This window comes from Mesorhizobium sp. M6A.T.Ce.TU.016.01.1.1 (genome assembly GCF_003997065.1).
GTDB lineage: Bacteria > Pseudomonadota > Alphaproteobacteria > Rhizobiales > Rhizobiaceae > Mesorhizobium > Mesorhizobium mediterraneum.
In genome coordinates this window covers 615,445-665,452 of the sequence record NZ_RZTJ01000001.1, presented here as the reverse complement: position 1 = coordinate 665,452, position 50,008 = coordinate 615,445, and the positions used below count along the sequence as shown (strand labels likewise).

General features: G+C 62.5%; 50 protein-coding genes and 1 tRNA gene. 33 read left to right on the top strand and 18 right to left on the bottom strand.

Annotated features, from left to right (window positions below; all coding sequences use genetic code 11):
- The first annotated feature begins 321 nt into the window (after nt 1–321).
- From secA to EOC94_RS03380, 3 genes are all read left to right on the top strand, one after another.
- Nucleotides 322–3,054, top strand: coding sequence for a preprotein translocase subunit SecA (secA, locus tag EOC94_RS03390; RefSeq protein WP_127288575.1), 2,733 nt, complete (start codon nt 322–324; stop codon nt 3,052–3,054).
- A gap of 353 nt (nt 3,055–3,407) precedes the next feature.
- Nucleotides 3,408–4,808, top strand: coding sequence for a lipopolysaccharide biosynthesis protein (locus tag EOC94_RS03385; RefSeq protein WP_127288574.1), 1,401 nt, complete (start codon nt 3,408–3,410; stop codon nt 4,806–4,808).
- Complete coding sequence (locus EOC94_RS03380; RefSeq protein WP_127288573.1) at nt 4,808–6,088, top strand: GNAT family N-acetyltransferase; 1,281 nt, start codon at nt 4,808–4,810, stop codon at nt 6,086–6,088. The genes EOC94_RS03385 and EOC94_RS03380 overlap by 1 nt, the downstream gene beginning before the upstream one ends.
- A gap of 39 nt (nt 6,089–6,127) precedes the next feature.
- On the opposite strand, the gene EOC94_RS03375 is transcribed toward EOC94_RS03380, so the two are convergent.
- Entirely contained in the window at nt 6,128–6,496 is a 369-nt protein-coding gene (locus tag EOC94_RS03375; protein ID WP_245465476.1) for a hypothetical protein, read from the bottom strand.
- Nucleotides 6,497–6,838: 342 nt separating this feature from the next.
- Between EOC94_RS03375 and EOC94_RS03370 the strand changes: the two genes are divergently transcribed.
- From EOC94_RS03370 to EOC94_RS03360, 3 genes are all read left to right on the top strand, one after another.
- A complete protein-coding gene (locus EOC94_RS03370) occupies nt 6,839–7,447 on the top strand; it encodes a hypothetical protein (protein WP_127288572.1) in 609 nt (202 codons plus the stop codon).
- A gap of 833 nt (nt 7,448–8,280) precedes the next feature.
- On the top strand, nt 8,281–9,057 hold the full coding sequence (locus EOC94_RS03365) for a hypothetical protein (RefSeq protein ID WP_127288571.1): 777 nt from the start codon (nt 8,281–8,283) through the stop codon (nt 9,055–9,057).
- Between the two features lie 64 nt (nt 9,058–9,121).
- Complete coding sequence (locus EOC94_RS03360) at nt 9,122–9,493, top strand: lipoprotein (protein ID WP_127288570.1); 372 nt, start codon at nt 9,122–9,124, stop codon at nt 9,491–9,493.
- A 390-nt stretch (nt 9,494–9,883) separates the two neighbouring features.
- On the opposite strand, the gene EOC94_RS03355 is transcribed toward EOC94_RS03360, so the two are convergent.
- Nucleotides 9,884–10,453 carry a hypothetical protein gene (locus tag EOC94_RS03355; protein WP_127288569.1) on the bottom strand — a complete coding sequence of 190 codons (570 nt, stop codon included), beginning with the start codon at nt 10,451–10,453 and terminating at the stop codon, nt 9,884–9,886.
- Between the two features lie 84 nt (nt 10,454–10,537).
- Here EOC94_RS03355 and EOC94_RS03350 point away from each other — a divergent pair, with 84 nt between their 5' ends.
- Nucleotides 10,538–11,200 (top strand): hypothetical protein, encoded by a 663-nt coding sequence (locus EOC94_RS03350; protein WP_127288568.1) that lies wholly within the window; start codon nt 10,538–10,540, stop codon nt 11,198–11,200.
- A 401-nt stretch (nt 11,201–11,601) separates the two neighbouring features.
- On the opposite strand, the gene EOC94_RS03345 is transcribed toward EOC94_RS03350, so the two are convergent.
- Nucleotides 11,602–11,686 (bottom strand) — tRNA-Leu (locus tag EOC94_RS03345).
- A 273-nt stretch (nt 11,687–11,959) separates the two neighbouring features.
- On the opposite strand from EOC94_RS03345, the gene EOC94_RS03340 reads away from it, so the two are divergent.
- Nucleotides 11,960–12,547 carry a YqaA family protein gene (locus EOC94_RS03340; protein WP_095485998.1) on the top strand — a complete coding sequence of 196 codons (588 nt, stop codon included), beginning with the start codon at nt 11,960–11,962 and terminating at the stop codon, nt 12,545–12,547.
- A gap of 50 nt (nt 12,548–12,597) precedes the next feature.
- Nucleotides 12,598–13,116, top strand: coding sequence for a disulfide bond formation protein B (locus tag EOC94_RS03335; protein WP_127288567.1), 519 nt, complete (start codon nt 12,598–12,600; stop codon nt 13,114–13,116).
- A 152-nt stretch (nt 13,117–13,268) separates the two neighbouring features.
- On the opposite strand, the gene EOC94_RS03330 is transcribed toward EOC94_RS03335, so the two are convergent.
- The gene (locus EOC94_RS03330) at nt 13,269–13,826 is read right to left on the bottom strand and encodes an HNH endonuclease (protein WP_095485996.1); all 558 of its coding nucleotides are present in this window, start codon (nt 13,824–13,826) and stop codon (nt 13,269–13,271) included.
- A 129-nt stretch (nt 13,827–13,955) separates the two neighbouring features.
- Nucleotides 13,956–14,597, bottom strand: coding sequence for a DNA-3-methyladenine glycosylase (locus EOC94_RS03325; RefSeq protein ID WP_127288566.1), 642 nt, complete (start codon nt 14,595–14,597; stop codon nt 13,956–13,958).
- Nucleotides 14,598–14,689: 92 nt separating this feature from the next.
- Here EOC94_RS03325 and gluQRS point away from each other — a divergent pair, with 92 nt between their 5' ends.
- Together gluQRS and EOC94_RS03315 are read left to right on the top strand one after the other, a co-directional pair.
- The gene (gluQRS, locus tag EOC94_RS03320) at nt 14,690–15,565 is read left to right on the top strand and encodes a tRNA glutamyl-Q(34) synthetase GluQRS (RefSeq protein WP_127288565.1); all 876 of its coding nucleotides are present in this window, start codon (nt 14,690–14,692) and stop codon (nt 15,563–15,565) included.
- A 145-nt stretch (nt 15,566–15,710) separates the two neighbouring features.
- On the top strand, nt 15,711–16,613 hold the full coding sequence (locus EOC94_RS03315; protein ID WP_127288564.1) for an EamA family transporter: 903 nt from the start codon (nt 15,711–15,713) through the stop codon (nt 16,611–16,613).
- On the opposite strand, the gene EOC94_RS03310 is transcribed toward EOC94_RS03315, so the two are convergent.
- Nucleotides 16,583–17,434, bottom strand: a complete 852-nt coding sequence (locus EOC94_RS03310) for a YihY/virulence factor BrkB family protein (RefSeq protein ID WP_127288563.1) — start codon at nt 17,432–17,434, stop codon at nt 16,583–16,585. The genes EOC94_RS03315 and EOC94_RS03310 overlap by 31 nt on opposite strands.
- 57 nt (nt 17,435–17,491) lie before the next feature.
- Between EOC94_RS03310 and EOC94_RS03305 the strand changes: the two genes are divergently transcribed.
- From EOC94_RS03305 to EOC94_RS03275, 7 genes are all read left to right on the top strand, one after another.
- Nucleotides 17,492–18,358, top strand: coding sequence for an SDR family oxidoreductase (locus tag EOC94_RS03305; RefSeq protein WP_127288562.1), 867 nt, complete (start codon nt 17,492–17,494; stop codon nt 18,356–18,358).
- Between the two features lie 23 nt (nt 18,359–18,381).
- Nucleotides 18,382–18,573 carry a twin transmembrane helix small protein gene (locus EOC94_RS03300; protein ID WP_126104766.1) on the top strand — a complete coding sequence of 64 codons (192 nt, stop codon included), beginning with the start codon at nt 18,382–18,384 and terminating at the stop codon, nt 18,571–18,573.
- Between the two features lie 28 nt (nt 18,574–18,601).
- Nucleotides 18,602–19,183, top strand: a complete 582-nt coding sequence (locus EOC94_RS03295) for a cob(I)yrinic acid a,c-diamide adenosyltransferase (protein ID WP_127288561.1) — start codon at nt 18,602–18,604, stop codon at nt 19,181–19,183.
- Between the two features lie 25 nt (nt 19,184–19,208).
- On the top strand, nt 19,209–20,012 hold the full coding sequence (locus EOC94_RS03290) for a rhomboid family intramembrane serine protease (RefSeq protein ID WP_127288560.1): 804 nt from the start codon (nt 19,209–19,211) through the stop codon (nt 20,010–20,012).
- Between the two features lie 213 nt (nt 20,013–20,225).
- Nucleotides 20,226–20,975, top strand: a complete 750-nt coding sequence (locus EOC94_RS03285) for an electron transfer flavoprotein subunit beta/FixA family protein (RefSeq protein WP_127288559.1) — start codon at nt 20,226–20,228, stop codon at nt 20,973–20,975.
- Between the two features lie 158 nt (nt 20,976–21,133).
- Nucleotides 21,134–22,063, top strand: a complete 930-nt coding sequence (locus EOC94_RS03280; RefSeq protein WP_029350807.1) for an electron transfer flavoprotein subunit alpha/FixB family protein — start codon at nt 21,134–21,136, stop codon at nt 22,061–22,063.
- A gap of 117 nt (nt 22,064–22,180) precedes the next feature.
- A complete protein-coding gene (locus EOC94_RS03275) occupies nt 22,181–23,059 on the top strand; it encodes a 3-hydroxybutyryl-CoA dehydrogenase (protein WP_095485986.1) in 879 nt (292 codons plus the stop codon).
- Nucleotides 23,060–23,565: 506 nt separating this feature from the next.
- Here the strand turns inward: EOC94_RS03275 and EOC94_RS03270 are convergent.
- The 4 genes from EOC94_RS03270 to EOC94_RS03255 form a co-directional block, all read right to left on the bottom strand.
- Nucleotides 23,566–25,290, bottom strand: a complete 1,725-nt coding sequence (locus EOC94_RS03270; RefSeq protein ID WP_095485985.1) for an adenylate/guanylate cyclase domain-containing protein — start codon at nt 25,288–25,290, stop codon at nt 23,566–23,568.
- Nucleotides 25,291–25,560: 270 nt separating this feature from the next.
- Complete coding sequence (locus EOC94_RS03265) at nt 25,561–26,199, bottom strand: NrsF family protein (RefSeq protein WP_127288558.1); 639 nt, start codon at nt 26,197–26,199, stop codon at nt 25,561–25,563.
- A gap of 1 nt (nt 26,200) precedes the next feature.
- Complete coding sequence (locus EOC94_RS03260; protein ID WP_095485983.1) at nt 26,201–26,770, bottom strand: sigma-70 family RNA polymerase sigma factor; 570 nt, start codon at nt 26,768–26,770, stop codon at nt 26,201–26,203.
- A 105-nt stretch (nt 26,771–26,875) separates the two neighbouring features.
- Nucleotides 26,876–27,895, bottom strand: a complete 1,020-nt coding sequence (locus EOC94_RS03255; protein WP_127288557.1) for a hypothetical protein — start codon at nt 27,893–27,895, stop codon at nt 26,876–26,878.
- Nucleotides 27,896–27,981: 86 nt separating this feature from the next.
- Between EOC94_RS03255 and EOC94_RS03250 the strand changes: the two genes are divergently transcribed.
- The 5 genes from EOC94_RS03250 to EOC94_RS03230 all read left to right on the top strand — a co-directional run bounded on the left by EOC94_RS03250 (nt 27,982) and on the right by EOC94_RS03230 (nt 33,901).
- Nucleotides 27,982–28,641, top strand: coding sequence for a GNAT family N-acetyltransferase (locus tag EOC94_RS03250; protein WP_127288556.1), 660 nt, complete (start codon nt 27,982–27,984; stop codon nt 28,639–28,641).
- On the top strand, nt 28,638–29,843 hold the full coding sequence (locus tag EOC94_RS03245) for a cytochrome P450 (protein ID WP_127288555.1): 1,206 nt from the start codon (nt 28,638–28,640) through the stop codon (nt 29,841–29,843). Before EOC94_RS03250 ends, EOC94_RS03245 begins: the two co-directional genes overlap by 4 nt.
- Nucleotides 29,844–30,051: 208 nt before the next feature.
- Nucleotides 30,052–31,059: an iron ABC transporter substrate-binding protein gene (locus tag EOC94_RS03240; RefSeq protein ID WP_127204699.1), complete on the top strand. Its 1,008-nt coding sequence runs from the start codon at nt 30,052–30,054 to the stop codon at nt 31,057–31,059.
- 176 nt (nt 31,060–31,235) lie between these two features.
- Nucleotides 31,236–32,822 carry an iron ABC transporter permease gene (locus tag EOC94_RS03235; RefSeq protein ID WP_185928138.1) on the top strand — a complete coding sequence of 529 codons (1,587 nt, stop codon included), beginning with the start codon at nt 31,236–31,238 and terminating at the stop codon, nt 32,820–32,822.
- Entirely contained in the window at nt 32,819–33,901 is a 1,083-nt protein-coding gene (locus EOC94_RS03230; RefSeq protein ID WP_127288553.1) for an ABC transporter ATP-binding protein, read from the top strand. Before EOC94_RS03235 ends, EOC94_RS03230 begins: the two co-directional genes overlap by 4 nt.
- Nucleotides 33,902–34,209: 308 nt before the next feature.
- Here the strand turns inward: EOC94_RS03230 and EOC94_RS03220 are convergent, their stop codons facing one another.
- Nucleotides 34,210–34,896 carry a TlpA disulfide reductase family protein gene (locus tag EOC94_RS03220; RefSeq protein ID WP_127288552.1) on the bottom strand — a complete coding sequence of 229 codons (687 nt, stop codon included), beginning with the start codon at nt 34,894–34,896 and terminating at the stop codon, nt 34,210–34,212.
- A 35-nt stretch (nt 34,897–34,931) separates the two neighbouring features.
- Here EOC94_RS03220 and argH point away from each other — a divergent pair, with 35 nt between their 5' ends.
- The 3 genes from argH to lysA all read left to right on the top strand — a co-directional run bounded on the left by argH (nt 34,932) and on the right by lysA (nt 37,928).
- On the top strand, nt 34,932–36,332 hold the full coding sequence (gene argH, locus EOC94_RS03215) for an argininosuccinate lyase (protein ID WP_127288551.1): 1,401 nt from the start codon (nt 34,932–34,934) through the stop codon (nt 36,330–36,332).
- A 68-nt stretch (nt 36,333–36,400) separates the two neighbouring features.
- Entirely contained in the window at nt 36,401–36,607 is a 207-nt protein-coding gene (locus EOC94_RS03210) for a lipoprotein (RefSeq protein WP_095485974.1), read from the top strand.
- Between the two features lie 52 nt (nt 36,608–36,659).
- Nucleotides 36,660–37,928: a diaminopimelate decarboxylase gene (gene lysA / locus EOC94_RS03205; RefSeq protein WP_127288550.1), complete on the top strand. Its 1,269-nt coding sequence runs from the start codon at nt 36,660–36,662 to the stop codon at nt 37,926–37,928.
- Between the two features lie 94 nt (nt 37,929–38,022).
- Here lysA and EOC94_RS03200 read toward each other — a convergent pair whose 3' ends face one another.
- Nucleotides 38,023–38,325 (bottom strand): metalloregulator ArsR/SmtB family transcription factor, encoded by a 303-nt coding sequence (locus EOC94_RS03200; RefSeq protein WP_127288549.1) that lies wholly within the window; start codon nt 38,323–38,325, stop codon nt 38,023–38,025.
- A gap of 50 nt (nt 38,326–38,375) precedes the next feature.
- On the opposite strand from EOC94_RS03200, the gene EOC94_RS03195 reads away from it, so the two are divergent.
- The 3 genes from EOC94_RS03195 to EOC94_RS03185 all read left to right on the top strand — a co-directional run bounded on the left by EOC94_RS03195 (nt 38,376) and on the right by EOC94_RS03185 (nt 42,532).
- Entirely contained in the window at nt 38,376–39,317 is a 942-nt protein-coding gene (locus EOC94_RS03195; RefSeq protein WP_127288548.1) for a threonine/serine dehydratase, read from the top strand.
- A 174-nt stretch (nt 39,318–39,491) separates the two neighbouring features.
- Nucleotides 39,492–42,122 carry a TIGR02302 family protein gene (locus EOC94_RS03190; protein WP_095485970.1) on the top strand — a complete coding sequence of 877 codons (2,631 nt, stop codon included), beginning with the start codon at nt 39,492–39,494 and terminating at the stop codon, nt 42,120–42,122.
- Nucleotides 42,123–42,163: 41 nt separating this feature from the next.
- Nucleotides 42,164–42,532, top strand: coding sequence for a glyoxalase superfamily protein (locus tag EOC94_RS03185; RefSeq protein WP_127288547.1), 369 nt, complete (start codon nt 42,164–42,166; stop codon nt 42,530–42,532).
- 13 nt (nt 42,533–42,545) lie between these two features.
- Here EOC94_RS03185 and EOC94_RS03180 read toward each other — a convergent pair whose 3' ends face one another.
- Entirely contained in the window at nt 42,546–43,403 is an 858-nt protein-coding gene (locus EOC94_RS03180) for a LysR substrate-binding domain-containing protein (RefSeq protein WP_095485968.1), read from the bottom strand.
- 228 nt (nt 43,404–43,631) lie between these two features.
- Between EOC94_RS03180 and EOC94_RS03175 the strand changes: the two genes are divergently transcribed.
- Nucleotides 43,632–44,582 carry a DMT family transporter gene (locus EOC94_RS03175; protein ID WP_127288546.1) on the top strand — a complete coding sequence of 317 codons (951 nt, stop codon included), beginning with the start codon at nt 43,632–43,634 and terminating at the stop codon, nt 44,580–44,582.
- Nucleotides 44,583–44,602: 20 nt separating this feature from the next.
- Here the strand turns inward: EOC94_RS03175 and EOC94_RS03170 are convergent, their stop codons facing one another.
- From EOC94_RS03170 to EOC94_RS03160, 3 genes are all read right to left on the bottom strand, one after another.
- On the bottom strand, nt 44,603–44,974 hold the full coding sequence (locus tag EOC94_RS03170) for a response regulator (RefSeq protein ID WP_126104742.1): 372 nt from the start codon (nt 44,972–44,974) through the stop codon (nt 44,603–44,605).
- Between the two features lie 63 nt (nt 44,975–45,037).
- Nucleotides 45,038–45,580: a hypoxanthine phosphoribosyltransferase gene (gene hpt, locus EOC94_RS03165; RefSeq protein WP_126104741.1), complete on the bottom strand. Its 543-nt coding sequence runs from the start codon at nt 45,578–45,580 to the stop codon at nt 45,038–45,040.
- A gap of 26 nt (nt 45,581–45,606) precedes the next feature.
- Nucleotides 45,607–46,251: a hypothetical protein gene (locus EOC94_RS03160; RefSeq protein WP_127288545.1), complete on the bottom strand. Its 645-nt coding sequence runs from the start codon at nt 46,249–46,251 to the stop codon at nt 45,607–45,609.
- Nucleotides 46,252–46,443: 192 nt separating this feature from the next.
- Between EOC94_RS03160 and ftsE the strand changes: the two genes are divergently transcribed.
- The 3 genes from ftsE to EOC94_RS03145 all read left to right on the top strand — a co-directional run bounded on the left by ftsE (nt 46,444) and on the right by EOC94_RS03145 (nt 48,885).
- Nucleotides 46,444–47,103: a cell division ATP-binding protein FtsE gene (ftsE, locus tag EOC94_RS03155; protein ID WP_010911739.1), complete on the top strand. Its 660-nt coding sequence runs from the start codon at nt 46,444–46,446 to the stop codon at nt 47,101–47,103.
- Nucleotides 47,096–48,085, top strand: coding sequence for an ABC transporter permease (locus EOC94_RS03150; RefSeq protein WP_127288544.1), 990 nt, complete (start codon nt 47,096–47,098; stop codon nt 48,083–48,085). Before ftsE ends, EOC94_RS03150 begins: the two co-directional genes overlap by 8 nt.
- A 77-nt stretch (nt 48,086–48,162) precedes the next feature.
- Entirely contained in the window at nt 48,163–48,885 is a 723-nt protein-coding gene (locus EOC94_RS03145) for a YdcF family protein (RefSeq protein ID WP_127288543.1), read from the top strand.
- Nucleotides 48,886–48,899: 14 nt separating this feature from the next.
- Here the strand turns inward: EOC94_RS03145 and EOC94_RS03140 are convergent, their stop codons facing one another.
- Entirely contained in the window at nt 48,900–49,526 is a 627-nt protein-coding gene (locus tag EOC94_RS03140) for a pyridoxamine 5'-phosphate oxidase family protein (RefSeq protein ID WP_127288542.1), read from the bottom strand.
- 13 nt (nt 49,527–49,539) lie between these two features.
- A partial coding sequence (locus tag EOC94_RS03135; protein WP_245465475.1) for a nuclear transport factor 2 family protein occupies nt 49,540–50,008 on the bottom strand: 469 nt, incomplete at its 5' end.

The following is a 50,008-nucleotide window of genomic DNA, read 5'->3' as shown; positions in this document are numbered from 1 at the left end:
CGACAGAGCCGACAACCCGAATGCCAGGCCGAGGCTGGCGAGCGACGCGCGGCGGAACAATAAGGACATACGATTAACTCCAATGGGGGATAGCTAGAGCGGGATGGCTTCAAGACCAGCCAGATTGTGGCGGAATTTGGCGCGGTCGACAGGGCGAGCGCGGCGTTGACATCGATTGAGCCCCCTCTTATCTGTCCAACGACTTTGCGTCCAGAACCGTTTTCCGGGCGCTACTTGCGTGTGTCCGCGTTTCACGTGGATTTGATGGGGCCGGCCGGCACCCGTCGCAACGACTTGGAATGCTATCGAAAGGGCCATTGAATGGTCAGTTTTGGCGGTCTCGCCCGTAAGGTTTTCGGCTCCTCCAACGATCGTCGGGTCAAATCGACCCGGCCGCGCGTTGAAGCGATAAACGCCATGGAAAACGAGATGCGGGCGCTCTCCGACGCCGAGCTGACGGCCCGCACGGAAAAATTCCGCCAGGACGTCGCCAACGGCGCCTCCCTCGATGATCTGCTGGTGCCGGCCTTCGCCACCGTGCGCGAGGCGGCGCGTCGCGTGCTCGGGATGCGCCCGTTCGACGTGCAGCTGATCGGCGGCATGGTGCTGCACAATGGCGGCATCGCCGAGATGCGCACCGGCGAGGGCAAGACGCTCGTCGCCACACTGCCCGTCTATCTCAACGCGCTCGCCGGCAAAGGCGTCCATGTCGTCACCGTCAACGACTATCTTGCCACGCGCGACTCCGAATGGATGGGCCGTGTCTACAAATTCCTCGGCCTTACCGTCGGCGTCATCGTCCATGGCTTGTCCGACGAGGAACGCAGCGCCGCCTACGCCGCCGACGTCACCTACGCCACCAACAACGAGCTCGGCTTCGACTATCTGCGCGACAACATGAAATTCGAGCGCGCCCAGATGGTGCAGCGCGGCCATAGCTACGCGATCGTCGACGAGGTCGATTCCATCCTGGTCGACGAGGCGCGCACGCCGCTGATCATTTCCGGTCCGCTCGAGGACCGTTCGGAGATGTACAACACCATCGATGCCTTCATGCTGAAGCTCGAGCCGGCCGACTACGAGATCGATGAGAAGCAGAAGACCTCGATCTTCACCGAGGAAGGCACCGAGAAGCTCGAAAACCTGCTGCGCGACGCCGACCTGCTCAAGGGCGAGTCGCTCTACGACGTCGAGAACGTCGCCATCGTCCACCACGTCAACAATGCGCTGAAGGCGCACCAGCTGTTCCAGAAGGACAAGGACTATATCGTGCGCAACGGCGAGATCGTCATCATCGACGAATTCACCGGCCGCATGATGCCCGGCCGCCGCTATTCGGAAGGCCTGCACCAGGCGCTCGAGGCCAAGGAGCACGTGGCGATCCAGCCCGAGAACCAGACGCTCGCCTCCGTCACCTTCCAGAACTATTTCCGCCTCTACAAGAAGCTCGCCGGCATGACCGGCACGGCGCTGACCGAGGCCGAGGAATTCGGCAACATCTATGGCCTCGAAGTCACCGAGATCCCGACCAACCTGCCGGTCGTCCGCATTGACGAGGACGACGAGGTCTACCGGACGGTCGAGGAGAAGTACAAGGCGATCGTCAAGGAGATCAGGGAGGCGAGCGCCAAGGGCCAGCCGACACTGGTCGGCACGACCTCCATCGAAAAATCCGAGCAACTGGCCGAGCGCCTGCGCAAGGAAGGCTTCAAAGATTTCGAGGTGCTGAACGCCCGCCATCACGAGCGCGAAGCCGCGATCGTCGCCCAGGCCGGCAAACCCGGCGTCATCACCATTGCCACCAACATGGCCGGCCGCGGCACCGACATCCAGCTCGGCGGCAATGCTGACATGCGCATCGCCGAGGAGCTTGGCGACATGCCTGAAGGTCCCGAGCGCGAAGCCAAGGAAAAGGAAATCCGCGAGGACGTGCAGCGGCTGAAGGAAAAGGCGCTGGCCGCCGGCGGCCTCTACGTGCTCGCCACCGAACGCCATGAATCGCGCCGCATCGACAACCAGTTGCGCGGCCGCTCAGGCCGCCAGGGCGATCCCGGCCGGTCGAAGTTCTTCCTGTCGCTGCAGGACGATCTGATGCGCATCTTCGGCTCCGAGCGCATGGACGGCATGCTGCAGAAGCTCGGCCTCAAGGAAGACGAGGCGATCATCCACCCCTGGATCAACAAGGCGCTGGAAAAGGCGCAGAAGAAGGTCGAGGCGCGCAACTTCGACATCCGCAAGAACCTGCTGAAGTATGATGACGTCTCCAACGACCAGCGCAAGGTGGTGTTCGAGCAGCGCCTCGAGCTGATGGACGGTGAAGGCCTGTCCGAGACCATCGCCGAGATGCGCGAGGGCGTCATCGACGAGATCGTCGCCAAGGCTATTCCCGAAAACGCCTATGCCGAGCAGTGGAACGTCGCCGGCCTCAAGGCTGAGGTCGCCGAATTCCTCAATCTCGACCTGCCGATCGAGGACTGGGTCAAGGAAGAGGGCATTGCCGAAGACGACATCCGCGAACGCATCGCCCAGGCCGCCGAGACTGCCGCGAAAGAGCGCGCCGAGCGTTTCGGCCCCGACGTGATGACCTATGTCGAGCGCTCCGTGGTGCTGCAGACGCTCGATCATCTGTGGCGCGAGCACATCGTCAACCTCGATCATCTGCGCTCGGTCGTCGGCTTCCGCGGCTATGCCCAGCGCGACCCGCTGCAGGAATACAAGGGCGAGGCGTTCGAGCTGTTCCAGGCAATGCTGGGCAATCTGCGCCAGGCCGTGACCGCACAGCTGATGCGCGTCGAGCTGGTCCGCCAGGCGGCCGAAGCGCCACCGCCCGAGGCGCCCGACATGTTCGGCAGCCATATCGACGGCACCACCGGCGAGGACGATTTTAACGGCGGCGAGACCGGGCTTCTGGTTCGCCAGGAGACCCACGCCATCGTCGCCCCCGAAAACCGCGACCCGAACAACCCCGCCACCTGGGGCAAGGTCGGCCGCAACGAGGCCTGCCCGTGTGGGTCGGGGAAGAAGTACAAGCATTGCCACGGGGCGTTTGCGTAAGCCGCAGCTTTCCTTCTTCCCGTTCACGGGGAGAAGGTGCCCGAAGGGCGGATGAGGGGCGGCGCGGACGCCCGCGCTTAGCCAATCTCCCCAGCTGAGGGGGCGCTGTCCCGCCGGCACCGGAAGTACCTATTACGAATTTGTTGTATCTCGACCGTCAGATTCCATCAGCTGGCCTGTCGTTTCGTCGCGCTCTGCCGCGAACGGCGAATATGAAGCAGCGCTCTGGCGCCGCCCCTCATCCGCCCCCGTGAACGGGGAGAAGGAGCGCCCCGCCTCCTCACCCAACCGTTTCTTAATGTGTTTTCGCTAGACGCATACGCTGAAAAGAGGCGGAAAACGGAGAGTAGTGGGTGCGCTTTTCCGCGGCGACGACAGCCGGGCGGTTCCTGCCGCAGCGCCTTGCGCTGCGCGTAAAGCCGCTGCTTGGCCGCGTCGATGCCGTGCTGTTCACCGCCGACGAGCGCGGCGAGGCCGGCCGCATGTCGCTCATCGCCTTTTCCATCCGCATCGTCAGCGCCGTCATCGCCTTCGTCAGCCAGGTGCTGATGGCGCGCTGGATGGGCTCGTTCGAATACGGCATTTTCGTCCTCGTCTGGGTGACGATGGTCATCCTCGGCAACCTCGCCTGCCTCGGCTTCCACACCTCGGTCATCCGCTTCATTCCCGAATATCGCGAGCGCAACATGCTGGCCGAATTGCGCGGCATCGTGCTGACCAGCCGCCTGTTCGTGCTGGTTGCCTCGACCGCGATCGCCGGCCTCGGCGCGCTCGGCGTCTGGCTGCTCTCGCCCTTTATCGAGAACTACTATGTCGTGCCGTTCATTCTCGGCCTCATCTGCATGCCGATGATCGCGATGTCCGATCTGCTGCAGGGACTGGCGCGGGCCAACTCATGGGCGCTTTTTGCGCTGGCGCCGACCTATCTAGTGCGGCCGGTGCTGATCCTGGCGCTCATGGCGCTGATGCTTCTGGCGGGCTTTGCGCCTGACGCCAGGACCGCGATCTTCGCCTCGATTGCCGCCGCCTACGCCACCACGCTCGGTCAACTCATCGGCGTCACGGCGCGGATGGACAGGAATATCCCGGCCGGGCCGAGGAAGGTGCATTTCGCGCAGTGGTTCCTCGTGTCGCTGCCGATCTTCCTGGTCGAAGGCTTCTTCTTCCTGCTCACCAATGCCGACGTGCTGATGGTCGGCGCCTATATGAGCCCCAACGACGTCGCCGTCTATTTCGCCACGGTCAAAACGCTGGCGCTGGTGCATTTCGTCTACTTCGCGGTCAAGGCTGGCGTCGCCCAGCGCTATGCGCAATTCACCCATGGCGAGCCGGAAAAGCTCGCCGCCTTCGCCCGCGAAACGGTGTCTTGGACCTTCTGGCCGTCGCTGTTGATGGCGCTGATGGTGCTGGTGCTTGGTGAGCCGATGCTGAGCTTGTTCGGGCCTGAATTCAGCGCCGGCTATCCGCTGCTGTTCCTGCTGGTCTTCGGCGTCGTCGCCCGCGCCGCCGTCGGCCCCTGCGAAAGCCTGCTCACCATGAGCGGCAACCAGAACATCTGCGCCGCCGTCTACGCCATGACGCTGGCCTTCAACATCGGCCTCAATTTGGTGCTGATCCCGCTTTTCGGCCTGTGGGGCGCGGCAATGGCCACCGCCTTCGCGATGATCTTCGAGGCCGGCGCGCTGTCCTTCACGGTCTGGCGCAAGCTCGGCATCGTCATGGCCATTTTCGTAGCCGCCGAAGGAGCCGCGTGATGGCCGCTGTCCCGTTGCTCGAGGAAACCAGCGGCGGCCCGGCTGGCGCCATGGTGATCGGCCTCGCAGGGCTCGCCCGCGAAGCCGATCCCGCCCATATCGAACTCTTGGCCAACGATCGGCCCGAGCGCAAACTGGCCATTTACCCGGCCTCCGCCGGCTTCGATCTGGTCGAGGAGCTCGACTATCTCTGCACCCGCACGATCGAGCCCAACGTCTTCTTCAACCCGCGCTTCCTGGCGCCCGCCATGCCGAGGCTGGAAGACCGCGAGGTGCGGCTGGCGGTCATCCGCGACGGCGACGAATACCGCAACCGGCTGCGCTTGCTGGTGCCGTTCTCGGTGGAGCGGCCGGCGGTGCCGCTCGGCGTGCGGGTCATGCGCACATGGTCGAGCCCGTTCGGCCCGATCGGCACGCCGCTGGTCGACCGTGACGATCCCGTCGGCGTCGTCGAGGATTTCTTCTCGATGCTGTCGCGGCCGCATCTCAAGCTGCCGAAAGTCTTTGTCCTGCCCGACATCCGGCTCGACGGCCCGGTGGCCAGCAGGCTGGCCACAGTCGCCGAGACGCGTGGCCTGACGCTGGTCACCACCGGCAAGGCCGAACGCCCGATGCTCGAAAGCGAGATCGACGGCGATGAGTATCTGAAGGCCTCGCTGCGCGCCCATCATTATCGCGAGTTCCGCCGCCTGAAGCGCCGCCTCGCCGATCTGGGCCAGCTGGAGCATCTCGTGGCGCGCGGACCCGACGAGATCCGCCATGCCATCGAACGTTTCCTGACGCTCGAGGCTGCCGGCTGGAAGGGCCGCGAGCGCACCGCCATGGCCATCGACCGCTACCGTGCCGCCTTTGCCCGCGAAGCCGTGCACCGGCTGGCCGAACAGGATCTGTGCCGCATCCATTCGCTGACCCTCGACGGCCGCACCATCGCTTGCCTGGTCGTCTTCGTCGAGGCCGGCGTCGCCTACACCTGGAAGACGGCGTATGACGAGACGCTCGCCGCCTATTCGCCGGGCACGCTCCTGATGATCGAGGTGACCAGGCAGCATCTCGACGATCCCAACATCATGATGACCGATTCCTGCGCCGTGCCCGACCATCCTGTCATGAGCCGGCTATGGATGGAGCGCCGGCCGATCGGCACTCTGGTCATCGGCCTGACGCCGGACGCCGACCGCCTCACCCGCCAGGCGGCGTCGCAGCTTCACCTCTACCGCGAAACCCGCAACATGGCGCGCATCCTGCGCAACCGGATGAAGAGCTTGCTGGGGCGGCGGTAGGACCAATCGATATTCATCGACGGAGCGTGGTTCGCCCGCCTACATCGCGTCTGCCGGCGCAAAGAAGCAGTTTTCGTGTTCCTCGGTTGGATGCAGGCAGATGTGAAAGTTGTCGTCGCCAGACGGAATTACACTGTTATAGGGAACAAAATATCGATTTGGATGAGTGATCATCCGATGGTCGCCTGGCCGCAAAATGATCACGTAGCCATCGGGCTGCGGTGTAACAGCTAAACTGGGAATCTTGCCGCACTCTCCTGTCACCGGATTGCCATGACAGCAGGCCGGTGGATAGGTCCAGCCTCTATCGGTACTGTGCGCAAACGCAGAAACATTCCCAAGTGCCGCAGCCGTGGAGATCACGCCTGCCCAGCCCACCTTGAAACGTCGTTTTCCGACCGCGTGCACCGAACGGCTCCAAACACCAACGGTATAATTGCAGCAACCATACAACATTCGTGATTGCTAATATATCGAAGCGACCGCTTTCCGATGCCCTTCTTCGAGAGGCATGGCCAATGCTGCTTTCCGCTGCGGCCAACGGAGGCCAGCGAAATAACGCTGAATACGAAGCTGGTCCGGTTTTCTGGTCGTTTGGTCTCTCCCGACCAGGAGCCTGCCGAGGGCCTAGCTCATGAGGGTTAATTCTCCCAACCAGCGGAAAGGATTAGCATCGGCGATAATCTGGGCCGCGCAACCAGCATCATTGCCGCCTCGGTCTGCCGGCCAACAAAAAACTGGGAGGAATGCATGACGAAAACAACTCACTTCAGGCGTCGCAGTGTTCTCGCTTTGATCGGCCTTGTTGGCGGCTGTCTGACCGCGGCCGCAGCTCAGGCCGCCGAGCCTGACAAGGCCGAGATCGATGCCCTGAAAGAATCGCTAACCAAGTACGAAGACTACAAGGCCGCCATCCGCGACCTCTATCTGTCGACGGTCGGATGCGTTTATTACAGCGGCGAAAAAGTGGCTGGGGCTATGGATTACCCTAAGGGCGCGATGGGCATTCATTTCGTCAACGTCGGGAGCGTCAGTCCGACACCAGATCCGACGCGCCCCAATGTCCTTATCTATGAGCCGGTCGACGGCGGCTTGCGCCTGGTGGCCGTGGAATGGCTTGTACCGTTGACGCCTGACACCAAGGAGCCGCCGAAACTCTTTGGACAGACGTTCCAGGGGCCGATGGAAGGGCACTATCCGCTCATTCCGGCGGAGTTCCATCATTACGATCTTCACGCCTGGCTGTTCAAGGACAACCCGCTCGGAATGTTCAGTCCGACGAATCCCGACGTGAAATGCGAAAATTACGCGTTTCCGATGCCGGAGCAGCCGACCAAGATGGTGCCGGGGCCGATGTAAAAGCGACCTGAGCTACGGGGGTCCGACGGTGTCGGGAAAGGCCTGGGTCGGTCCGGACCAGGCGGCATCCACTCAACGGTCTAGACCATGCATCACAGGTACTTTCTCAAGGGAAAACCCGTACACTCATGCGACAGAGCAAGTGACCGGCTACGGCGAGCCAGCTTAGTGACCCGAGAAAAGGCCGCACAGTGGCTTGCGGCATTTGGCCAGTGTGGAAGCCGGCAGATACCGTTGCGCTTGGTGGTGGCTGTTTCTGAGGCTAGGAGGGGGCGGTCCCGATTTGCGGCATGGGAGGGCCACCCCTTCAGAGTTCCCTAGCCGATAAAGCGCAGCAGAGTTTTCTCCTTTCCTGCATGGACAGCAAATGGCGCTATCAGCCAGGACCTTATTGGCGGCGCCGCGTTTGGCGGTCCGTGCAGGCCGACAGGTCTAGAGCCTTCCAGGTTGAAAGCCGGAATGAGGGACTTTACATCGGCCACATCTTAGAGGATGCTGAAATACGCCATTAGCATCTGTGGGACCCTTCGACTTCTGCGCATCGTAGATCGCCTGAAAGCAACTTGTTTTCACGCGAAAGGGATAATTATGGGCGCCACTCTACTTTTGAGCGTCTGAACAAGCCGGTAACCGGACACCGCCGGCAGCTTGGCCACAACTATCGCCGTGAGGCATGGCACGCCGTCCGCCATATCCGTCGTCATCGCCGCGCTGGTCGCAGTCGCCGTGAGCACGCTCACCCAGAAGAGAACGGGAAACTCAGGACTAAACCAGGAGAGGAAAATGGGACGCACCGCAACAGAGACGTGGACACTATAAGGGAGGGAAAGGCCATGAAACGTGCAACAGGGCTAGTCGTCGCCCTAACAATGTCGACGATTCATCACTCCTACGCCCAAGACGCCTTCAACGACGGTCGGTACTGCCAACAGAACCCGGGGGCATGTCGCGCTCCTCCCCCATCATCAGGCGGCGCCAATGTTTATATCCCCTCCGTACCGAGCGGCGGGGGGGGTGGCGGCGGGCTGGACGCCGGTGAGGCAGCCCTCATCGGTGTAGGAATTGGCCTATTGGGTCAAGTAATCCAACAGGCAACTAAGAACCCACAACCGCGCCAGCCATCGCAGTCCACGCAGGGCAAATGGCGCCCGACCATGCCTCACACGCGGCCGACGACTTACGCGCCAATCCAGCCGTCAGCCGAGGAACTCAGACTCCGGCAGCTCGACGCTTTCCGCCGACAACAAGTCAAACAACAGATTGAAACCGAGAACGCCGCGAAGCTGGCGGCCGACAGCACGACATGGGGTAAGTTCAAGCAGAACGTCGGTTGGACGGATGATGACACGCGGGAAGTGCAGAAGGGCGTCGCCAAAGGGATGGCCAACAACGCCGCCAAGCGCACTTTAGGTGCTTGGATCAACGACACGTTCGGAAGCGGCACCGCCGAGACGCAGGAATTATCAGATAAGGCGGCCGACGTCATGCTGAACCTCAAGCAAGGTATCTGGGGCGCCCGTGAGCGTGTGGGCAACGTGGGAGACGCTGTCAAGAAAGATTTCCAGAAGTGGCTGGACGACGGGGTCATCAACCCGATGAAGGACATCTAGGTGAAGTAAAGTAACCCAGAAGAGGGGCGCGTTGTCACACGCGACCATAGAAGGGAGTGCATAAATGAAAAAGACTCTTTCTGCACTTGTAGGACTGGTTGCGCTTGCTGGTTGTTCAACTACCAGCGGCGGCACGGACGCCGCCTCCATCACCAGCACAATCAAGGGCTACCGCAGTTGTACCGTGAAGACCATGGCGCAGAACCTAAGCAGCCCCGAACGCGTTGACGTCGGGGCAACCGTTGACGACGCTTGCGGCGATTACATGGACAAGTTCGGCGCGGAACTCAAGAAGGCCGGCGTCAAGCCCGCACAGGTGACTTTGTACCAAGGCCAGCTACGTACAACGATCATGAAATACTCGACCGCCGCTATCACGGCAATCATGTACGAAGAATATCAGAAACAACAGAACGCAAACAAGAAACCGTCATAGGAGAGGCGACGCTACCACGCGCCGAAGCCAGCTGATGGCGTTGTCGTGACCGACAAATGACCGGACAGTGCCCCTTCACGCCTGACGGGTGCGCCTATACCGGCGACGCGTGCCAACTATGCGACAGCCTTGTGTCCATGTGCATCAGACTAACGGGCCAGGTGCGGTGGGTCGTTGGTAGCTGGGCGGAGCACCTTCATGTGTACGGTCTCAACGCCCGGCGGCGCCGGCTCACATAGAGTCTAGACCGTATATCTCAGGAAGCATCGCAAGGGTTCCTTGATTTTCCTGAGCGAAACGCGTTGGGAGGGGCCAGTCCGAATTTGCAGCAAGATCCGTCTACCAATCTTATCGCGATCATAGGGCAGCAATTCTCACCGCTACCCCTCCTCATCTTGAGCCCGTGTCCTCCTGACTGGGAAGGGAACTATGTTGCTTTCTGCCAAAATCCAGAGCGGCAACGATTGCCCGCCGCACATCTTCATGACCGTCAAATTGTTGAGGGGTGCACTCCTTGACAGCCTCCTCCAGCCGCAACGTCAGACGGGATGCTTCTTCGTGCAATGCATCCAGAGTGACGTATTGGAGAAGAGTGTCACCATCATTTCCATGTAGCGATTTCAACTTCCCTGTCCCTGCTTCATAGTGAAGGAAATCGATACCGCCGGCCAACTTCTCACCGTTGAAGTAGCAATGTGCAATTACGTTGCGTAGCTGCTGATGACGCCGCACCCGGTTAAAGATGTCATTGTAGTCTAGTCCCTGGTACCCTACGCCAGTTTCAGTGAGATTGATCTTCTGACCAATGTGTAGGGCTTTCTGAAACAGCAAGGCACCCCAATCATTGAGGCCAAAGACAGCTCTAAAGAGTTCGTCGATTTGAACTTCAAGTCTGGCGAAGTCCTGGAGAAATCTCCCCACATATCTCCAAGCCTTTTCCTCATCATCATCGTTGACCATCGCACACCCCTGCTGCAGCCGGAAATGAGCTTATCGCCCCAAAACGGGGTAGAGTCTATTTAGCTGTCAAACTGGAGAAGCACATTGTACGGCCTTCCAATTAGCGCACATACCTGGTCGCGGCTCACCGAATGCAACGAAAAGCTCGCAAATGCGGGATTATCGCCACGTGGCGTTTTCGCGCCTGCTAGTGGCCCCGGTTATGAGCGCGGCGGAAGACGAGCGCTACTTTATGTCGGCAAGAGTGCCGGTCCACTTGGCACGAAGGTCGGTTCAGGCTCGGATCAAACATCCAATATCGCAGCTTCAACGAGGTGGATGATTGAGCGCCATAACAAGTCTGCCTTTTGGCAGTTTGCTGAGCTGTTCGATCGCTCACGTCATTCTCTTGCATGGACAAACGTTTGCAAAATGGACCAGGGCGATGGCTCCCGCCCCCCTTCACTCACATTTTGGGGCACGGTGGCCGCCGCGCACGTTCAGGCGCTCAAGGAAGAAATCATTGTCTTCAAGCCACGCGTAACTCTCTTTGTCACGTCTGAGTTCGCCAGGGGCTCCATCCAGGCGCTGCTCGAGGGACTTGGTTATCGTTTGCTACCGAGCGGTGCCGGCGGCGAATGGACCAAACTTTGGAGTGACGGCGGGCATGGCTATGCAGTGGTCACCCGCCATCCCCAAGGTTGGTCGACGGCTGATCGCGCTGGCACGGTGAAGCTCGTAAAGGAACTTCTCGGCGGCGAATTTTAAGGCAGCACCGACCGTTTCATGATTTGCCACAGCAAACGGACAGGGAGGGGCCGGTCCCCATTTGCGGCACGGGAGGGGTATTCGTCGTCCGTCCAACGCATTGGCATGGCCACCCCCTTCCCTGTGACTGATGCGCTCCCCAATCCTATTCCGCGATTTTACCGAAGGCGAATCTATCCAGGGCGATCGCGCTTGAGACTAAGCGCGACCAATCGGACAATTTTGATGCCGCCTGCAAGTCTGAGGGCTGATCATGCCTTCGCCCAGGCGGGCGATGGCACAGGCTGGGACGCGGCCCCCGCAGGGGCGGCAACGAAGCATTCTAAGGTGGATTTTCGGGTGGATGGACATCCATAAAGTTCTTGTATCATACTGGAATTAAACCGTTTTCAGCATGAAATTGGTGCCCCTAGCCGGGATCGAACCAGCACTCCTTGCGGAACTCGATTTTGAGTCGAGCGCGTCTACCAATTCCGCCATAGGGGCTCAGGCCGGGCGGCCTGGATGGGCGCGGACTATACGGTCGGAGGCCTGTTCGTCAACTGGCCAATTCCCGGCATGCGGCCTTCGCTCGACCACAGCCTTTCGATTTCGTGAAGCTGCGGCCATTGTGCGGCGCGAAAAATCTTTCTAGACAGGCGGCGCATTAAAGCGCGTCGCGTCTGGAGAGATTCATGTGGCGCGCTTTTGGTCTTTGTTTTTATGCATTGTTACCCCAAAACCGCTGAGCATTTTGGGCGACGTGCATTAGGAGTGCCAATGCTTCGCGGACTTTACGACTGGACCTTGTCGCTGGCGGCAAAGAAATCCGCCGAATGGTGGCTGGCCTTCATTGCTTTCGTCGAAAGCTCGGTGTTCCTGGTGCCGGCCGACGTGCTGTACCTGCCAATGGCGCTGTCGCGGCCCGATCGCGCCTATCGCTACGCGCTGATCGCCACCCTGGCATCCGTTCTGGGCGGCATCGCCGGCTGGTACATCGGCCACTATGCCTACGACACGGTGGCGCGGCCGATCCTCGAATTCTACGGCAAGTATGACGACTTCGAGGCGCTGCGCGTCTCGTCGGGCATCGGCTTCATCATCCTGATGCTGATCACCTCCGGCCTCGCCCATCTGCCGCCGATCAAGGTGGTGACGATCCTGTCCGGCGTGATCGGCGTCAATCTCCTGCTGTTCATCGTGCTGGCGATCGTGGCGCGCGGCGCCCGCTTCCTTTTTCTCGCCTGGCTGCTGCGCCGCTATGGCGAACCGATCCGCGAATTCATCGAAAAGCGCCTTGGCCTGATCGCGGGCGCTGCCGCCGCTGCCCTGATTTCGCTCTATATCGTCGTCAAATACGCTTTCTAGAGCAGGGATGTTCAAATCCTTTGCTCTGAGCGAGAACGGACGATAGATCGATGACAGCGACCGTGAATGCCGACATTGGACGCCAGCGCATGCGGACGGCGTTGTTCCTCGCCGTCGCCATGGCCGCCACCGTCGGCTCGGCGCTGGCCTTCCAGTATCTGGGTGGCTACATCCCGTGCAAGCTCTGCCTGGAGCAACGCACCCCCTACTACATCGGCGTGCCGCTGATGCTGCTTGCGGCGCTAGCGTCGACACTCCGCGCCCCGGCATGGGTTACCCGTAGCCTGCTGGCCGTCGGCGGCCTGCTGATGGTCTACGGCGTCTATCTCGGCGTCTATCACTCCGGCGTCGAATGGGCGTGGTGGCCGGGACCGACCGATTGTGCGGCGGCTGCCGGACCGGTGGACACCGGCGGCAAGGGCGTGCTCGACGCGCTCGACAAATTCGTGCCGCCCTCCTGCGACAAGGCGGCACTGCGCATTCTCGGCCTGTCGCTGGCCGGCTGGAACGCCATCGCCAGCCTTGTCCTGGCGGTCATAGCGTTCCGCGGCGCCTTTGCCCGCGACTGAGCTGCCGCAACACAGAGTTCGCGCAAAAATTCGTCAGGCCGGAACGCATGAGGTGGATTTCGAGAACCGGAGCGGAGCGTACTTAAGTACGTGAGCACCGGAAGCGCAGAAAGCCGCGTCAGGCGGCCGGCATGGCGGATTTGTGCCGAAGTCTATGGTTCCAGTTCGACATCCCAGTACAGATAATCCATCCAGCTTTCATGCAGATGGTTGGGCGGGAACAGGCGGCCATTGTTGTGCAGATCATGCACCGTCGGCTGAAACGGCTTCTGCAGCGGCCACATCTTGGCATGCGCCGGCATCATGCCGCCCTTCCTCAGATTGCAGGGTGAGCAGGCGGCGACGACGTTCTCCCACGTCGTCGCGCCGCCGCGATGGCGGGGAATGACGTGGTCGAAGGTCAGATCCTCCGGCGTGCCGCAATACTGGCACTGGAAACGGTCGCGCAGGAACACGTTGAAGCGGGTGAAGGCCGGATGCCGCGATGGCTTCACATAGGCCTTCAGGCTGACGACGCTCGGCAGCTTCATCGAGAAGGTCGGCGACGACACGGCGTGCTCGTATTCGGCGACGATATTCACCCGCTCGAGGAACACCGCCTTGATGGCATCCTGCCACGACCAGAGCGACAGGGGGTAATAGCTGAGCGGACGGTAATCCGCGTTCAGCACCAGCGCTGGAAGCCCATCCGGAGACACGGCAACCGTCACGTCATTGACCTCCTTGGCTCTACAACCGGTCGGCGCGGATACTGTAAGCCCGACATGACAGGGATGTGAAGCGGCTTGTCGATCAAACGAAGTGCCAAAACTGGATGATTTTCATGCTTTTTTGCGGATTTAGGCAGGGGGTGCAGCGTCCCTGCCCTTCAATTCGCGATAATAGGCCCAAAAAAGCCGCGATGCGACACCTCGCCACGGGCTCCATGATTCGGCGAGCTGGATCAGTCTTTTCTCGGGCGGACGCGGCTCGATGCCGAGCGCGTGACCGACCGCGCTCTGCAAGGCAACGTCGCGTGCCGGGAAGACATCGGGGTGGCCGGCGGCAAACAAAAGATAGACCTCCGCCGTCCACGGGCCGATGCCCGACACTTTGGTCATGGCTGTGATCGCCTCCGCGGCATCGAGCAAGCAGAGATGATCGAGGTCGAGGCCATCGACCACCGCCTGGGCCACGGCGATCAGGCCGCGCTGCTTTGGCCGCGACAGTCCGGCCTCGCGAAAAATGGCTTCGTCCGCGGCAAGGATCGCTTGTGGCGTCAGCGGATCGACGAGTTTTGTCAGCCGCCCGAAGATAGCGTCGGCGCTGGCACGGGAAACCTGCTGCGAGACGATGATCGAGGCAAGGCTTCTGAACCCCGGCTCGGAGAGCCGAAGCGGCACCTCGCCGGCCATGCCGCGCACCCTTTCGAGGCGCGGGTCGAGCAGACAAAGCGCGTCGAGCCCTTGTGAGATGTCGTCGAGCGTAGCGATGCGTTGCATGCTTGCTTGTTCCCAGCGCAAAATGGCAATTCGTAATCAGGCTCAAAGTAGCAACTGGCGAAAGCGCCGCACAACCCGATTGCCGCCCAAGGATGACACTCCTGACCTTCCGCTTCGCGCCGAGCCCGAATGGCGAACTGCATCTCGGCCATGCCTATTCGGCGCTGCTCAATCAGAAATTGGCGAGGCCAACGGGCGGACGCCTGTTGCTGCGCATCGAGGATATCGACACGACGCGCTGCACGCCGGAATTCGAGGCTGGCATTTTTCGCGATCTCAAATGGCTCGGGCTTGGCTGGGAAGAACCGGTGCGCCGTCAGTCCGAGCATTTCGCGGACTATCAGGCGGTGCTCGATCGGCTGATTCGCGAAGAGCTCGTCTACCCCGCCTTCATGAGCCGTGGTGATATCAGAGCCTTCATTGCCGATAGCGAAAAGCGTGGTCGCGATTGGCCGCGGGACCCGGACGGCGTGCCGCTCTATCCCGCCATCGACAAGGCATTGCCGACCAGGGAACGCAAGCGACGGATCGCCGAGAATGCGCCTTTCGCCTGGCGGCTGGACGTTGGCGCTGCGATGGCGCGCGTCGGCACGGATCTGTCATGGCTGGAATTTTCGGATGAGAGGCTTTCCGCAACACGCGCGGTAGACGCCCGGCCGCAGGACTGGGGCGACGTGATCGTGGCGCGCCGTGAAATCCCGACAAGCTATCATCTCGCCGTCGTCGTCGACGACGCGCTGCAAGGCATCAGCCATGTGGTGCGCGGGCAAGACCTCTATTTCGCCACCGGCGTGCAGCGCCTGCTCCAGGAGGTTCTCGGCCTGCCGCAACCAAGCTACTTCCACCATCGCCTCGTCCTCGGCCCGGACGGACGAAAGCTGTCGAAGAGTTTTGCGGATACCGGCCTTGCCGCCTTGCGCGAGGCCGGCACATCTCCGGCCGATGTCAGGCGGCTGATTGGGATGTAGATCAGCGCACACGCTCACAAATACGAGCGCCTCTTCAATTCGAATGAGCCTATGGATCAACCGTTTGGTTTTGCTTGCCAGGTTGAACCACTTTACAGCAATCGCACACTCAACCCCTCACCGACCACACGGCAGCCTTCCGAAAATGCACAGCATCAAGCGGTTCATCCCCGCCTCTTTCGTCGTCCTGTGGGCGACCGGCTTCATTGGCGCGCGTTACGCCATGCCATGGGCGGAGCCCTTCACCTTCCTCGCCGCGCGCTTCGTGCTGGCGGCGATCCTGCTGGCCGTTCTGATGATCGTGCTCGGCTCGAAGAGAGCGACCCGCGCCGAGGCGCTGCACGCCACGGGCGCGGGCATCCTGATGCATGGCGTCTATCTCGGCGGCGTCTTCTGGGCGATCCACAGGGGCATGCCGGCCGGGCTTTCGGCCCTGATCGTCGGGCTGCAGCCGCTGATCACGGCGGTACTCGCCGGCAGATTCCTCGGCGAAGCCATCCTGCCGCGCCATTGGGCCGGTCTCGGCATCGGCCTGGTCGGCGTGGTCATCGTGCTCTGGCCGAAGCTCGGCGCGTTCGGCGGCGGCGTGACGGCCGAGACGCTTGCCGCCTCGCTTGTCTCGGTGCTTGGCATGAGCGCCGGCACGATCTGGCAGAAGCGCTTCGCCTCCGGCGGCGATCTCGTGGCGGCCACCAAATGGCAATATGTCGGCGGTGCATCGGTCATGATCTTGGCTTCGCTTGCCTTCGAGACCCGCACCGTCGTCGTCAATGGCGAGCTGATCTTCGCCATGGCATGGTTGGTGCTGGTGCTGTCGATCGGTGCCATCTTCCTCTTGATGGTGATGATCCGCGACGGCGAGATGTCGAAAGTCGCTTCGCTGTTCTATCTGGTCCCGGCCGTCACCGCGGTCATCGCCTGGATATTGTTCGACGAGCAGTTGAGCCTGGTTCAGATCGTCGGCATGGCGATCGCGACGCTCGGCGTCGGGCTGGCAACCGCTCAGCCGACCAAGAATCAGCCAACTCGGGCGCGTGCCTCCAGATAGCGGCTGATCGCGGCGTTGAGCTCACCGCCGAGGATGAAGATCGCCGAGACGATGTAGAGGAAGACGACCGCGATCATGATCGAGGCAAGGCCGGCATAGGTCGTCACATAGGACGAGAAACGGTCGAGATAGGCGGCGAAGATGGTCGACCCGATGAGCCAGGCAATCAGCGTGAAGATGATGCCCGGTATGATCGAGACGAAGCGGCGCTTGCCCGCAGGCAGCCAGTAATGCACCGCGAACAGGCCACCGACGATGACGATGGAGGCGATGATGTAACGCCACAGCGTGATCGTGCCCATATAGGGTTTTATCCATTCGAAATTGGTCTCGGCCAGCCGCGCCAGTAAGGGCGCGAAGACCACGAGCACGCTGATCACCAGAAAACCCGCCGTGGCGATCAGCACGAAGACGATGCTCTGCACCCGGCGATAGATGATGCCGCGCGTTTCGGAGACGCGGTAGGCGCGGTTGAGCGAGGTGCGCAGCGCCTCGATGCCGTTCGAGGCGAAGAAGGCGGCGAGCAGCACGCCATAGGTCAACAGGTCGGTGCGCCGCACGGTAAGCACATTGAGCACTTCGCGCGCGATCGGCTTGGCGATCTGCTCGGGCCAGGTATCGAAGACGAGATGCACGGCCGTGTCGGCAAAAGCCTGTGCGCCGAAAAAGCTGGCCAGTGTCGTGGCGAAAATCAGAAAAGGGAAAAGCGCCATCAGCGCCGTGATCGCCAGATGACTGGCCATCGCCCAGCCATCGTCTGCGTTGAAATGGCCGAGCGCGTCATAGAGCACGCGTTTGAGGGCTACGATCTTCCGCAACAAGAACCGCGTTCCCTTCGATTGTCTCGACGCCGCGAATATGGGAAGGGATTGCGGCAAATGGCAAGCCTAGGTCAAACCACGCTTCCTCCTGGAGAAGCGTCGCGCACCATCATCGTCACCGGTGCTTCTTCCGGGATAGGCGCCTATTGCGCCCGGGCGCTGAAGGCGGAAGGCTGGCGGGTCTTCGCGACGGCGCGTCAGCCAGAGGATATCGCTGCCCTCGAAGCCGATGGCATCGAGGCCTCCTATCTGGACTACCGCGAACCCGTATCGATCGAGACGCTGGTGGCGTCGGTGCTGGAGCGGACGGACGGACGGCTCGATGCCCTGTTCAACAACGGCGCCTACGCACAGCCCGGCGCCGTCGAGGACTTGCCGGTCGCAGCACTCAGGGAGCAATTCGAGGCGAATGTCTTCGGCTGGCATGACCTCACCCGTCGTGTCGTGCCGGTGATGCGCCGCCAGGGACATGGCCGTCTCGTCCATTGCTCCTCGATCCTCGGCTTGGCGCCGCTGCGCTTTCGCGGCGCCTATTCGGCATCCAAGCACGCGATCGAAGGGCTGATGCTGTGCATGCGTCAGGAACTCCAGGGCAGCGGCATCCATGTCTCGCTGATCGAGCCGGGGCCGGTGACATCGAAGATCGCCAGCAACGGCCTTGTGTGGTTTCTCAGGAATATCGACCATGAGAATTCCGTGCACCGCCTCGCCTACGAGGCGCAGTTGCAGCGCCTGCGGGCCGGCGGCAGCACATCACGGCTGAAGCCCGGGCCGGAGGTGGTTCATGTGGCCTTGCGCCATGCGCTTCTGTCGCGGCGCCCGCGACCGCATTATGTGGTAACGGTGCCCGCCAGGATCGGCGTGATCCTCAAACGCATTCTGCCGGCAGCGATGCTCTACCGCCTGCTTGCCAAACGCGCCTGAACGCAATCGACTGGAAACACACTATGGCAACCGTCTTCAACATCCTCGCTGTCCTCGTCATGGTCGCCGTGGTGATCGTGCTGATCCGCGGCCTCATCAACATGATGCGCGGCGGCTCCAGCATGACCTCCAACAAGCTGATGCAGACGCGCGTGCTGCTGCAGTTCGTGGCATTGGTGCTGATCATGCTGGCCGTCTGGTTCACCCGCAAATAAGGCGACCCGCAATTTCAGGAGGCTGAGCGTGGTCAAGCTCAACAAGATCTACACCCGCACCGGCGACGACGGCACCACCGGCCTTGGCACCGGCGAACGGCGGCTGAAATCCGATCTGCGCATCGACGCCTATGGCACGATCGACGAAGCCAATGCCTGCATCGGCATGGCCCGCATCCACACCGCGGCATCATATCCGGCGATCGACGCGATGCTCGGCCGCATCCAGAACGACCTTTTCGACCTCGGCGCCGATCTGGCCGTGCCGGACGACGGCAAGCCGCTCGGCTATGAGCCGCTGCGCATCACCGCAGTGCAGACCGACCGTGTCGAAAAGGACATCGACTTGCTCAACAAGGATCTGCAGCCGCTCAAATCCTTCGTGCTCAACGGCGGCACGCCGGCGGCGGCTGCCCTTCACCTCGCCCGCACGGTGGCCCGGCGGGCCGAGCGCATCATGGTGGCGTTGACGCAGGGCCCAGGCGAGCATGTCAACCGCGAGGCGATAAGATACATCAACCGCGTGTCGGACTTTCTGTTCGTCGCCGCGCGCGCGGTCAATGACAATGGAAACGCCGACGTGCTATGGGTTCCCGGCAAGAACCGCTGAATCTGCCGAGGCGGGAGGGGGTCCGATGTTCATCCCGCTTTACGACACCAACAGGCTGCGCCACATCAAGCTGCAATATGTGACGATCAGCCTGATCGCGCTCAACACGCTCATCTACTTCGCCACCGCGCTTGGCGGCGAGCAGTTTTCCAACGCTGCTGTGCTGGGCCTCGGCTTCATCCCGTCGGTCGTCCACGACAGCCTCGAACTCGCCCCACAGTTTGTCGTCATCCCCGAGAGCCTGAGCTACGTCACCTATTCCTTCCTGCATGCCGATATTTTCCACCTTGGCGGCAACATGCTGTTCCTCTGGGTATTCGGCGACAATGTCGAGGACGCGCTCGGCCATGTCCGCTTTCTCGCCTTTTACCTGCTTTGCGCCATCGCCGGTGCCTTCTTCCAGGGCCTGATCGCGTGGGATTCGCAGGTTCCGCTGATCGGCGCCTCGGGCGCCATTGCCGGTGTGGTTGCCGCCTATCTGATCCTATATCCCCGCGTGAAAATATGGGTGCTGGCCTTCGCCCGGATCCCGCTGCGCATCCCGGCCTTCATACCGCTTATCCTGTGGATCTTGTTCCAGATCGTGATGTTCGCCGCCGGCGGCGAGGATCAGGTTTCCTGGGCATGCCATGTCGGCGGCATCATCGCCGGGGCCGTGCTGGTGCTCATCTTGCGCAACCGCGCCGTGCCACTGCTTGCCGGCGCGGACGAAGAGGCCGTGGTGGTCGCCGGCCAGGTGCCTGTCGCCGCAGAGCCGGCGCCAGGCGACCCGCTGCCGGCGGAGCCAGCGCCGCGCTGGGGACGGGGAAGCGCCTCCAATCCGGACTGAACCGATTTGAGTGCGTCGCGGGTGATTTGGGCGCGCCCCAGATATTGACGTGCGGGGTCGCCGCAACTACGGAAGCTTTCCCGCACTAGGCGGTCGGAGACTAGAATTCCGCCCGGAATGTCGGCTTTCGACAACTCTGAAGGGGCGCACGCTGCTATAGCGCGCTCAATTTATCTTGGAAGAGGTTGCTATCGTGAAAGAGGTGACAGGCAAATGAAGATCCTTGTGCCCGTGAAGCGGGTTGTGGATGCGAATGTGAAGGTTCGTGTGAAAGCTGACGGTTCGGCGGTGGAACTCGCCAACGTCAAGATGGCGATGAACCCGTTCGACGAGATCGCGGTCGAAGAGGCGATCCGGCTGAAGGAGGCCGGCAAGGCGGAAGAGATCATCGTTGTCTCGATCGGGCCGCAGCAGGCGCAGGAGACCTTGCGCACCGCGCTCGCCATGGGCGCCGACCGTGCCATTCTGGTCAAGACCGACGAGCAGACCGAGCCGCTGGGTGTCGCCAAGGTGCTGAAGGGCGTGGTCGAGGCGGAACAGCCCGGCCTCGTCATTCTCGGCAAGCAGGCGATCGACGACGATTCGAACCAGACCGGCCAGATGCTGGCAGCACTTCTGGGCTGGGCGCAAGGCACTTTTGCTTCCAAGGTCGTTATCGACGGCGACACGGCCAAGGTGACGCGGGAGGTCGATGGCGGCCTGCAGACGGTGGAGCTGAAGATGCCGGCGATTGTCACCGCGGATCTTCGCCTCAACCAGCCGCGCTATGCCTCGCTGCCCAACATCATGAAGGCCAAGAAGAAGCCGCTCGACGAGAAGAGCCCGGCCGACTACGGCGCCGACGTCAAGCCGCGGCTGAAGGTGATTAAGACCGAGGAGCCGGGCGGCCGCAAGGCAGGCGTCAAGGTCAAGAGCGTCGCCGAACTGGTCGACAAGCTTAAGAACGAAGCCGGCGTGCTGTAGGAATTCATGTGATGCCGGCCTGCAAACGGCAGGGTTCTCCGCTTCCGGTGCTCACGTACTGAAGTACGCTCCGCTCCGGTTCTCGAACCCAACCGTTTTCGACTCGGCCTGACATGAATTCGAGACGTTCCCACTGAAGTGGATCAAGGAATAGAGAGATGACAATTCTTCTGATTGCCGAACACGACAACGCAACGCTTTCCGACCAGACCGCCAAGGCGCTTTCGGCGGCACTGCAGATCGGCTCGGACGTGCATGTGCTGGTCGCCGGCAAGGGCGCCAAGCCGGCTGCCGACGCCGCCGCCAAGCTCAAGGGCGTGGGCAAGGTGCTGCTCGCCGAAGCCGATGAGCTCACCGAGCGTCTCGCCGAGCCGCTGGCCGCACTCGTCGTCGGCATAGCCGGCGCCTATGACACGATCATCGCGCCGGCGACCTCGTCGGGCAAGAATGTCGCGCCGCGCGTGGCGGCTCTGCTCGATGTCGCGCAAGTGTCCGAGATCATCGAAGTGGTGTCATCAGACACCTTCAAGCGGCCGATCTATGCCGGCAACGCCATCCAGACTGTGCAGTCGAGCGATGCCAAGAAGGTCATCACCGTGCGCACCGCCTCCTTCCAGGCCGCACCCGAGGGCGGTTCCGCCCCGGTCGAGACGGTCCAGCCGGCGGCCAATCCCGGCCTGTCGAGCTTCGTCGAGAACAGGCTTTCCGAGACCGATCGTCCGGAGCTGACTTCGGCCAGGATCATCATCTCGGGCGGCCGCGCGCTGGGCTCTTCGGAGAAGTTCCAGGAGGTCATCCTGCCGGTCGCAGACAAGCTCGGCGCCGCCGTCGGCGCCTCTCGTGCCGCCGTCGATGCTGGCTACGCGCCGAACGACTGGCAGGTCGGCCAGACCGGCAAGGTCGTCGCCCCCGATCTCTACATCGCCGTCGGCATCTCCGGCGCCATCCAGCACCTCGCCGGCATGAAGGATTCGAAGGTCATCGTCGCCATCAACAAGGACGAGGAAGCGCCAATCTTCCAAGTCGCCGACTACGGCCTCGTCGGCGACCTTTTCGTCATTCTGCCGGAACTGCAAAAGGCGCTTTGACGCTATCTGGCAAAGCGTATTAAATTGTGAGAGGCGGGGTAGACGAAGCTGCCCCGCCCTTTTAGTTTGCACCGCACAAAAAGCAGGCCGCAAAGGCCTTTTGACGGGATCGGTGTAATGAGCAAGATCGAGACGATCGGCATCATCGGCGCAGGCCAGATGGGCGGCGGCATCGCCCATGTGTCCGCGCTTGCGGGCTACAAGGTGCTGGTCTACGACATCTCACCCGACCGCATCGAAAAGGGCATCGCCACGATCAGCGGCAACATGGCCCGTCAGGTCGGCTCCGGCAAACTCGAGGAAAAGCTGCGCAACGACGCAATGGCGCGCATTTCGGCAGCGCCCACCATGGCCGACCTTGCGGGTGCCGATCTGGTGATCGAGGCAGCGACCGAGGACGAGACGGTCAAGCGCAAGATCTATGCCCAGCTCTGTCCGCAGCTCAATCCCGAAGCCATCCTGGCGACGAACACCTCGTCGATCTCGATCACACGCCTCGCCGCGCAGACCGACAGGCCGGAGCGTTTCATCGGCATCCATTTCATGAATCCGGTTCCGCTGATGAAGCTGGTCGAACTGGTGCGCGGCATCGCCACCGAGGACCAGACCTTCGAAGCGGCAAAGGCCTATGTGAACCATCTCGACAAGACGATCACCGTCTCGGAGGATTTTCCGGCCTTCATCGTCAACCGCATCCTGCTGCCGATGATCAACGAGGCGATCTACACGCTCTATGAGGGGGTCGGCTCGGTCGACGCGATCGACACCGCCATGCGGCTCGGCGCCAACCATCCGATGGGACCGCTGCAGCTCGCCGATTTCATCGGCCTCGACACCTGCCTGTCGATCATGCAGGTGCTGCATGACGGCCTGTCGGATTCGAAATACCGCCCTTGCCCGCTGCTGGTGAAATATGTCGAGGCCGGCTGGCTCGGCCGCAAGACCGGGCGCGGTTTCTACGACTATCGCGGCGAGCATCCCGTTCCGACGCGCTGACCGGCGATACGAGCCAACGGACATCGCGCGCGGTCGCGCTGAGTGAAGACCGCATCGGGCCGATCCTTGCCCGAAGCCCGATGGATTTGGCTCAAACCAGCCCGGCAGAGCGTTTCACGTCGAGCATTTTGCGGCCAACTGGAACCACTTGGCGTCGCACAAACGAAACAAAGAGATAGAGCGGAATGCCGGATCAATCCAAACGCATTCCGCTTTAGAGTCAAAACTCAATCAGCGGGATGCCGCCAATAGCCGAGATGGGTGGTTTCTGCCCTCCGCCTCGCCAATCGGAACGAGTAGGCAGCGCCATCTTTGGGCATTCACGATACGAACGCCAAACGCCGCATTCGTCACCCACTCCGCGCGTAGCCTACGGCCGGGGCAAGAGGCGCGGTGTTCCGCAACCTCAAGGGACGGACTATCGTTTGCGACCGCGAAGCCATCCGCATGCGTTCCGGTGAACTCGCCGCGTGGTGTAAATTTTCAATGTCCCATTGGCGGCCTACTTACTCCGGCAATCCGGCGTTGCGCAGGCCATCGAGCAGAGGTTTGAGCGCATCTCGGTGAGCATAAGGATTCACAGCGATCAGTTCCCGCGATGAGATGCTGGGTCTAAGTTCGCGAGCCTTCGCCAGCGCATTCGCAGCGAGAGCGGCATGGCCGAGATGGTCATGGGCGGCCGCCAGTGTGAGCCAAGCGGGGTGATCCTTTTTTGGCATGTTGTCCAAGGCCGCTACGACTTCGCCATATCTCCTCAGTTCCAGCAAAATTTTGGCGCGAATTACCCAGAACCAGTGTGGTGGAAACGGGGTTCTCTTCAGCGCGTCGTCGATTGAAGCCAGAGCCTCCTCCGGCCGGCCGGCGTATCGCAACCAATTCGCTCGGTCCGCGCGAATTTGCGCATCGGCCGGATTGAGAGCGACGGCGCGGTCGAAATGGACGCCGGCCCGTTCGTATTCGCGGAGCCACACCATGACCATGCCGTTGGCGTGGTGGACCGTTGGATCGTTGCTGTCCAACTCCATGGCTCTTTGTGCGGCAAGTGACGCTTCGTGCAGCGTTCGTGGATCGGTGTCGAACCAGTAGCGGGCGAGGAGAGCGATCGCCAGCCAGGCGTGAGCGTGCGCAAAATCGGGATCGATCGCCGTCGCGCGGGAAAAAAGCGGAACGGCCTCCTTCTCCATGTTGGCGTCGGCCAGCTCCCGGCCCTGCAGGAAAAAGTCATAGGCCGTCCAGCTCGACGTTGGCCGCTTGCGCACCTGAAGAGCAGCAGCGGCCACCATTCGCCCCTCGAGCGTCGTCACGATTGCTGCCACGACTTCGTCCTGCACAGCAAAAATGTCGTGGCATTCGCGATCATACCGCTCCGCCCAGACGTGGTTGCCTGTCCTTGCGTCGATCAACTGTGCAGTAATGCGAATCCGCTCGCCCGCCTTCCGCACACTACCTTCGATGACGTAGTTCGCGCCCAGATCGCGGGCGGCCTGCATTGGGTTGATGCCCATCCTGGCAAGATGGAACGAAGCGTGACGCGCCGCGACGGTAAGATTTTTGAACCGCGACAACTCGGTGGTGATGTCCTCCGTGATGCCGTCCGAAAGGTATTGTTGACTGGGATCGCCGCTCAGATTGTCGAATGGCAAAACGGCAATGGAGGGCCTGGCAGCAGACGTCGTTGCGGCCCGCCCGCCCACTTGACCAGTACTCGTTTCCACACGGTAAACCCGCACCGGTCTGACGATATTCTTGAGCTCCACCTCGCCCATGTCCTCGAAGGCAGCGTTGCCTTTGCCTCGCAATTCCTCATGAACCTTGGCCGATACGCAGACCCCGCCTGGCTCTGCCAAGGCTTCGAGGCGAGCCGCAACGTTCACACCGTCGCCATAGATGTCCGAGCCCTCACCGATCACGTCGCCCAGATTGATGCCGATACGCAGCAATATGCGGCGGTGCTCGGTGAGGGATTGGTTGGCCTCCGCCATTTTGGCCTGTAGTTCGACTGCAGCCTCGACCGCGTTCACCGCGCTGGTGAACTCCATCAGCACGCCGTCGCCCATAAGCTTGACGATCCGCCCGCCGCGATCGCGAACGATCGGCTCCAGGATCGCCTTGCGCCGCTCCTTCAGTGCCGCCAGCGTACCCGCCTCATCCGCCTCCATCATTCGGCTGTAGCCGACCACGTCGGCCACAGCGATGGCGGCAAGACGGCGCTTGACGCGTTCATCAGCCATTAAGTGATCGCCTCACTGGTTGGATCGATGGTATTTGCGCCGCACGGAAGAGTCCATCGTGGCCAGCAACGAGAACGGCTACCTGGGTGGAATGATGGTCTCCTACCCCTTTCGGGACATTGAGCCTTCAACAGTCAATGACTGCTTCGGGTCAGGGCTTGCCGTAGAAGTTCTCCGAGCGAAAGGGCCGCAACGGGGTCGAACGAGGTCGTTCAGAAATGAAATGAGTTTTGACGTTAGAGCATCACGGTCTCCGCTCGCGGGCCGTCGCTACCAGCGCACGAAAATCCGGGCGCCGAGCGCGCCGAGCGCGGCGAGGACGGCAATCGCCATCGTGTACCAGGTGGCGACGAAAAGCGGCGAGTCGTCGAAGCAGTGTGCGGCATAGAAAGTTGCCGCCAGCCCACCGGCGAGCAGGCCCGCCACCGTTCCCGCAAGCACCGGCCGCGTCGGCGCGCCATAGCGCAGCACCGCTATGAAGACGGCAAGCGGACCGATGCCGATCAGCGGAATGGACGTCAGGCAGATAACCATGTTGCTGCCGACCAGCCGTGTGCCCCAGTCGGCCGCAGGCACGGAAAGGAGCTCCAGAACCACCGCAATGATCACCAGCAGCGGTGCGGTAATCATCCAGGCCGCCGCCCTGCTTGTCGATGCACTGGGTGTGGACAGGGCCCGGATCAAGGCGAAGGCGCTGACGGCCAGAGCAGTCGTGAAGACGAACTTGGAGAGGAAGCGCATCGTGTGCATGGCGGTTGCGATGTCGGCACGCGGACCGATCGTCAGCCAGAAAACCACCGCCGCGATCACGGTAGCCGCACCGGCGGCCAGCCACCAGGCCGAGCCAAGCGGCATCGCCGTGCTGCGGGCATCGGCGTCAAGCGCCTTGATGAGATCGTCGGTCCTCATGTCATTCCCGCTTGAACTGTTTGGCCCGCCCGAATTGTTTGGCCCCGAACCGTTTGGCAATGGCGGCAAGCCCGCGATGCAGCGACACGCGCACCGCCGTCTCGCTGATGCCGAACTTCGCTGCCGTCTCGCCGATGGAACGGCCTTCGACCGATACAGACGAGACCACGGAACGCTGCGCCGGCGGCAGGCCGTCCAGCGCCCGGTTGATGTCGCGCTCGCTGACTGTCTCGGCCTCCGGTTCGGCGAAGGTCTCGGCGATCTCGTCGATCTCGATCTCGACACGCCGCCCGCGCCGCCGAAAGGCGTCGATCAGCTTGAAACGCGCAATGGCGTAGACCCAGGGCAGCACAGCCAGATCCTGACGCCACGTATGCCGTTTCACATGAATGGCCAGCAAGGTTTCCTGCACGACATCCTCGGGATCGACCCCGCCGTGGACGATCTTGCGCCTGACAAAGCCGCGAACGAGAGCAGCCGTCCGGTGCAGAAAGTCGGCGTAAGCCCTTTCATCTCCCGCGATCGCGGCCCGCATCAGCCGGGAAAGCTCGGCCTCGTCCTTGCCGGTCACAAGAGTTCACTCCCGATATTCGCGCCTCGGCGCTGGTTTGTTACGTGGCCGGCGAAATAATGTCCAAGCCAAACTATGGGAAAATCACGAAGATTTGCAGACGGCTCAGTGCCTAGAGCCGAGCACCGCGTCCCGGACAAACCTCAAACCTTTTCGTACGACCAACTTCCTGCGCCTTTTCCGGTACTCGCGCCGCAGCACCGCAAGAACTTCGAAATGCGTTCTATCGAGTTCCGCAGTCGATGACGGGTCGCGCGCATGCGGCAGCGCCAAAAGAGCATCGGCATGCATGTTGGCGTAGGGCATTGAATCATATTTGTCGAAAGGTGTTGGCGGATAACTCAGGACGGTGGGGTTGGTGTTGATCTCGAAGACCTGAATGCGGCCATCGACGATCGTGTAGTCGACCCGACCATATGTAATCGAGGCCTTTTCGAAAATCGCCATCAGATCCGGCGCATGGGGATTGTCCCTTACATAGTCCAGGTGCTGTTTTCTTGTAGCTTGCAGAATGCCCCTTCCAGGGTCCTTGATGAACCATTCTTCGTTGGCAAAACAATGCTGTGCGTAGGTCCGATCGCCGACGCGATACGCCGCGTATTTTCGGTACAGGCCATCAGGGCCGGCCTTCGATCCGAATTCGACCACCATTGGTCGGACGAACTTCATGTCAGGCAGGGCGGCGAGAGCATTGTCCAGCTCGCGACGCGCTTGCAATAGCCGTGGCGCCTTGTAAGCGGCGCCTGTCTCGTCGCGTAGAAAAACGGGATAGCGTATATCGTCGGGCAGAGCATCTGGCCGGTGGACCTGGAAAGTGTTGATGCGATCCGCAAATAGTTTGCGCAGCAGGTCGAAACGCTGAAAACTCTCGCGCGGATGATTGAGCTGAACGACGTGAGGTTGTTGCAGCTCCATCTTGCGGCCGAGCTCCGAGGCCGCATCGATTTCAACCTCGCTCAGTCGGTCCATGTCGGACCAGATTACCGTTCCCGCAGAAAGCGACCCTAGAAGAGTTGCCTGTTCGTAGGGAACCAGGCGAAAAAAGTTCTGCATATCTTTTCGATAATAGAGAAGAAAGCTCGCCTGGGTGTAGGTATGCAGGCGATGGCAAACATAAAAAATCATCGGAAAATCCGCCGTTGCGGGGTCGCGCATGCACGACTAGCAAATAGAGATCATGCATTCTATACGGCATTGGCGGGCTGCTCTTCATGACAACGAAAAACATCCGATTTCATTCCCTCGACAAAGAAGACGTGCCGCGGATGGCCGAGATGGAGAATGCCGCATGGGGACCGCTTGGTGCCGGAGCGGACACTATCCGTCGTCGACTTTCCCTAGGGCATACGATGATCGCGGCCTCCATTGATAGTCTTGTCGCAGGCGCAATCTGCTTCGTAGAGACCAATCAGGATCCGCACGACACCGCAAAGTTTCCAAAGACCTTCTCCGCCTATTCTTCGATGACCCGAAGTGAGCCTGCGCTTTCGCTCTATGTCTATAATCTCGGTGTGCGTCCGGAGTTCAGAGGAACCGATATCGCGCGTCGTCTGCTTTCCGAATTGATCGAGCACGGACGCCGGGTCGGTGCACGCTGGTTGGTGGGAGACGGACGCTGTCCGTCCTACGCAGGCGCGCAGCACGACACTCCCGACAAGGTGCTTCCGGATCAGAGGTTTCGCGCGACCATCGACGACTGGCACCGTACCGGCGTGACGCCTCCGGTGAAATCCATAATCCGGGATCCGCTGCTGCGATTCTACCGACGGGTGCTGAGCTGCGAATTTCTGCATCTGGCGCCTGGATTTCTGCCGGAGGATGCAAGCTCCGGGGGCTATCGCGTTATCTTTGCGGTGGATGTCACCCAATGATATCAGCCGAGCTTTTCAACCCTTTCGCTCTCGGCAACGATCGGTTTCCAGAATTCGCGCGGCGCCGGGCGACCGGGGGAGCAGCTTGGGGCGAAGCACCTTACCCCGAGGTGGGCCAAGCGTACTACGTGTTCAGCCATGCTCTGGTTTCGAAGGCGCTGAAACACCCGTCGCTTTTGCAAGCGCCGCCCGGCGCTTACCAGGCGACCCGGCAAAAGATCACCGCTAATTACGCGCTCGATCTGCTGACGAAATCCATGATGTTGTCGGATCCTCCGCAACATCTACAACTTCGCCGCCCGCTCGCGGGATCGCTGACGCCATCCCTGAGTGCGCGTCTCTTCGACAGCCTGTTGTCCACAGCATTGCATTTGACGCAAAAGGCCACGGAAAAACCAGACTTCGACGCAGTGCGCGATCTGGCCGTCCCTTTGTCGTTCTCAACTTTGGAGAACATCCTCGGCATTGATATCGATAACCCGTGGTCGATGGGAGACGATGCACAATGCATGGCCAAAGCACTGGAGATGAGACCTGAAGGCGTGGACCCCGACGCCAATGATGCCTGCCGCCGGCTGGAACTCTGGGTGTCGTCCGCGATCGACAAGGGTGCGATACGGCCAAACGGCATGGCCGCGCAGATGCTAGCAGAGGTCGAAGCCGGCCGCTGGCAACGCGACGACGCCGTTGCCAACATCGTGTTTCTCCTTTTTGCAGGACAGGCGACGGTTGTCGACACGTTCGGCAACGCGCTTGTTGCGCTTGAATGCTTCCCCGACCAGCGGAAACTTCTTGAAGACGGACGCATAAGCTGGCTGTCCGCAGCGGAAGAACTGCTTCGCTATTGCGCTCCGGTTCACTATGCCGGAGCACGGATCGCTGCGAACGACTTCGATTTTGACGGTGTCGCCATCCGTGCCGGACAGGCTGTCGTCCCAGTGCTTGCCAGCGCCAATCGCGATGCGGCGGTTTTTCCGGCAGGCGACCAGCTGGACCTGAACGCCGCCGTCTCCGCTACCCTCACCTTCGGCACTGGCTTGCATGTCTGTCTCGGGCAGCATGTCGCCCGGCTGGAGCTAGCCGCCCTGCTGGAGGCACTGTTCACAAAGGCTGGAGGCTGGCGCCTGGACCTTCCCAGGGTTGTCAGACGACCCTCGGTGCTGCTTTACGGCCTGCAGACCGCTCCCCTGATTTTCGCGTAGAAAACGCCGGGGAACACGATCCCTTCGCGGCGACGCTTTGTTGCGGACAGAGCAGACACGTGCCTGCTCACACAAAATTGTCCGTCCGGCGTGGCTTTCGCGTTTCGACGCTTGATTAACGCAGCGGCCAATGTTGACTACACCGGTCAGGAATTGATAGTGCAGCCTTGCTAAATCAAGACCATCGAGATCAAGAGGGATGACGTCCATGAAATATGCTCTTTCCGCCCTTGCCGGTGCCACAGCACTTGCAATCAGCCTGATCACCGGCCCGGCGATGGCCCAGGACGGCGGCATCGTCGTCTACAATGCCCAGCATGAGAGCCTGACTAATGCCTGGGTGGAAGGTTTCACCAAGGAAACCGGTATCAAGGTCACCGTTCGCCACGGCGGCGACAGCGATTTCTCTAACCAGATCGTCGCCGAAGGCGCCGCCTCACCTGCGGACGTGTTCCTGACCGAGAATTCGCCGGCTATGGCCCTGGTCGAGGCATCAGGCCTGTTCGCGCCGATCGATGCCGACACGCTGGCGCAGATTCCGCAGGAGTATCAGCCGGCCAGCGGCAAGTGGGTGGGCGTCGCCGCGCGCAGCACCGTCTTTGTTTACGACAAGACCAAGCTGACCGCCGAGCAGTTGCCCAAGTCGCTGCTTGATCTCGCCGATCCAAGCTGGAAGGGACGCTGGGCCGCTTCGCCCTCCGGCGCCGATTTCCAGGCGATCGTCAGCGCACTTTTGCAGCTCAAGGGTGAGGCCGCAACGGCCGACTGGCTGAAGGCGATGAAGGAGAACTTCACCGCCTACAAGGGTAACAGCACGGTGATGAAGGCGGTCAATGCCGGCGAGGTCGAAGGCGGCGTGATCTATCACTATTACTACTACGGCGACCAGGCCAAGACCGGTGAAAACAGCAAGAACATCGGGCTCCACTATTTCAAGAACCAGGATCCGGGCGCGTTCGTCTCGGTTTCCGGCGGTGGCGTGCTGGCCTCCAGCAAGCACCCGAAGGAAGCCCAGGCATTCCTGAAATGGGTGACCGGCAAGGGTGGTCAGGAGGTGCTGAAGACCGGCAATTCCTTCGAATACGCGGTCGGCAAGGGCGCGGAGTCCAATCCGGCGCTGGTGCCGCTAGCCGATCTCCAGGCGCCGAAGGTCGACGCGACGACGCTGAACTCCAAGAAGGTGACCGATCTGATGACGGCAGCCGGCTTGCTTTAGTCGGCGTTCGTCCTAAAAGGGCAACCGACTGCGCTCCTGCGGGACTTCGCTTTCCGCAGGAGCGCTCTGTTTTTCGAGATGGCATTCGTCCATGACGACAGACTGCGTTTTTGGCCGCGTTTGCGACCCTTCGATCGTTTCCGCCACCGGGCGGCAGCGGCGCGGCGTCTGAGCTGATGCAGTCTGCGGCCGATCTTGCACGTTCAGGCTCGCCGACCGGCATGGTGGCTGGGAAATGGACGCGCCGGCGGCCCGTATCCTGGATTTCGCTCGCCGCCATCCTGGTCTCACTTTTCTCCCTGCTGCCGCTCGCCTTTATCATCTGGATTGCCGTGCAGACCGGCTGGGAAACCGTATCGGCATTGGTCTTCCGGCCACGCGTCGGCGAGCTCCTGGTCAACACCCTTCTTTTGGTGGTGCTGGCCGTGCCGATCTGCATCGTGCTCTCGGTGGCGCTGGCCTGGCTGACCGAACGCAGCGATCTCCCCGGGGCCCGCCTGTGGGCCTGGCTGTCGGTGGCGCCGCTCGCCATCCCCGCCTTCGTCCACTCCTATGCCTGGATCACCCTGGTCCCGGGACTGCACGGCCTGTGGGCCGGCGTCCTGGTTTCCGTCGTCGCCTATTTCCCGTTCCTCTATCTGCCGGTGGCGGCAGCTTTGCGCCGGCTCGATCCTGCCCTCGAAGATGCTGCGGCAGCCGTCGGCCTCGGGCCGTGGCGGGTGTTCCGGCGGGTGGTCTTGCCGCAGCTCAGGCTCGCCATCTGCGGCGGCTCGCTGCTGGTCGGCCTGCATCTCCTGGCCGAATACGGCCTCTACGTGTTCATCCGCTTCGACACCTTCACCACGGCAATCGTCGACCAGTTCCAGTCGACCTTCAATGGACCGGCCGCCAACATGCTGGCGGCGGTGCTGGTGACATGCTGTTTCGTGCTGCTCGGGATCGAAGTGCTCGTGCGCGGCGAGGAGCGCTATGCCCGCGTCGGCTCGGGCGCAGCGCGTCCCCTGCAACGCACAAGGCTCGGCCGCGCCACGATCCCGTGCCTGCTGCTGCCGGTCGTCACCGCACTGCTGGCGCTTGGCGTACCGTTCGTCACCATCGGCCGCTGGCTTGTGGCCGGCGGTGCCGATGTCTGGCGCCTCCACGAGATCGGCCTGGCGCTCGGCCAGACCCTGTTCCTGGCGCTCGCCGGCGCCCTGCTCGCTACCGTCGCCGCCATGCCGATGGCCTGGATCTCGATCCGCGCGCCCGGACCGCTGCAGCGTCTTCTGGAAGGCTGCAACTACATCGTTGGATCGCTGCCCGGCGTCGTCGTGGCGCTGGCGCTGGTCACCATCACGGTGCGCATCGCTTTGCCGCTCTACCAGACCCTGTTCACGATCCTCGTTGCCTATGCGCTGATGTTCCTGCCGCGCGCCCTGATCAGCCTGCGGGCATCGATCGCCCAGGCGCCGGTCGAGCTCGAACGCGCCGCCGCAAGTCTCGGCCGATCACCGCTCAAGGCGCTATGGTCGACGACGATCCGCCTGTCGGCGCCGGGTGCCGCGGCGGGCATGGCGCTGGTGGCGCTCGGCATCATGAACGAATTGACCGCCACGCAGATGCTGGCGCCCAACGGCACCCGCACGCTGGCGATGGCGTTCTGGGCCCACAGCGGCGAGATCGACTATGCATCCGCCGCACCCTACGCTCTCATCATGGTGGCGATGTCGCTGCCCCTGACCTGGCTGCTCTATGTCCAGTCGAAGCGGATGGCCGGACGATGAGCTTCCTCGAACTCACCAATGTGCACAAGCACTACGGCCCGGTGGCCGCACTGGCCGGCGTCGATCTCAGCGTGGCCAGTGGCAGCCGCACGGCGATCGTCGGGCCGTCCGGCTGCGGCAAGACGACCTTGCTGCGGCTGATCGCCGGCTTCGAGCCGCCGGACCAGGGCCGCATCGTGCTCGACGGCGAGGTACTGGCCAATGGCGGCGCCGCCGTGCCCGCATATCGGCGGAGCATTGGCGTGGTGGCGCAGGACGGCGCCCTGTTCCCGCATCTGACCATCGCCGCCAATATCGGTTTCGGCATGGGACGCCACGAGGACAAGCGCACCGAGCGCATCGTCGAGCTCGCCTATATCGTCGGGCTCGACAAGGCGATCCTGAAGCGTCGGCCGCACGAGCTCTCCGGCGGCCAGCAGCAGCGTGTGGCGCTAGCCCGCGCCATGGCCATGAAGCCTCGGCTGATGCTGCTCGACGAGCCGTTCTCGGCGCTCGACACGGGTCTGCGCGCCTCGATGCGCAAGGCTGTGGCCGAGCTTCTGGAGGCCGCCGGCATCACCACGATCCTGGTCACGCACGACCAGGCCGAGGCGCTGTCCTTTGCCAGCCAGGTCGCGGTGATGCGCGACGGCAAGTTCTCGCAAATCGGCACGCCGCGCGAGCTCTATCTCAAGCCGAAAGACAGGATGGTTGCCGAATTCCTCGGCGATGCCATCATCCTGCCGGCCAAGATATCAGATGGCTTCGCCAGCTCGCCGCTCGGCCGCATCGCCGTCGACAGCACCGAGCGGCGCGATATCGTCCGCATCATGCTGCGGCCGGAACAGGTGCTGCTGAAACGGACGTCGCGTGAAGGCATGTCGGGCACGCCGGACATGCTGTTCGGCGAGGTGACCGAGTCCGAATTCGCCGGCTCGATGTGCACCATCGCGGTGCGGCTCTTGAACAGCCCCGATCCGCCGGACGCCGCCGCAATCGGCAACACGCCGTTGATCCTGCGCAAGCCCGGCATGGACACGCCTGCCGTTGGCGAGATCGTCCTGCTGACTGTTTCCGGCAAGGCGCATGTGTTCGCCTGAATGGGCGCCCGGCCCGCGCCCTAGCGCTATCCGGCAGCAAACTCCGACGGTTCTGGCCGAACAGCGGCGGCATCGTCTCCCTCCCTTTGCTTGCCGGCACTCGGAGCGGGCGGCAACGAGCTTGCTGGCGATTGCAATCAGTGTGCGGGGACCGGCACGGAAGCCCTGAAGGTATCGATACGGCTTCCGGTCTCCGACGAGAAGAAGTGCATCTCATCAGGCGAAAACATGAGCCCGACCGCCGTTCCGGGTGCCGGATGGACGGCTTCCGATGTCACCGCGCAAAAGGATGCCCCGCCCAGGGGCGCCTAGTCCGACTTGGCGAGTGCCGTCTCGACCAGCCGCTTGGCGTCGGGGCTCGACCATTCGGCCGGGCCGTTCATATGGGCGATCAGGCAGCCTTCGCCGTCGATCAGCATGGTCACCGGCAGGCCGAGAGCCAGGCCGCGCGTCTTGAGATCGTTGAACAGCGCCATTGTCGAATCGCGGTAGTAGCCGAGCGCCTTGACGCCGGTTTCCTCGAGGAACTTTTTCGGCTTGGTGTCGTCGCCGGCATCGACGTTGACCGCAACGACTTCGAAGGCGTCGCTGCCCATTTCCTTCTGCAGCGCGTCGAGCGCCGGCATTTCGGCGCGGCAGGGCGCGCACCATGTCGCCCACAGATTGAGCAGCACCGTCTTGCCGGCATGGTCGGCGAGCGTCATCGGCTTGCCCCCGGGGTCGTTGAAGGCAAGGCTTTTCAGCGATTGCGGCGGATCGGCCGGCAAAAGTGCGGCTACCTGCCCGGTGGCAGCAGCCGCGACCGTCTTGGCGCGGTCGGCCTTAGCAGTGCAGGCGACATCGTCCTTGCTGTCGCCAACGGCAACTTGAGCGGGCGCGTTGTTGCCAGAACCGCTCTCGCTGACATATACCGCGACCGCGCCGGCCAGCACGCCCGCCACCAAAGCGGCGAGGATGAGGCGCGGGGCCGGGAAAAATTTATTGCCGTCTGCCATTTTCTAAAAACTGCTCCGGAGCACGGGTTATAGCGATGAGCGACAAGAAGGCCAGTAACCAGATGTGGGGCGGACGTTTTGCCTCGGGTCCGGCCGCGATCATGGAAGCGATCAATGCGTCGATCTCGTTCGACCGCAAACTCTACGCGCAGGACATCAGAGGCTCGATCGCCCATAGCGAGATGCTGGCGCAAACGGGCATTATTTCGGCGGCCGATCAAGAAAAAATCGCTCACGGGCTGAACACGATCCTAGCAGAGATCGAGGCGGGAAAGTTCGAGTTCTCGACCAGGCTGGAAGACATCCACATGAATGTCGAGGCTCGCCTTGCCGAGCTGATCGGCGCGGCTGCCGGCCGCCTGCACACCGCTCGCTCTCGCAACGACCAGGTGGCGGTCGATCTCAGGCTATGGGTCAAGGACGAGTGCTTTCGCGTCGCCGAGGCGCTGAAGGGCCTGATCACGGCGTTCCTGGAACGGGCCGAGGAGCATGCGGCAACGGTGATGCCGGGCTTCACCCATATGCAGGCGGCGCAGCCGGTGACCTTCGGCCACCATTGCATGGCCTATGTCGAGATGTTTTCGCGCGACCTGTCGCGTGTTCGCGACGCCATCGAGCGGATGGACGAAAGCCCGCTCGGTGCTGCCGCCCTTGCCGGCACCAGCTTTCCGATCGACCGGCACCAAACGGCCAAGGCGCTCGGCTTCCGCGAGCCGATGCGCAATTCCCTGGACAGCGTTTCGGACCGCGATTTCGCGCTGGAATTCTTAGGGCTGGCGGCAATCTGCGCGACGCATCTGTCGCGGCTGGCCGAAGAGATCATCATCTGGTCGACGCCGCAATTCGGCTTCGTCAGGCTGTCGGACTCATTCTCCACCGGCTCCTCGATCATGCCGCAGAAGAAGAACCCCGACGCCGCCGAGTTGGTGCGCGGCAAGACCGGCCGCGTCACCGGCCATCTGGTCGGCCTGCTGACTGTCATGAAGGGCATGCCGCTGACCTACGGCAAGGACATGCAGGAGGACAAGGAATCCGTGTTCGACGCCGCCGAGACGCTCGACCTGATGCTGGCGGCAATGACCGGCATGGTGCGCGACATGACGGTGAACGCTGCCACCATGAAAAAGGCGGCGGGTGCCGGCTATTCGACCGCGACCGACCTTGCCGACTGGCTGGTGCGCACGCTCGGCCTGCCGTTCCGCGAGGCGCACCATGTCACCGGCCGCGCGGTGGCGCTGGCCGAAGAGAAGAAGATCGGGCTCGACAGGCTGCCGCTGGAAGACTTGCAGTCCATTCACCCAGGCATCACCGCGGACGTGTTTTCGGTGCTTGCCGTGCAGAATTCGGTGAAGAGCCGCACGAGCTTCGGCGGCACCGCGCCGTCGGAAGTGAGGAAGCAGATTCGGTACTGGAAAAAGCGCATCGCCAAGGCGTGATGCCGGGGTGCAATGCCGGCAAAACTCAGCTAAAAGCGGCGGGCAAAAGTTTCGGACGGATGGCACGAATGACCGCAAGCAGGATTTTGGTGACGCTGACGCTGCTGGCGGCGCTGGCGACCGTAACGGCCTGTGGCAGGAAGTCCGGGCTCGACACGCCCTATGAGGCGGCCGTGCAGGCTCGCAAGGACGCCGAAAAGGCCAAGCAGCCCGTGCCGCCCGAGCCGGAAAAACCGGTCGAGGACAAGAAGTTCATCCTCGACCCGCTGCTCTAGAGCCGATGAGATCGGCCGATCTCATCGTGCTCCAACTTCCGGAACCACTCTTGTGAACCATTTCGACTACCGCGACGGCGTGCTGCATGCCGAGGACGTGGCGATACCAGATATCGCTGCAAGCGTCGGCACGCCGTTCTATTGCTATTCGACGGCGACGCTGACCAGGCATTTCCGCGTGTTTGCGCAGGCCTTTGCCGGGCTCGACGCGCTGGTCTGCTATGCCATGAAAGCGAATTCCAACCAAGCGGTGCTAAAGATCCTGGCAAAGCTCGGCGCCGGCGCCGACGTGGTCTCGGAAGGCGAACTGCGCCGCGCGCTAGCCGCCGGCATTCCGGCCAACAAGATCCTGTTTTCGGGCGTCGGCAAGACCGCACGCGAAATGGATTTTGCGCTCTCGGCCGGCATTCTGTGTTTCAATGTCGAATCCGAGCCGGAGCTTGAATTGCTGTCGGCCCGCGCCACGGCACTGGGCAAGGTGGCGTCGGTCTCGCTGCGCATCAACCCGGATGTGGATGCCAAGACCCACAAGAAGATCTCCACCGGCAAGGCCGAGAACAAGTTTGGCATCCCCTGGCAGAAGGCGCGCCAGGTCTATGCCCGCGCAGCTGAACTGCCTGGCATCAAGGTCACCGGCATCGACACCCATATCGGCAGCCAGATCACCGAATTGCAGCCCTTCGACGATGCCTTCGCGCTGCTGGTGGAGCTGGTCGGCGTGCTGCGCGCCAACGGGCACACCATCGAGCATATCGATCTCGGCGGCGGCCTCGGCATTCCCTACCGCGTCGATAACAGCCCGCCTCCCTTGCCAGACGCTTACGCCCAGATCGTCAAGAAGCACGTCACGAAGCTGGGATTGAAGGTGATGTTCGAGCCGGGCCGGCTGATATCAGGCAATGCCGGCATCCTTGTCTCGCAAGTGATCTTCGTGAAAGAGGGCGACGCCAAGAATTTCCTGGTTGTCGACGCCGCGATGAACGATCTGATCCGGCCGACGCTTTACGACGCCTTCCATGACATCAAGCCGGTGGTGCAGCAGCCGCCTGCGGCACCGCGCATGACGGTCGACGTCGTCGGCCCGGTCTGCGAGACCGGCGATTATCTCGGCCTCGACCGCGATCTGCCCCGGCTGAAGGCCGGCGACCTGATCGCCATCGCCACCGCCGGCGCCTATGGCGCGGTGCAGGCCGGCACCTACAACACCAGGCCGCTGGTGCCCGAAGTCCTGGTCGACGGCGACCGTTTCCATGTCGTGCGCCCGCGCCAGACCTATGACGAGCTGATCGGGCTGGATTCGCTGCCAGATTGGCTGGAATAGATCATGATCCCGAACCGAAGGTCCGCGTCTGCGAAAAGTGGGAACCGGTTTTCGGAAACGATCATGGTCAAACAAAAATAGAGCGCCGGCAGCGCTACAGCCGGTGCTGAATCAACGCCCTGGTCTCGGCAATCCTGCCCTCGTCGCGGCGATAGAATGTCCACTGCTTGATGCGTTTGCTGCTGAGAAGGCCCGCCTGGGTCAGCACCCGCATATGCTCGCTGAGCGTCGCTTGGGTGATCCCAAGCTTTTCGGCGATCAGCAGCGCGCAGACGCCGTCCTCGACCAGGTCGCCATCCGCTTGGCGTGGAAAATGCGCGCGCGGGTCCTTCAGCCAATCGAGGATTTGCAGCCTGCGCTCGTTGGCGATCGCCTTGAAGAGATCGACCTCTTGCATTTAGCCATTTTGCTAAGTTACTAAGTGATGTCAACCCTTGGGAGCAGGCCATGCTGAACGGCAATATGATCACACGCGAACGCATCGCCGCAATGGAACCGCGCATCCGGCCATTCGTGCGCCACACGCCGGTGCTGCGTGTCGACATGGCCGATTTCGGCCGTCCGCCTCTTAGCCTCGACCTGAAGCTCGAATGTCTGCAGCATTCCGGCTCGTTCAAGGCTCGCGGCGCGTTCACCAATCTTCTCGAGCGGCCGGTTCCCAAGGCTGGCGTCGTCGCCGCATCGGGCGGCAATCATGGTGCCGCGGTCGCCTATGCCGCCATGCGGCTCGGCCACAAGGCGACCATCTTCGTTCCCGAAGTGAGCCCGCCGGCCAAGCTGGAACGCATCCGCGGCTACGGCGCCGAGTTGGTGGTCGGCGGCGCGCGCTATGCCGAAGCGCTGGCCGCCAGTGAAGACTTTGCCGAAAGGTCCGGCGCGCTGCAGATCCACGCCTTCAACCAGGAGGAAACGCTGGTCGGTCAAGGCACGCTTGGCCTCGAGATCGAGGCCGACCTGCCCGAGCTCGACACGCTGCTGGTCGCCGTCGGTGGCGGCGGCCTGATCGGCGGCATTGCCGCCTGGTTTGCCGGCCGCATCAGGATCATCGCGGTCGAGCCCGAAGGTGCGCCGACGCTTTATCGCGCCTTCGAGGCCGGCCGGCCCGTCGACGCGCCGGCGGAAGGCATCGCTGCCGACTCGCTGGCGCCCAAGCGCGTCGGCGAAATGATGTTTCCAATCGCCGAGGCTTTCGTCGAGCGTTCCATACTGGTCAGCGACGACGAGATCATCGCCGCGCAGGCGGCGCTTTGGGACCGGGTGCGAATCATCTCCGAGCCGGGCGGCGCTGCGGCTTTCGCGGCGGTCCTGTCCGGCCGCTACGCGCCGGCTGCAGGCGAGCGTGTCGCCGTGCTCGTCTGCGGTGCAAACGCCAATCCGGCTAAATTCTGACGATAACAGGGGCAGTCCTGTTCACGTTTTAGGGAACTGCCTCGCCTTCGCCGTGTTTCTTGGTATGTTTGGAGCGACGAGCATCTAAGACTTTGAGTCCTTCGCATCCGATTTTCGGGCCGGTGCGATAGATTTGTGAGGTTCGGGTTATCCCGCCCGAATCAGGAAGGGCCGATGACGCAACGACCCACCTCCACCAGTGATCGCAGCCTGGCCGGGCGCCTTGCTCTGAGCCGGCTGGCGACGCGGATCTCGATGACGGTCGAGCGTGGCTGGCCGTTGCTGCTTCCGCTGGTCATCGTCGCCAGCCTGTTCCTCAGCATCTCGTGGCTCGGCCTCTTCCATCTGCTGCCCGATATGGCGCGCATCGGTCTCGTGGCGGCGTTCGGCATCGCAGCCCTTGCCGCACTCTATCCCCTGCGTTTCTTCCGGGTGCCGACCAGCGCCGAGATCGATCGGCGCATCGAGGCGGCCAACCAGTTGCTGCACAGCCCGGTGCTGGTGCAGACCGACCGGCCGAGCGGCAGGGAAAGCATTTTTTCGCAAGCGCTGTGGCGCGAGCACCAGAAACGCATGGCCGAAAAACTCGGCGACCTCGGTGGCGACCTGCCACGCACCCGGGTCCCGGAGCGCGACCCGTGGGGGCTGCGCGCCGTGGCGGCGCTTTTGTTGGTCACCGCCTTTGCCTTCTCCTTCGGACCGTCGGGCGGCCGCATAGCAGACGGGTTCAGTGCCCACGCGGCGCGCGACACTGTCCCGCCGCGCATCGACGCCTGGGTGACGCCGCCGGCCTACACCGGCAGGCCGCCGGTCTTCCTCACCTCCCCAGCCCTCGCCAACCCAGCCCTCGCCAATAATGGCAATCAGGCTGCGTCCACCTTCACCGTTCCGGAAGGCAGCGACGTGTCGCTGCGCGTCACCGGCGGGTCGGGCGAGGAAACGCTGAGCTACGCCGACGCCGACGGCAATGCCCGCACCATCGAGCCGACCGGGCAGCAGGCCGACAAGGCCAAGCCGGCGGCGGCAACGCCCTCCACGGTGCGCCAGTTCACAGGAAAGCTGACGGCCAACGGCACGCTGACGCTGAGCTCGGGCAATGACGAACTCGGCAACTGGGCCTTCGCGGTGATCCCGGACAAGCCGCCGCAGATCCGCTTCGTCGGCGAGCCCAAACGCGCCGTCAATGGCTCCTTCGAGCTCAACTACCAGATCGACGACGACTATGGCGCGGCCTCCGCCAAGGCGGATTTCGTATTGGCCGACCCGCCGGCGCCGAATGCGCATCCGCTCTATGGCCCGCCCGAAATGCCGCTGTCGCTGCCGCGCCGCGGCGCCAAGGGGAATGCCGCCAAGACCACGAAGGACCTGACCGAGCATGTCTGGGCCGGCGGCAACATCAACCTCACGCTTGTCGCCACCGACGATGCCGGACATACGGCAACCAGCGAAACCAAGACGCTGGTGATGCCGGAGCGGCCTTTCTCCAATCCGCTTGCGAGGGCCGTGATCGAGCAGCGCCGCGTGCTGGCGCTCGACGCCAACGCCAAGAGCCGCGTGCTCGACCTGATGGACGCGATCACGCTCAGGCCCGAAGACACGTTCGACAACATGGCACACTACCTCGCCATCATGAGCGCCCGCACGCGGTTGAAGATGGCCGACAGCGACGATCAGTTGCGCGACGAGGTCGCCTATCTCTGGGAGATCGCGCTCGGCATCGAGGAAGGCAATCTTTCGGAGGCCGAGAGGCGGCTGCGCCAGGCGCAGCAGGCGCTGCAGGACGCCATCAAGAACGGCGCCAGCGACGAGGAAATCGACAAGGCGATGAAGGAACTGCGCGAGGCGATGAACCAGTTCCTGCAGGAATTCGCCCAGCGTGCGCAGCAGAATCCGAACGCGCCGCAGATGCAGCAGAACGGCCAGGAACTGCGCCAGAGCGACATCGAACGCATGATGGACCAGATCGAGAATCTGGCGAAGTCCGGCGACCGCGACAGCGCGCAGCAATTGCTTTCGCAACTGCAGGACATGATGAACAATCTGCAGGCCGGACGTCAGCAGCAAGGCGGCCAGCAGAACAGCGAGATGCGCCAGCAGATGGACAAGCTCGGCGAGATCATGCGGCGCCAGCAGGAGATGATGAACGAGACCTTCCGCATGGACCAGATGCAGCGCGGCCAGCAACAGCGCGGGCAGAACCGCGACGAACAGCTCGGCGAGAACGGCGAGCAGGGCCAAATGGGCGAACAGGGCGAGCCCGGCCCAGGTGAAGACCGCGATCCGCTCGGCCGGCCGAAGCCGATGACGCCGGAGGAATTCGCAGACGCGCTGAAGCAGTTGCAGGAAGGTCAGGGCAAGCTGCAGGGCGACCTCGACCAGCTGAGGAAAGGTCTTGAGGGTATGGGGCTCGAGCCCAATGAAGGATTTGGCGACGCCGGCAAATCCATGGGCAGTGCCGAACAGGCGCTTGGCGACAGCGATGGCGACCAGGCCGTCGGCCACCAGGGCCGCGCGCTGGAAGCGCTGCGCAAGGGCGCCAAGGACATGATGAAGCAACTGCAGGCCATGCAGGGCGACGAGGGCGAAGGCGAGCGGGGCGGCCGCCAGCAGAACGCCGACCGCGATCCGCTCGGCCGGCCACGCTCCACCGAGGGGCCTGATGATGGAAGTTCGGTGAGAGTGCCGGACGAGATCGACGTGCAGCGCGCGCGCCAGATCCTCGAAGCGATCCGCAAGCGGCTCGGCAACGCGCTCAGCCCCGACATCGAGCGCAGCTACCTGGAGCGGCTGCTGGAGCTGAAGTAAACCTCTTCTATCGCCTCAAGCATCGAACCATTGAGACTACCATGGTGAAACTCGGCGCCGTCACTCCGATCCTGCGCATCTTCGACATCGCCAAGGCGCATGAATTCTATGTCGGCTTCCTCGGTTTCGAAGTGCAGTTCGAGCACCGCTTCGACGACAACGCTCCCCTCTATATGGGAATTTCGCGCGATGGTTGCGTGCTGCATCTGAGCGAACATCACGGCGACGGCGCGCCGGGCGCTCATATCCGCGTCGAAGCGGGCGACACCGCGGCGCTGCACCGCGAACTGATAGCGAAGAAGTACCGTTTTGCCAGGCCGGGAGTGGAAGAGACACCTTGGCAGACAAGGGAGGTCACCGTCGGCGATCCGTTCGGCAATCGGCTGACCTTCTACGAAAACGTCGCATAGCGGCTGCCAGGCTTTAGCGATTGGTGAACGCCTCGCGGATCGCCTCTTGCATGCCGTCGATCGCCTCGCCGGAAGCATTCGGATTGCGCCGCAAAACCACGTTCGAGGAATCGATGTCGCCGAACCCGTCGGCGGCCGTAAGTTCGCGGCAGCCGGCAGGGATGTTGCTGCGCGAGATCGGCGCAATCGCCAGCCCGGACGTGACGGCGAGCCGTAGTCCGCCATTGGTATCGCTGGTATAGGCGACACGATAGGCTAGACCGCGCTGTTCCAGCGACTTTATCGCGAAATCCTTGCACCAGCCGGCACGGTTGTAGAGCGCGATCGGCACCGGCCGCTCCTCATGCATGTGGTGAAGCTCCGACGTCACCCATACGGTCGGATCATGCATCAGCACCTCGCCGCCGAAGAGATCCTGCCACTCGAACACCACCGCCAGATCGAGCTCGCCGGCCGCGAGCGCCGCGATCTGCGCGCCGGAATGCGCGTAGCGGACGGTGACTTCGACCTGAGGATGGCGCTTGGCAAAGGCGCCGAGCGCGCGCGACAGGATGGCGTGGCCATATTCCTCCGGGATGCCGATGCGCACCGGCCCACCAAGCGGCGCCGCGACCATCGATGCCGCCGTCTCGTCGAGCAGCGATATGATCCGGCGGGCGTTGACGATGAGTTCGCCGCCGCGGCGGGTCAGCGCCACACCACGCGAGCCGCGCTCGAACAGGCTGTCGCCGACCACACCTTCGAGCCTCTTCATCTGCATCGAAACCGCCGACTGGGTACGGCCGGCCTGCTCCGCTGCCTTGGTGAAATTGCCGGTATCGGCAACCGCGACGAAGGTGCGCAGCAGATCGCTGTCGAGCGTGGACTTCATTTGTTCGCCATAAGAAAATCTGATTGCTGGCATCATTCCAATTCGTTTGCAACATGTCAAACGTCGGATGATAGTTGCTTCACCCATTGGATATGCGGCTGCGAAATCGGCCGCGGACCAATACAGAGTCCTCACTCGTACCCGCTGCCCGAAACGGTGGCGGGTTCTTTTTGCCCAAACCGCAGGCCCGGCTTTCGGGCCGCACATGCAAGGAGCCCGTTGAACGACATGCAGAACCGGATCGTTCTCGGCATGGCAAGTCTTTGCCTCGGCGTTCTGGTGTTCTCGCTCCAGGATCCGCTGATCAAGGCCGTATCGGGCACATACCCGGTGACCGAAGTGATGGCGATCCGCTCGATCGTCGCCCTGCCCATTCTTCTCGTGCTCGTTCATGTCGATGTCGGGCTCAGCGCGATCTTTTCGAAGCGTTTTCGCATGCTGACGATGCGCGCCTTGATCCTGTTCACCTCCTACACGGTCTACTACCTGGCAATCGCCGCCCTGCCGCTTGCCGACGCGGTGGCGCTCTATTTCATGGCACCGCTGTTCATCATGGCGCTTGCCGGCCCTTATCTCGGCGAACGGGTGGCATGGCAGACGCTGGTCACCGTCATGGTCGGGATGCTGGGCGTGCTGGTGATGCTGCGGCCCGGCGCCGGGCTGTTCGACTGGGCGGCGCTGCTGTCGCTGGCCTCAGCGGTGCTGTACGGCTTTTCGCAGCTGATGGCCCGCAAGATCGGCGACACCGAATCGTCCACGGTCATGGCGTTCTATCAGAATGGCGTCTACCTCTTGGGCGCTGCACTGGTCGCCGGGCTGTTCTGGCTGGCAGGAATAGCTCACGCCACGCATCCAAGCCTCGAATTCCTGGTCAGGCCATGGATCTGGCCGACGACAATCGATTTCCTCAAGATGGCGACCTGCGGCTTCGTCGCCTCGGCCGGGATGATCCTGTTGTCGCAGGCCTACAGGCTGGCGCCCGCCAACAGCGTAGCCACCTTCGAATACACCGGCATCATCTGGTCGCCGCTGTGGGGCTTCCTATTCTTTGCCGAAGTGCCGCGATCGACCACCGTCATCGGCGCGGCCCTCATCATCGGCGCCGGTCTGTTCGCGCTCAACGCCAGTCGGCGCCGGAGCAGCGGTCCGGCAATCGCGGCGACCTGCGATCCGGCCTGACCACTGTCAGGCCTTAGGCTCTAGGCAAAGCAGGCGAGCGCCTGTTCGACACGCGCGCGGATTTCGGCCAGCGTGAACGGCTTCTGCACGACGTCAAGAATGACGCCGTTCAATTCCTCGGCGCGCTCGCGCTGGTCGGCATAGCCGGTCATCAGCAATATCTTCATCGCCGGGAAAAGCGACGCCGCCGCCTTGGCCATCGCGATGCCGTCCATCTCCGGCATGCGGATATCGGAGACGACAAGGTCGTAGCCGCCACGCGCTGCGCGGATCAGGGCAAGCCCTTGCGCGCCGTCGGCGGCGATGTCGATCATATGCCCGGCGCGTTCGAGCGCACGAGCGGCGAGAGTGCGGACGGATTCATCGTCCTCGACGATCAGGAGCTTTGCCATGGCGGAATGTTTGGCGGGGAAAAGTTGACTTTTCCTGAACCGCAAACAGCATCGAAGAAAAATCTAGGCGTCGCCCTTGACGATGCCGACGAAGGGCAGCTCGCGAAAGGCGTGGGCGACATCCATGCCGTAGCCGACGACGAAATAGTCGGGGCAGTCGAAACCGACATAGTCGGCGTTGAGCGCGGTCTGGCGGCGCATGCGCTTGTCGAGCAGCACGGCGATAGCGCAGCTTTTGGCGCCGCGCGACAACATCAGGTCGCGGGTGAAGGACAGCGTCTTGCCGGATTCGAGGATGTCGTCGATCAACAGCACGTCGCGGCCGGCGACCTCATTGTCGATGTCGCGCAGCACCCTCACCTCGCCGCTGGTTGTGCCGGCGCCGTAGCTGGAGATGAAGATAAACTCGACCTCGGGCGACAGGCCGACATCGTGCATGGCGCGGATGAGATCGGCGGCAAAGATGAACGATCCTTTCAGCACCGAAATCACCAGGAGGTCGTGATAGTCGTGCCCAGCGATCTCCTTGGCCAGTTCCAGATTGCGGCGGGCAATAGCCGACGCCGAAAACAGAACCTCGATATCCTTGCCGCGCACGACTGGCATTGGCCGCCCTTCTAGAAATGATCGCCCTAATTGGCGAAGGTGACCGAAACGGTCTTGACCCCGTTTCTAGGCACGTCGAGCCGGCTGGAAAAGCCAAATCTTTCGCCGGGCGCCAGCGAACGGTTGAATGTGCCCAGCGTATAGCGGGTTGTGCGCCTGTCATTGCCGGTGACCCGGATCTCCAACGGCGGCAATGGCGACGGGCTGGCGCCGTCATTTGCGGCCTCGCCACCGACGAACAGGACAGGTTCCGGCCCGGACGCATCGATACGCGACGTGACGCCTGAAATAGTGAGGGCAGTGCCTGTTTCCTGGGCCGCGAGAAGAAGCGGCGCCTGGCGCATAAGCGCGTGCCCGCCCGATATCCAGAAGGCTGCAAACGCGGCACTGAGGCCGGCGATCCAGAAGATCGGTCCACCGCGCGATATCCGCAACCGTCCCGTCGCGGCTTCGGGCTTGCGCAGCATCTCCATGCCTTCGATCGACGGCGTGGCCACCACACGCGAAAGCGGTGGTGAAGGGTCCATGCTGCCGGTAAAGCGCGGCAGCACCTCGTAGTCGGCGTCGACGATGTCATCGGCTGGATCACGCACGATGCGTTCCGGCGCGGCGGCCGTGTCGGCCATGATTTCGCCGGAAACCGGGCGCGCGGTTCGATCCTCAGCCATCACGGCCCCAGCACTACGGCACTTGTTCGCTCTTCGTTTCTTTTGCGTAAACGGAAATGGTTAACGCTTCCCCACCGGAACCCTTGTGACGCGCCCAAAAAACCTCAGAATTAACCGCCGGTTAACCATGCCGGCCGATGGTCTTTTCTCAGAGAAGGCTGGCTCGTCGCCGCCGCAAGTTTCAGGTCGTCGAACGTGATCCGCTTCGAAAATGTCGGCCTCCGTTATGGCATGGGTCCGGAAATCCTCCGCGACATTTCCTTGCACATACCGGAGCGCTCCTTCCAGTTCCTGAGCGGCCCTTCGGGCGCCGGCAAGACGACGCTGCTGCGGCTTTTGTTCATGTCGCTCAAGCCGACGCGCGGGCTGATCACCATCTTCGGCAAGGACCGCTCACGTATCTCGCGCACGGAGTTGCCGCATCTGAGGCGGCGAATCGGCGTGGTGTTCCAGGACTTTCGCCTTCTCGACCACATGACGACCTATGAAAACGTGGCCTTGCCGCTGCGCGTGCGCGGACGCGAGGAGGCGAGCTACCGCACCGACGTGACCGAACTCTTGAAGTGGGTCGGCCTTGGCGAGCGCATGCATGTGCTGCCGCCGGTGCTGTCCGGCGGCGAGAAGCAGCGCGCCGCAATCGCCAGGGCGCTGATCGAGCAGCCCGAGATCCTGCTTGCCGACGAGCCGACCGGCAATGTCGACCCGCCGCTGGCGCGGCGCCTGTTGCGGCTGTTCATCGAACTCAACCGGCTGGGCACCGCAGTGGTGATTGCAACCCACGACCTCGGCCTGATGGAACAGGTCGATGCACGGCGCATGATCCTGGCCGGCGGAAGGCTGGATATCTATGACTAACCTTTCCGTTGAACACGCCGAAGACCAACACGCCGAGAGGGCGGGGACGACGCAGCGCGTTCAGCGCAAGATGGCGCCGATCGTGCCGGCACAGAACATCGCCGGCCGGGCGCTGGTCCTGGTCATCGCCATCATGACGTTCCTCTCCTGTCTGACCTTCGGCGCGGTGACGCTGGTGCGTGATACCGCCTCGGTCTGGGAGAACCAGATCTCACGCGAGGCGACGATCCAGATCAAGCCGATAGACGGCCTCGACATGGAGGCAGCGCTTGCCCAGGCCTCGCAGATCGCCGGCGAATTTCCTGGCGTCAAGAGCGCCAGGATCGTCGACCGCGACGCCACGGCGCGGCTACTGGAGCCATGGCTCGGCTCGGGTCTCAATATCGACGACTTGCCGGTGCCGCGTCTGATCATCGTCACCATAGACGAGAGCAACCCGCCCGATTTCGCCGCAATGCGCGCCGCGATCACGCCGAAACTGCCTAGTGCCTCGCTTGACGACCATCGCACCTGGGTCGACCGGCTGGTGGCCATGGCCCGCACCACGGTGACCATCGGCATCGCCGTGCTGGCGCTGATGCTGTCGGCAACCGTGCTGACCGTGGTGTTTGCGACGCGCGGCGCAATGGCCGGCAACGGCCACATCATCGAGGTGCTGCATTTCGTCGGCGCCGAAGCGCGCTTCATCGCGCGCGAATTCCGCCACCACTTTCTTGTTACCGGCATGAAGGGCGCAGCCGCCGGGGGTGCGGCGGCGGTGCTCGTCTTCATCGTCTTCTCATGGTGGTCATCGCGCAACATGGCAACACCGCAGGCCGATCAGGCAACCGCACTGTTCGGCAATTTCGCCATCGGTTCGGCAGGCTATTTCGGCGTCGTCCTCATGGTGCTGGTCATCGGTGCGCTGACGGCGGCAACCTCCCATGTCACCGTCGTCACCTATCTCAGCGACATCGATGTCCGCCAACCCGACGCGGGGTGATCACGGATAGAGAATTAGCGTAACGTAATGTGTGCTTTTTCACCTACTAAACGCCGCATTTCGGGGTTAACGATAAGATGATGGACGCGCGCGACTCGAGCGGAATGGCTGGACAGTTGCCCTTGGTGATTACGCGCTCCCGCGAGCGCGCCAAGCCCAGCCGATTGGCGGGCGCGTTGCGCATCTCCGCTTTCTTTCTGCTCGTGCTGGCAACGCTGTTTGCCGGCGGCTTCGGCTGGTTCGCCAACACCGTCAGCCGTCTCGCGACGCCTACCAATCCGGCAAAAGCCGATGCCATTATCGTGCTGACCGGCGGCCATTCGCGTCTCGACGCCGCCATGGGTCTGCTTGCGTCCGGCAAGGGCGAGCGGCTGCTGATCAGCGGCGTGCATCCTTCCGCCAGCCGCCGCCAGCTTCAGGTCGCGACCCGTGGCGACAAGAAACTCTTTTCCTGCTGCGTCGACATCGACCGCGCCGCGCTCGACACGATCGGCAATGCCGAGGAAAGCGCCAAATGGGTTGAGGACCACGCCTATGGCACCGTGATCCTCGTCACCAACAACTATCACATGCCGCGCAGCCTGCTGGAAATGGGCCGGCTGCTGCACAAGGCCAAGCTCGAACCCTATCCGGTGGTCAACAGCAATCTTGGCAATGGCGGCTGGCTGACCAAGCCCAGGGCGCTGCGCGTGCTGTTCACCGAATACAACAAATATCTGCTGGCGCTGGCGCGGGGCATCGTGCCGGTGAAGCCAACGCCAACCGGCATCGCGCTGGCCGAGGCTGCTGAGCCGATCTGAAACCGGCAGCGGTATCATTCCTTGGCGCTAGAGGCTCCGCGCAGGCGCGCGATCTCCTGTTCGAGACGTTCGATACGATTGTCCCGTTCGGCCAGCGCCGCCGCCACATCGGCCGCTTCGAAACGCTGTGGGATGTGCTGCGGGCAATTGGAATCCCAGGCCGAAACCGTGAACAGTATGATTTGCTCGGGGCGCGCCTTGTAGCCTTCCGGCATCAGCTTCGCCATCAGGTCGGCGTCGTCCTCGACGACGCGCGCACTGCCCCAGATCTTGATGCGCTGCCGGTGTGCATAGTCGATCAGGAACAGAAAAGCGCGGGGGTTGTCGTCCAGATTGCCCTGGGTGATGAATTGCCTGTTGCCGGAGAAATCCGTGAACCCGATCGTCCGCTCGTCGAGCACCTTGAGGAAGCCGGCCGGCCCGCCGCGATGCTGGATGTAGGGCTGGCCGTCACCATTGGCCGTCGACAGGAAGATGCTGGTCTGCGCCTCGATAAAGGCGGCGAGATCGGGCGTGATATCAGCTTGCCAGCCGCCGCGCTCCTCGACGCGGGCATAGGCATCGCGTGAGCCTTTGCGGGCCTGGATCGCCTTGACGGTTGGCGTAAAGGCGACATCGCTGGTGAAGACGTGAGCATTCATGGAAAAGCCTCCTTCAAAGGCCGAGCTCCGACAGAGAGGGATGATCGTCCGGCCGGCGGCCAAGCGGCCAATGATATTTGCGGTCGGCCTCGTGGATCGGCAGGTCGTTGATGCTGGCGATGCGCAAGCGCATCAATCCATGTTCATCGAACTCCCAGTTCTCATTGCCGTAGCTGCGAAACCACGAGCCGCTGTCGTCGTGCCATTCATAAGCGAAACGCACGGCGATACGATTGTCGCGGAACGCCCAGACCTCCTTGATGAGCCGGTAGTCGCGTTCGCGATCCCATTTGCGTGTGAGGAAGGTCTGGATGGCGTCGCGCCCTTGCAGGAATTCGGCCCGATTGCGCCAGCGGCTGTCGATTGTGTACGCAAGCGCGACCCGTGTCGGATCACGGGAGTTCCACGCATCCTCCGCCATGCGTGCCTTCTGTGCGGCAGTCTCGGCGGTGAATGGCGGGAGCGGCGGGGGGGGTTTTGAC

What these genes read in the sequence shown, in the direction of transcription:
- secA (WP_127288575.1), top strand. Translation starts at nt 322, where the DNA reads ATGGTCAGTTTTGGCGGTCTCGCCCGTAAGGTTTTCGGCTCCTCCAAC.
- EOC94_RS03380 (WP_127288573.1), top strand. Translation starts at nt 4,808, where the DNA reads ATGGCCGCTGTCCCGTTGCTCGAGGAAACCAGCGGCGGCCCGGCTGGC.
- EOC94_RS03370 (WP_127288572.1), top strand. Translation starts at nt 6,839, where the DNA reads ATGACGAAAACAACTCACTTCAGGCGTCGCAGTGTTCTCGCTTTGATC.
- EOC94_RS03365 (WP_127288571.1), top strand. Translation starts at nt 8,281, where the DNA reads ATGAAACGTGCAACAGGGCTAGTCGTCGCCCTAACAATGTCGACGATT.
- EOC94_RS03360 (WP_127288570.1), top strand. Translation starts at nt 9,122, where the DNA reads ATGAAAAAGACTCTTTCTGCACTTGTAGGACTGGTTGCGCTTGCTGGT.
- EOC94_RS03355 (WP_127288569.1), bottom strand. Translation starts at nt 10,453, where the DNA reads ATGGTCAACGATGATGATGAGGAAAAGGCTTGGAGATATGTGGGGAGA.
- EOC94_RS03340 (WP_095485998.1), top strand. Translation starts at nt 11,960, where the DNA reads ATGCTTCGCGGACTTTACGACTGGACCTTGTCGCTGGCGGCAAAGAAA.
- EOC94_RS03335 (WP_127288567.1), top strand. Translation starts at nt 12,598, where the DNA reads ATGACAGCGACCGTGAATGCCGACATTGGACGCCAGCGCATGCGGACG.
- EOC94_RS03325 (WP_127288566.1), bottom strand. Translation starts at nt 14,597, where the DNA reads ATGCAACGCATCGCTACGCTCGACGACATCTCACAAGGGCTCGACGCG.
- gluQRS (WP_127288565.1), top strand. Translation starts at nt 14,690, where the DNA reads ATGACACTCCTGACCTTCCGCTTCGCGCCGAGCCCGAATGGCGAACTG.
- EOC94_RS03315 (WP_127288564.1), top strand. Translation starts at nt 15,711, where the DNA reads ATGCACAGCATCAAGCGGTTCATCCCCGCCTCTTTCGTCGTCCTGTGG.
- EOC94_RS03305 (WP_127288562.1), top strand. Translation starts at nt 17,492, where the DNA reads ATGGCAAGCCTAGGTCAAACCACGCTTCCTCCTGGAGAAGCGTCGCGC.
- EOC94_RS03300 (WP_126104766.1), top strand. Translation starts at nt 18,382, where the DNA reads ATGGCAACCGTCTTCAACATCCTCGCTGTCCTCGTCATGGTCGCCGTG.
- EOC94_RS03290 (WP_127288560.1), top strand. Translation starts at nt 19,209, where the DNA reads ATGTTCATCCCGCTTTACGACACCAACAGGCTGCGCCACATCAAGCTG.
- EOC94_RS03285 (WP_127288559.1), top strand. Translation starts at nt 20,226, where the DNA reads ATGAAGATCCTTGTGCCCGTGAAGCGGGTTGTGGATGCGAATGTGAAG.
- EOC94_RS03280 (WP_029350807.1), top strand. Translation starts at nt 21,134, where the DNA reads ATGACAATTCTTCTGATTGCCGAACACGACAACGCAACGCTTTCCGAC.
- EOC94_RS03275 (WP_095485986.1), top strand. Translation starts at nt 22,181, where the DNA reads ATGAGCAAGATCGAGACGATCGGCATCATCGGCGCAGGCCAGATGGGC.
- EOC94_RS03270 (WP_095485985.1), bottom strand. Translation starts at nt 25,290, where the DNA reads ATGGCTGATGAACGCGTCAAGCGCCGTCTTGCCGCCATCGCTGTGGCC.
- EOC94_RS03265 (WP_127288558.1), bottom strand. Translation starts at nt 26,199, where the DNA reads ATGAGGACCGACGATCTCATCAAGGCGCTTGACGCCGATGCCCGCAGC.
- EOC94_RS03255 (WP_127288557.1), bottom strand. Translation starts at nt 27,895, where the DNA reads ATGATTTTTTATGTTTGCCATCGCCTGCATACCTACACCCAGGCGAGC.
- EOC94_RS03250 (WP_127288556.1), top strand. Translation starts at nt 27,982, where the DNA reads ATGACAACGAAAAACATCCGATTTCATTCCCTCGACAAAGAAGACGTG.
- EOC94_RS03245 (WP_127288555.1), top strand. Translation starts at nt 28,638, where the DNA reads ATGATATCAGCCGAGCTTTTCAACCCTTTCGCTCTCGGCAACGATCGG.
- EOC94_RS03240 (WP_127204699.1), top strand. Translation starts at nt 30,052, where the DNA reads ATGAAATATGCTCTTTCCGCCCTTGCCGGTGCCACAGCACTTGCAATC.
- EOC94_RS03235 (WP_185928138.1), top strand. Translation starts at nt 31,236, where the DNA reads ATGCAGTCTGCGGCCGATCTTGCACGTTCAGGCTCGCCGACCGGCATG.
- EOC94_RS03230 (WP_127288553.1), top strand. Translation starts at nt 32,819, where the DNA reads ATGAGCTTCCTCGAACTCACCAATGTGCACAAGCACTACGGCCCGGTG.
- EOC94_RS03220 (WP_127288552.1), bottom strand. Translation starts at nt 34,896, where the DNA reads ATGGCAGACGGCAATAAATTTTTCCCGGCCCCGCGCCTCATCCTCGCC.
- argH (WP_127288551.1), top strand. Translation starts at nt 34,932, where the DNA reads ATGAGCGACAAGAAGGCCAGTAACCAGATGTGGGGCGGACGTTTTGCC.
- EOC94_RS03210 (WP_095485974.1), top strand. Translation starts at nt 36,401, where the DNA reads ATGACCGCAAGCAGGATTTTGGTGACGCTGACGCTGCTGGCGGCGCTG.
- EOC94_RS03200 (WP_127288549.1), bottom strand. Translation starts at nt 38,325, where the DNA reads ATGCAAGAGGTCGATCTCTTCAAGGCGATCGCCAACGAGCGCAGGCTG.
- EOC94_RS03195 (WP_127288548.1), top strand. Translation starts at nt 38,376, where the DNA reads ATGCTGAACGGCAATATGATCACACGCGAACGCATCGCCGCAATGGAA.
- EOC94_RS03190 (WP_095485970.1), top strand. Translation starts at nt 39,492, where the DNA reads ATGACGCAACGACCCACCTCCACCAGTGATCGCAGCCTGGCCGGGCGC.
- EOC94_RS03185 (WP_127288547.1), top strand. Translation starts at nt 42,164, where the DNA reads ATGGTGAAACTCGGCGCCGTCACTCCGATCCTGCGCATCTTCGACATC.
- EOC94_RS03180 (WP_095485968.1), bottom strand. Translation starts at nt 43,403, where the DNA reads ATGAAGTCCACGCTCGACAGCGATCTGCTGCGCACCTTCGTCGCGGTT.
- EOC94_RS03175 (WP_127288546.1), top strand. Translation starts at nt 43,632, where the DNA reads ATGCAGAACCGGATCGTTCTCGGCATGGCAAGTCTTTGCCTCGGCGTT.
- EOC94_RS03170 (WP_126104742.1), bottom strand. Translation starts at nt 44,974, where the DNA reads ATGGCAAAGCTCCTGATCGTCGAGGACGATGAATCCGTCCGCACTCTC.
- hpt (WP_126104741.1), bottom strand. Translation starts at nt 45,580, where the DNA reads ATGCCAGTCGTGCGCGGCAAGGATATCGAGGTTCTGTTTTCGGCGTCG.
- EOC94_RS03150 (WP_127288544.1), top strand. Translation starts at nt 47,096, where the DNA reads ATGACTAACCTTTCCGTTGAACACGCCGAAGACCAACACGCCGAGAGG.
- EOC94_RS03145 (WP_127288543.1), top strand. Translation starts at nt 48,163, where the DNA reads ATGATGGACGCGCGCGACTCGAGCGGAATGGCTGGACAGTTGCCCTTG.
- EOC94_RS03140 (WP_127288542.1), bottom strand. Translation starts at nt 49,526, where the DNA reads ATGAATGCTCACGTCTTCACCAGCGATGTCGCCTTTACGCCAACCGTC.